At 65.4% G+C, this 56,334-nt stretch carries 55 protein-coding genes (2 of these 55 running past the window's edge); 23 read left to right on the top strand and 32 right to left on the bottom strand.

Translation table 11 applies throughout. From position 1 onward, the window contains the following. Positions 1-2,565, bottom strand: the 5' portion of a protein-coding gene (ligD, locus tag HAP40_RS31210) for a DNA ligase D (protein WP_166819271.1). Its footprint begins 111 nt before the window's first position; only the first 2,565 of its 2,676 coding nucleotides appear in the window; the start codon lies at positions 2,563-2,565; the stop codon falls past the left edge of the window. A gap of 117 nt (positions 2,566-2,682) precedes the next feature. Here ligD and HAP40_RS31215 point away from each other — a divergent pair, with 117 nt between their 5' ends. Beyond that, complete coding sequence (locus HAP40_RS31215) at positions 2,683-3,567, top strand: Ku protein (protein ID WP_166814029.1); 885 nt, start codon at positions 2,683-2,685, stop codon at positions 3,565-3,567. Between the two features lie 180 nt (positions 3,568-3,747). On the opposite strand, the gene HAP40_RS31220 is transcribed toward HAP40_RS31215, so the two are convergent. From HAP40_RS31220 to HAP40_RS31250, 7 genes are all read right to left on the bottom strand, one after another. Next, on the bottom strand, positions 3,748-4,437 hold the full coding sequence (locus HAP40_RS31220) for a response regulator (protein WP_166814027.1): 690 nt from the start codon (positions 4,435-4,437) through the stop codon (positions 3,748-3,750). Further along, positions 4,434-7,157: a sensor histidine kinase gene (locus tag HAP40_RS31225; RefSeq protein WP_166814025.1), complete on the bottom strand. Its 2,724-nt coding sequence runs from the start codon at positions 7,155-7,157 to the stop codon at positions 4,434-4,436. The genes HAP40_RS31220 and HAP40_RS31225 overlap by 4 nt, the downstream gene beginning before the upstream one ends. Positions 7,158-7,197: 40 nt before the next feature. Further along, positions 7,198-7,803, bottom strand: coding sequence for a K(+)-transporting ATPase subunit C (locus tag HAP40_RS31230; RefSeq protein WP_166814023.1), 606 nt, complete (start codon positions 7,801-7,803; stop codon positions 7,198-7,200). Positions 7,804-7,961: 158 nt separating this feature from the next. Further along, entirely contained in the window at positions 7,962-10,076 is a 2,115-nt protein-coding gene (gene kdpB / locus HAP40_RS31235) for a potassium-transporting ATPase subunit KdpB (RefSeq protein WP_166814021.1), read from the bottom strand. 57 nt (positions 10,077-10,133) lie between these two features. Then, positions 10,134-11,837 (bottom strand): potassium-transporting ATPase subunit KdpA, encoded by a 1,704-nt coding sequence (gene kdpA / locus HAP40_RS31240; protein WP_166814019.1) that lies wholly within the window; start codon positions 11,835-11,837, stop codon positions 10,134-10,136. 112 nt (positions 11,838-11,949) lie between these two features. Beyond that, positions 11,950-12,039, bottom strand: coding sequence for a K(+)-transporting ATPase subunit F (locus HAP40_RS31245; protein WP_166814017.1), 90 nt, complete (start codon positions 12,037-12,039; stop codon positions 11,950-11,952). 11 nt (positions 12,040-12,050) lie between these two features. Next, positions 12,051-12,242: a hypothetical protein gene (locus HAP40_RS31250; protein WP_166814015.1), complete on the bottom strand. Its 192-nt coding sequence runs from the start codon at positions 12,240-12,242 to the stop codon at positions 12,051-12,053. Positions 12,243-12,646: 404 nt separating this feature from the next. On the opposite strand from HAP40_RS31250, the gene HAP40_RS31255 reads away from it, so the two are divergent. From HAP40_RS31255 to HAP40_RS31300, 10 genes are all read left to right on the top strand, one after another. Then, on the top strand, positions 12,647-13,114 hold the full coding sequence (locus HAP40_RS31255) for a hypothetical protein (RefSeq protein WP_166814013.1): 468 nt from the start codon (positions 12,647-12,649) through the stop codon (positions 13,112-13,114). Between the two features lie 21 nt (positions 13,115-13,135). After that, positions 13,136-13,414, top strand: coding sequence for a hypothetical protein (locus tag HAP40_RS31260; RefSeq protein ID WP_246741239.1), 279 nt, complete (start codon positions 13,136-13,138; stop codon positions 13,412-13,414). Between the two features lie 134 nt (positions 13,415-13,548). After that, positions 13,549-13,797: a hypothetical protein gene (locus HAP40_RS31265; RefSeq protein WP_166814011.1), complete on the top strand. Its 249-nt coding sequence runs from the start codon at positions 13,549-13,551 to the stop codon at positions 13,795-13,797. A gap of 24 nt (positions 13,798-13,821) precedes the next feature. After that, on the top strand, positions 13,822-14,739 hold the full coding sequence (gene dapA / locus HAP40_RS31270) for a 4-hydroxy-tetrahydrodipicolinate synthase (RefSeq protein WP_166814009.1): 918 nt from the start codon (positions 13,822-13,824) through the stop codon (positions 14,737-14,739). A 27-nt stretch (positions 14,740-14,766) separates the two neighbouring features. Further along, on the top strand, positions 14,767-15,156 hold the full coding sequence (locus HAP40_RS31275; RefSeq protein WP_166814007.1) for a hypothetical protein: 390 nt from the start codon (positions 14,767-14,769) through the stop codon (positions 15,154-15,156). A 110-nt stretch (positions 15,157-15,266) separates the two neighbouring features. After that, positions 15,267-15,458, top strand: a complete 192-nt coding sequence (locus HAP40_RS31280) for a hypothetical protein (protein ID WP_166814005.1) — start codon at positions 15,267-15,269, stop codon at positions 15,456-15,458. A 45-nt stretch (positions 15,459-15,503) separates the two neighbouring features. Then, positions 15,504-15,695, top strand: coding sequence for a hypothetical protein (locus HAP40_RS31285; RefSeq protein ID WP_246741238.1), 192 nt, complete (start codon positions 15,504-15,506; stop codon positions 15,693-15,695). A 90-nt stretch (positions 15,696-15,785) separates the two neighbouring features. After that, entirely contained in the window at positions 15,786-15,914 is a 129-nt protein-coding gene (locus tag HAP40_RS31290; RefSeq protein WP_256380457.1) for a hypothetical protein, read from the top strand. Positions 15,915-16,063: 149 nt separating this feature from the next. Next, on the top strand, positions 16,064-16,699 hold the full coding sequence (gene upp, locus HAP40_RS31295; protein WP_008560080.1) for a uracil phosphoribosyltransferase: 636 nt from the start codon (positions 16,064-16,066) through the stop codon (positions 16,697-16,699). 33 nt (positions 16,700-16,732) lie between these two features. Then, entirely contained in the window at positions 16,733-18,307 is a 1,575-nt protein-coding gene (locus HAP40_RS31300) for an AMP-binding protein (RefSeq protein ID WP_166814001.1), read from the top strand. A 33-nt stretch (positions 18,308-18,340) separates the two neighbouring features. Here the strand turns inward: HAP40_RS31300 and HAP40_RS31305 are convergent, their stop codons facing one another. After that, entirely contained in the window at positions 18,341-19,507 is a 1,167-nt protein-coding gene (locus HAP40_RS31305; RefSeq protein WP_166813999.1) for an acyl-CoA dehydrogenase family protein, read from the bottom strand. A gap of 283 nt (positions 19,508-19,790) precedes the next feature. On the opposite strand from HAP40_RS31305, the gene HAP40_RS31310 reads away from it, so the two are divergent. Both HAP40_RS31310 and HAP40_RS31315 read left to right on the top strand, forming a co-directional pair. After that, the gene (locus tag HAP40_RS31310; RefSeq protein ID WP_166813997.1) at positions 19,791-20,243 is read left to right on the top strand and encodes a MaoC family dehydratase; all 453 of its coding nucleotides are present in this window, start codon (positions 19,791-19,793) and stop codon (positions 20,241-20,243) included. Next, a complete protein-coding gene (locus tag HAP40_RS31315) occupies positions 20,243-21,094 on the top strand; it encodes an HpcH/HpaI aldolase/citrate lyase family protein (RefSeq protein WP_166813995.1) in 852 nt (283 codons plus the stop codon). The genes HAP40_RS31310 and HAP40_RS31315 overlap by 1 nt, the downstream gene beginning before the upstream one ends. A 100-nt stretch (positions 21,095-21,194) precedes the next feature. On the opposite strand, the gene HAP40_RS31320 is transcribed toward HAP40_RS31315, so the two are convergent. The 6 genes from HAP40_RS31320 to HAP40_RS31345 form a co-directional block, all read right to left on the bottom strand. Beyond that, on the bottom strand, positions 21,195-21,620 hold the full coding sequence (locus HAP40_RS31320) for a hypothetical protein (protein WP_166813993.1): 426 nt from the start codon (positions 21,618-21,620) through the stop codon (positions 21,195-21,197). A gap of 255 nt (positions 21,621-21,875) precedes the next feature. Next, positions 21,876-22,667: a fumarylacetoacetate hydrolase family protein gene (locus tag HAP40_RS31325; RefSeq protein ID WP_166813991.1), complete on the bottom strand. Its 792-nt coding sequence runs from the start codon at positions 22,665-22,667 to the stop codon at positions 21,876-21,878. An 84-nt stretch (positions 22,668-22,751) separates the two neighbouring features. Next, on the bottom strand, positions 22,752-23,570 hold the full coding sequence (locus HAP40_RS31330; RefSeq protein WP_166813989.1) for an alpha/beta fold hydrolase: 819 nt from the start codon (positions 23,568-23,570) through the stop codon (positions 22,752-22,754). After that, entirely contained in the window at positions 23,570-24,358 is a 789-nt protein-coding gene (locus HAP40_RS31335; RefSeq protein ID WP_166813987.1) for an SDR family oxidoreductase, read from the bottom strand. The genes HAP40_RS31330 and HAP40_RS31335 overlap by 1 nt, the downstream gene beginning before the upstream one ends. A 17-nt stretch (positions 24,359-24,375) precedes the next feature. Continuing rightward, positions 24,376-25,347: a Bug family tripartite tricarboxylate transporter substrate binding protein gene (locus tag HAP40_RS31340; protein ID WP_166813985.1), complete on the bottom strand. Its 972-nt coding sequence runs from the start codon at positions 25,345-25,347 to the stop codon at positions 24,376-24,378. A gap of 160 nt (positions 25,348-25,507) precedes the next feature. Continuing rightward, complete coding sequence (locus HAP40_RS31345; protein ID WP_166813983.1) at positions 25,508-26,809, bottom strand: MFS transporter; 1,302 nt, start codon at positions 26,807-26,809, stop codon at positions 25,508-25,510. A gap of 483 nt (positions 26,810-27,292) precedes the next feature. Between HAP40_RS31345 and HAP40_RS31350 the strand changes: the two genes are divergently transcribed. Genes HAP40_RS31350 through HAP40_RS31360 form a run of 3 tightly spaced genes read left to right on the top strand, consistent with a single transcriptional unit; the run spans position 27,293 to position 31,063 of the window. Then, entirely contained in the window at positions 27,293-28,507 is a 1,215-nt protein-coding gene (locus HAP40_RS31350) for an ABC transporter substrate-binding protein (RefSeq protein WP_166813981.1), read from the top strand. An 8-nt stretch (positions 28,508-28,515) separates the two neighbouring features. Continuing rightward, a complete protein-coding gene (locus HAP40_RS31355) occupies positions 28,516-30,249 on the top strand; it encodes an FAD-dependent oxidoreductase (protein WP_166813979.1) in 1,734 nt (577 codons plus the stop codon). A gap of 19 nt (positions 30,250-30,268) precedes the next feature. After that, positions 30,269-31,063: an IclR family transcriptional regulator gene (locus HAP40_RS31360; protein ID WP_166813977.1), complete on the top strand. Its 795-nt coding sequence runs from the start codon at positions 30,269-30,271 to the stop codon at positions 31,061-31,063. Between the two features lie 181 nt (positions 31,064-31,244). On the opposite strand, the gene HAP40_RS31365 is transcribed toward HAP40_RS31360, so the two are convergent. From HAP40_RS31365 to HAP40_RS31375, 3 genes are all read right to left on the bottom strand, one after another. Beyond that, on the bottom strand, positions 31,245-32,027 hold the full coding sequence (locus tag HAP40_RS31365; protein ID WP_166813975.1) for an SDR family NAD(P)-dependent oxidoreductase: 783 nt from the start codon (positions 32,025-32,027) through the stop codon (positions 31,245-31,247). A gap of 163 nt (positions 32,028-32,190) precedes the next feature. Continuing rightward, positions 32,191-33,456: an NAD(P)/FAD-dependent oxidoreductase gene (locus tag HAP40_RS31370; RefSeq protein ID WP_166813972.1), complete on the bottom strand. Its 1,266-nt coding sequence runs from the start codon at positions 33,454-33,456 to the stop codon at positions 32,191-32,193. 3 nt (positions 33,457-33,459) lie between these two features. Further along, the gene (locus HAP40_RS31375; protein ID WP_166813970.1) at positions 33,460-35,121 is read right to left on the bottom strand and encodes a thiamine pyrophosphate-binding protein; all 1,662 of its coding nucleotides are present in this window, start codon (positions 35,119-35,121) and stop codon (positions 33,460-33,462) included. A gap of 226 nt (positions 35,122-35,347) precedes the next feature. Between HAP40_RS31375 and HAP40_RS31380 the strand changes: the two genes are divergently transcribed. Beyond that, positions 35,348-36,037, top strand: coding sequence for an aspartate/glutamate racemase family protein (locus tag HAP40_RS31380; RefSeq protein WP_166819269.1), 690 nt, complete (start codon positions 35,348-35,350; stop codon positions 36,035-36,037). An 11-nt stretch (positions 36,038-36,048) separates the two neighbouring features. Beyond that, positions 36,049-36,684 carry a TetR/AcrR family transcriptional regulator gene (locus HAP40_RS31385; protein WP_246741237.1) on the top strand — a complete coding sequence of 212 codons (636 nt, stop codon included), beginning with the start codon at positions 36,049-36,051 and terminating at the stop codon, positions 36,682-36,684. Positions 36,685-36,791: 107 nt separating this feature from the next. On the opposite strand, the gene HAP40_RS31390 is transcribed toward HAP40_RS31385, so the two are convergent. The 6 genes from HAP40_RS31390 to HAP40_RS31415 all read right to left on the bottom strand — a co-directional run bounded on the left by HAP40_RS31390 (position 36,792) and on the right by HAP40_RS31415 (position 42,679). Beyond that, the gene (locus HAP40_RS31390) at positions 36,792-37,577 is read right to left on the bottom strand and encodes an ABC transporter permease (protein WP_166813966.1); all 786 of its coding nucleotides are present in this window, start codon (positions 37,575-37,577) and stop codon (positions 36,792-36,794) included. Next, positions 37,574-38,386, bottom strand: coding sequence for an ABC transporter permease (locus HAP40_RS31395; protein WP_166819268.1), 813 nt, complete (start codon positions 38,384-38,386; stop codon positions 37,574-37,576). The genes HAP40_RS31390 and HAP40_RS31395 overlap by 4 nt, the downstream gene beginning before the upstream one ends. Before the next feature lie 68 nt (positions 38,387-38,454). Next, entirely contained in the window at positions 38,455-39,501 is a 1,047-nt protein-coding gene (locus HAP40_RS31400; protein WP_166813964.1) for an ABC transporter substrate-binding protein, read from the bottom strand. A 22-nt stretch (positions 39,502-39,523) separates the two neighbouring features. After that, positions 39,524-40,831, bottom strand: a complete 1,308-nt coding sequence (locus tag HAP40_RS31405) for an NAD(P)/FAD-dependent oxidoreductase (RefSeq protein ID WP_166813962.1) — start codon at positions 40,829-40,831, stop codon at positions 39,524-39,526. Positions 40,832-40,847: 16 nt separating this feature from the next. Further along, positions 40,848-41,564, bottom strand: a complete 717-nt coding sequence (locus tag HAP40_RS31410; RefSeq protein ID WP_166813960.1) for an HAD family hydrolase — start codon at positions 41,562-41,564, stop codon at positions 40,848-40,850. Between the two features lie 35 nt (positions 41,565-41,599). Further along, on the bottom strand, positions 41,600-42,679 hold the full coding sequence (locus HAP40_RS31415; protein WP_166813958.1) for an ABC transporter ATP-binding protein: 1,080 nt from the start codon (positions 42,677-42,679) through the stop codon (positions 41,600-41,602). A gap of 211 nt (positions 42,680-42,890) precedes the next feature. Between HAP40_RS31415 and HAP40_RS31420 the strand changes: the two genes are divergently transcribed. Next, positions 42,891-43,829, top strand: coding sequence for a LysR family transcriptional regulator (locus HAP40_RS31420; RefSeq protein WP_166813956.1), 939 nt, complete (start codon positions 42,891-42,893; stop codon positions 43,827-43,829). 49 nt (positions 43,830-43,878) lie between these two features. On the opposite strand, the gene uxuA is transcribed toward HAP40_RS31420, so the two are convergent. From uxuA to HAP40_RS31450, 6 genes are all read right to left on the bottom strand, one after another. Beyond that, entirely contained in the window at positions 43,879-45,069 is a 1,191-nt protein-coding gene (gene uxuA, locus HAP40_RS31425; RefSeq protein WP_166813954.1) for a mannonate dehydratase, read from the bottom strand. Positions 45,070-45,084: 15 nt separating this feature from the next. Next, positions 45,085-46,134, bottom strand: coding sequence for an L-idonate 5-dehydrogenase (locus HAP40_RS31430; protein ID WP_166813952.1), 1,050 nt, complete (start codon positions 46,132-46,134; stop codon positions 45,085-45,087). Continuing rightward, positions 46,131-47,537, bottom strand: a complete 1,407-nt coding sequence (locus HAP40_RS31435) for a TRAP transporter large permease (protein WP_166813950.1) — start codon at positions 47,535-47,537, stop codon at positions 46,131-46,133. Before HAP40_RS31435 ends, HAP40_RS31430 begins: the two co-directional genes overlap by 4 nt. Before the next feature lie 4 nt (positions 47,538-47,541). Continuing rightward, positions 47,542-48,120, bottom strand: coding sequence for a TRAP transporter small permease (locus tag HAP40_RS31440; protein WP_166813948.1), 579 nt, complete (start codon positions 48,118-48,120; stop codon positions 47,542-47,544). Between the two features lie 112 nt (positions 48,121-48,232). Further along, the gene (locus HAP40_RS31445; RefSeq protein WP_414645414.1) at positions 48,233-49,198 is read right to left on the bottom strand and encodes a sialic acid TRAP transporter substrate-binding protein SiaP; all 966 of its coding nucleotides are present in this window, start codon (positions 49,196-49,198) and stop codon (positions 48,233-48,235) included. An 81-nt stretch (positions 49,199-49,279) separates the two neighbouring features. Continuing rightward, entirely contained in the window at positions 49,280-50,092 is an 813-nt protein-coding gene (locus tag HAP40_RS31450; protein ID WP_166813944.1) for a FadR/GntR family transcriptional regulator, read from the bottom strand. 145 nt (positions 50,093-50,237) lie between these two features. Here HAP40_RS31450 and HAP40_RS31455 point away from each other — a divergent pair, with 145 nt between their 5' ends. Together HAP40_RS31455 and HAP40_RS31460 are read left to right on the top strand one after the other, a co-directional pair. After that, entirely contained in the window at positions 50,238-51,722 is a 1,485-nt protein-coding gene (locus HAP40_RS31455; RefSeq protein WP_208024866.1) for a mannitol dehydrogenase family protein, read from the top strand. 88 nt (positions 51,723-51,810) lie between these two features. Next, positions 51,811-52,218, top strand: coding sequence for a nuclear transport factor 2 family protein (locus tag HAP40_RS31460; protein ID WP_166819266.1), 408 nt, complete (start codon positions 51,811-51,813; stop codon positions 52,216-52,218). Positions 52,219-52,285: 67 nt separating this feature from the next. Here HAP40_RS31460 and HAP40_RS31465 read toward each other — a convergent pair whose 3' ends face one another. Next, entirely contained in the window at positions 52,286-53,002 is a 717-nt protein-coding gene (locus HAP40_RS31465) for an HAD family hydrolase (protein WP_166819265.1), read from the bottom strand. Positions 53,003-53,148: 146 nt separating this feature from the next. Here HAP40_RS31465 and HAP40_RS31470 point away from each other — a divergent pair, with 146 nt between their 5' ends. Beyond that, positions 53,149-53,997 (top strand): SDR family oxidoreductase, encoded by an 849-nt coding sequence (locus HAP40_RS31470; RefSeq protein ID WP_166813942.1) that lies wholly within the window; start codon positions 53,149-53,151, stop codon positions 53,995-53,997. 123 nt (positions 53,998-54,120) lie between these two features. Next, on the top strand, positions 54,121-55,386 hold the full coding sequence (locus tag HAP40_RS31475; protein ID WP_166813940.1) for a serine hydrolase domain-containing protein: 1,266 nt from the start codon (positions 54,121-54,123) through the stop codon (positions 55,384-55,386). A 66-nt stretch (positions 55,387-55,452) separates the two neighbouring features. Here HAP40_RS31475 and HAP40_RS31480 read toward each other — a convergent pair whose 3' ends face one another. Continuing rightward, a protein-coding gene (locus HAP40_RS31480) for a dienelactone hydrolase family protein (protein ID WP_166819264.1) crosses the window boundary here: on the bottom strand, positions 55,453-56,334 show its 3' portion. It continues 6 nt past the right edge of the window; only the last 882 of its 888 coding nucleotides appear in the window; its start codon lies off the right edge, out of view — the gene reads right to left on this strand; the stop codon is at positions 55,453-55,455.

Consider the following 56,334-nt stretch of genomic DNA (forward strand, 5'->3'; position numbering starts at 1 on the left):
CGTATATCGCTTCGGATCGAGATCGCTCTTCACTTGCGCCCAGGTCACCGGCATCGACACCGTGGCACCGACGCGCGCACGCGGCGAGAGCGGGGCAACCGCGGTCGACATGCGGTCGTTGCGCAAATAGTCCAGGAAGATCTTTCCCTTGCGCAGCTTCTTCGACATGTTGAGCAGATAGCGCTCGGGATCGTCGTTGGCCATCCACTGGCAGACGCCTTGCGCAAACGCCTTGGCCTCCTTCCAGCTCACCTTGTCACGCGCGCCGTGGAGCAGCGGCACCACCACGTGGATGCCCTTGCCGCCCGTGGTCTTGCAGAAACTGTCCATGCCGACATCGGCGAGCCGCTGCCGCATCTCCTTGGCCGCTTCGACGACGTCGGCGAACTCGACATCGGGCGCGGGATCGAGATCGAACACCAGCCGGCCCGGCGTGTCATAGGCATCGGGCGCGCAGTTCCAGGGATGCAGTTCGACACCGCCGATCTGCGCCACCGCGGCGAGCCCTTCGATCCGGTCGATCTGCAGATACGGCTTGCGGTCGCCGGAAACTCTTGCGAGTTCGAGCAGGTTCGACGTGCCCTGCATGGCATGGCGCTGGAAGAAGGTTTCACCACCGATGCCGTCAGGCGCGCGCACGATCGAACAGGGGCGGCCCTTCAGGTGCTCGATCATCCAGGCGCCGATCGCCTCGAAGTAGCGCGCAAGATCGAGCTTTGTCGTGCCTTCGCCATCACCGCCGTCCGGCCACAGCTCCTTCTCGGCCTTTGAGATGACAACGCCCATCACCTCGGCCGTGCCAGCATCTTTCGACCGCTTGCCTGTCTTCGGCACGGGTCGCTTCCGAGCCGAGGGTTTGGCAAGTTCGGCATCGACGGGCGTCTCGGCCTTTACCTCCTCGGCAGACTTGTCCTGCCGCAGGCCCTTGAAAGCCGCCTGGCGGATATTGCCGTCCGCGGTGAAGCCGGCGAACTCGATCTCCGCGACGAGCTCGGGCTTCAGCCAGTGCACCTCACGGGTCATCTTCGGTGCGTTCTTGCCGCCGAACGGGCTTTCCTTGGCCGCCATGGCCTTCAGCGACGGCATGATGCGCTTGACCTTGTCCGCGCCAAATCCGGTGCCGACCATACCGACGAAGGCGAGATGATCGCCGCGCTGAACGCCCGCCATCAGCGAACGGAATTTGCCGTTGGTCGTCTTGTAGCCGCCGATCACGACCTCATGGCCGGCGCGGCATTTGGCCTTGGTCCAGCTTTCGGTGCGCCCCGAACGATAGGGCGCGTCCAGCTTCTTCGACACCACGCCTTCCAGCTCGAGCTTGCAGGCGGACTGCAGCACGGCATCGCCGCCGCTCTCGAAATGCTCGACATAGCGGATCTGGGTCGACTTCCGCTTGCGCGATTCCAGCAGCTTCTCGAGCTGCGCCTTGCGCTCGCCGAGCGGCAGCCGGCGGTAGTCCTCGCCTTCCGCGAACAGAAGGTCAAAGGCAAAGAAGAGCAGCTCGTCGGTCTTGCCATCGGACAGCGCCGCCTGAAGCGAGGAAAAATTCGGCGCGCCATTGTGGTCGAGCGCGACAATCTCGCCGTCGATCATCACGTCCGGCAGCGTAGCCGCTTCCTTGGCGATAGAGGCAAACTTCCCGGTCCACTCGAGGCCCTTGCGCGTCTTCAGCGTCGCCTCGCCGTCCTCGACCCGAAGCTGCACGCGATAGCCGTCGAACTTGATCTCGTGGCACCAGCCGTCGCCGCCCGGGGGTCGCTCGACCAGCGTACAGAGCTGCGGCGCGACGAAGTCCGGCATCTCCGAGACCTTCTTCGCGTTCGTCGCCGTCGTCGCCTTCCGCCTTGCCGAGCTGCCGGGCTTCAACGCCGTGCGCGGCGCCGGCTTGACCGTACGTCCTTTCGTCTCCTCGGCGCGATTGGATTGCCAGACCGCGTCGGCCTTGGCCTTGGCGCCTTTCGCCAGCATGAACGGTTTTGGTGCGCGGCCCTTGCCCTCGGCGATCTGCTCCATCGCGCGGCCGGAGGCGACGGACTTGTCCTCGTCGAGGATATCGTTGTCCGCGCCTTCGCGGACATGTTCGTCGCGGTGCTTGATCAGGAGCCAATTGGTGCGCTTGCCGCCGGTGCGGTCGTTGCGCATGCGCACCAGCACCCAGCTTCCATGCAGCTTCTCACCATGCAGGATGAACTTCAGATCACCCTTCTTGAAGCCGGCTTCGGGGTCATCCGATTCCCAGGTGCCGCGGTCCCACAGCATCACTGTGCCGCCGCCATATTGCCCTTCCGGGATGATGCCTTCGAAATCACCATAGTCGAGCGGGTGATCCTCGACCTCGACCGCCAGCCGCTTGTCGTGCGGATCGAGCGAGGGCCCCTTCGTCACCGCCCAGGATTTGAAGACGCCGTCGAACTCGAGCCGCAGATCATAATGCAGCCGCGTCGCATCATGCTTCTGGATCACGAAGCGCCGCTGCTTCGATGGCGCCACCGCCGTCTTGCCTGAAGGCTCGGGCGTCTTCTCGAAGTCACGCTTCTGTCGGTAAGTGGAGAGTTTCTGCAGCACGACCGGTCCCGCTTCTCTTTCGGCACTCAAGCCTATCACGGCGAAAGTCCCACCCGGAACCAAAACCCGACGGGAGGGTTGGGGTTCCAAAACGCCTTGAAAACGCTGGAGAATGGAATGGCCCCGCGCGCCTATTGGAAGGGAACGTTGAAGCTGTCGCTGGTCAGTTGCCCGGTCGTGCTTTATCCGGCGACCACTGCGGCCGAGAAGACGCGGTTTCACATGATCAACCGCGAGACCGGCAATCGGCTCAAACAGCAGATGATCGATTCCGAGACCGGCGACGTCGTCGAGAGCGATCAGAAGGGGCGCGGCTATGAGCTGCGCAAGGGCAAATATGTCGAGATCGAACCGGAGGAGCTCGAAGCGGTCCGGATCGAGAGCAACCACACCATCGACATCGAGAGCTTCGTGCCGAGCGAGGAGATCGACCAGCGCTATCTCAACCACCCCTATTACATCGCCCCTGACGGAAAAGCCGCGGTCGACGCCTTCGCGGTTATTCGCGATGCCATGAAGGATCAGGACCGCGTCGCGCTGGCCAAGATCGTGCTGACCAATCGCGAGCACATCATCGCAATCGAGCCACTCGGCAAGGGCCTGCTCGGCACCACGCTGCGCTTTCCCTACGAGCTGCGCGACGAGGACCAGTTCTTCGAGGACATCAAGAGCCCGAAGATCACCAAGGACATGGTCGAACTCGCCGGGCACATCCTGCACACCAAGGCGGCGCATTTCGATCCGAGCGCGTTCAAGGACGAGTACGAGAACGCGTTGAAGGCGCTGGTCAAGCGCAAGGCCAGCGGCAAGAAGATCGAGCTGCCCGAGCCCGAGGAACGGCCGAGCAACGTCGTCAACCTCATGGACGCGCTGAAGCAGAGCCTGAAGGGACGCGGCGGAAAGAAGAAGACGGCGAAGTCTCATGCGCGCCGCGCGACGGGACGGCGACAAGCGTCGAAGAGGTCGCATCGATCCACGGCGCGGCAGAGGAAGGCGGGATGATTTGCCCCGTCATTGCGAGGAGCTCTTGCGACGAAGCAATCCAGTCTGCCTCTGCGGAGAGACTCTGGATTGCTTCGCGGAGCCTGTCATCGGGCCGCGCTTCGCGCGGACCCGTTGGCTCGCAATGACGATGTGGAGACAGAAGCGCACGACAACCACGATGCTGACGACGCGAGCGCCCTAATCCCCCGCCTTCAGCCGGTACCCGATCCCCGTTTCGGTGAGCACATATTGCGGCCGTTCCGGATCGGCCTCGATTTTCTGGCGAAGCTGGCGGACATAGACGCGTAAGTATTGCGCGTCGGTCAGCTCGTCCCAGAGCTCCTTGAGCAGGAAACGATGGGTAAGCACCTTGCCGGCGTGCTGAACCAGCACGCGAAGAAGATCGTATTCCTTCGGTGACAGCTTCACCTCGCGGTCGCCAACCTTGACGAGGCGGCGCACGAGATCGACGGCGAGATCGCCGGTACGGAACACGGGGCGCTCGCCCTTGACCTGAAGCTGGTGGCGCAGCGCTGCCCGCAAGCGGGCCAGAAGCTCATCCATGCCGAACGGCTTGGTCAGATAGTCATCGGCACCGAGATCGAGCGCCTGCACCTTGCCGGCCTCGTCGCCACGGCTCGACAGCACCACGATCGGTACGCCCTCGTTGCGGGCGCGGATGGTGCGCAGCAGCTCATGGCCCTGGATGTCGGGCAGGCCGAGATCGAGAATGATCAGCGCCGGCCCCTCGGCAAGCTTTTCCAGCGCGGTCTTGCCGTTCGATGCCTCCAGGATTTCATAGCCCTGCGTCGAGAGCCCCATCCGCAGCAGCTTTCGGATCGGCGGCTCGTCGTCGATGACCAGGACCTTGATCGGGGCGGCACTCATGCGGCGGTATCCAATGCGTGGGTCTGCGCCGGAACAGGCAGACGGATGGTGATGACCGCTCCGCTCCGGTCGCTGCGGTTGGCGGCCGAGATCGTTCCCCGCATCGCCTCGACGAAGCCGCGGGAGATCGCGAGCCCGAGCCCGGTGCCGGGCCGGACATGGTCGCCCTTCTGCACCCGGTAGAACTTGTCGAACACGCTCTCGAGCTCGTCGGGCGGAATGCCGCCGCCCTCATCGGCGATCTGGAGAACGACCTGATCCCGTTCCCGCTGACTGCGAATCGAGACCGTGGTGTCGCCCGGCGAATATTTCGCGGCGTTGTCGAGAAGGTTGAACAGCACCTGCTCGAACAGCACGGCATCGAGATCGAGCATCGGCAGATCGGCCGCCAGCACCAGCTCGACCTTGTGGGCGGCGAGGATCTTGGCCGCCCGCCGCAGCGCGCTGCCGACGATCTCACCGAGATCATGCAGCGCCGTGTTGGGCACGATGGCGCCGGATTCGAGCTTGGTCATATCGAGCAGATTGGCGATGAAGCGGTTGAGCCGCTCGGATTCGTCGATCACGGTGGCAAGCAGGTCGCGCTTCTCGGTGTCCGAGAGCGCGCCGGCGAGGTCGCGCATGGTGGACGCCGCGCCGAGCACGGAGGCCAGCGGCGTCTTCAGGTCGTGCGAGATCGAGGTCAGGAGCGCCGAACGCAGCCGTTCGGATTCGACCGTGCGCTTGACGCGGTCCATGTCCTCGACCAGCAGCACGCGCTCGATCGCGAGCGCGCCTTGGTCGACCAGCGCGTCGAGCAGCCGACGCTGGTCCGGCGTCAGCAGCGGGCCGCTGCGGTCGTCGTCGATGCCGATCACCCCGATCGGGCCGCGCCCGGTACGCATCGGCAGGAACAGCCGCTTGGCGCCGGGCAGCGTGTCCGAGCCACGTCCCGCAGGGCGGTCGTTGCTCCAGGCCCAATTGGCGGCGGCAAGGTCGGCCTGGTCGAGCTCGTCCTCGGGCGGGTAGCCCGACTTCACCATGAGCAGGCCTTCTTCCGGCAACAGCAGCACGACGCGGACCTTGAGCATCAATGCGATCTGGTAGGCGGTGGCCCATAGCACGTCGTCGAGCGTGGCGGTGCCTGCGAGCTTGCGGCTGAAGGCATGGAGCTGCTCGGTCATTCTGATCCGGCCGATGGCTGCATCGGCCTGGACGCGCACGCGCGCTGCGACATTGGAGACGATCATCGCCACGACCAGGAACAGCAAAAATGCGGCGACATTGGTCGGGTCGGTGATCGTGAACGTGTAGAGCGGCGGCAGAAAGAAGAAATTGTAGCACAGCGAGGCGGCGACCGTCGCGAGCAGCGAGGGCCATAGGCCGTAGCGGACCGCGACCGCGACCACCGCCGTCAGCAGCACGAGGTCCACGTTCTCGATGCCGAAGCGCGGCTGAATCAGCTCCGCGGCGCCGAGGCCGACCAGCACAATTCCCAGCGCTTTCAGATAGGGCAGCGGATCGAACGGCTCCGACCGCGCAGCGGTCTGCACTGCCGTCTTGGGCGCCGCTTCGCCCGGCAATTCGTCACCGGCGATGACGTGGACCGTGATGTTGCCGGCGCGGCGCACGAGATCATGCACGACGGAGCCGCGCGTCATCTCGAACCAGCGCGAGCGACTCGACTTGCCGATCACGATCTGGGTGACGTTGTTGCCCTGCGCGAAGTTGACGACGTCGTCGGCGATGCGGCGGCCGACGGCGGGAATCGTCAATGCCTCCCCGCCGAGCGCCTCCGCGAGCCGCAGCGTATCGGCCAGCCGGTCGCGCTCCTCGTCGGAGAGCTGGAGCGAGCGGCGCGTCTCGATCGAGATCGCGGTGAACGGCGCATGCAGCCGATCGGCCAGCCGTTTGGTGTAGCGCACGAGGCCGGCCGCGCGCGGGTCCTCGCTGACGCAGACGAGGATGCGCTCGCCCGCGGCCCAGGGACCGGGAATCGCGTTCGCCTGCATGTGATTGAGCAGCTGCTCGTCGACCCGTTCGGCCGTACGCCGCAGCGCCAGCTCGCGCAAGGCCGTCAGATTGCCCGGCGAGAAATAATGCTCCAGCGCCCGTTCGGCCTGCCTGGGCACATAGACCTTGCCCTCCTTGAGCCGTTGGATCAGATCGTCGGGGGTGAGATCGATCAGCTCGATCGCATCGGCGCGGTCGAACACCGAATCCGGAACGGTCTCGCGCACCCGCACGTGGGTGATCTGGGCGACGATGTCGTTCAGGCTCTCGATGTGCTGGATGTTGACGGCGGTATAGACATCGATGCCGTGGGAGAGCAGTTCCTCGACGTCGAGATAACGCTTGGGGTGGCGGCTGCCGGCCGCGTTGGTGTGGGCAAGCTCGTCGACCAACGCGATTCCCGGCCGACGCGCGATCACCGCATCGAGGTCCATCTCCTCGACGATCTGGCCGCGGTAGTCGAACCTCTTGCGCGGGACCATCTCGAGACCGCGTACCAGCGCCTCGGTCTCGGCGCGTCCATGGGTCTCGACGAAGCCGATCACCACGTCGATGCCGGCCTTGCGCCTGGCGTGGGCGCTTTGCAGCATCTCATAGGTCTTGCCGACGCCGGGGGCGGCGCCGACGAAGATCTTCAACTTGCCGCTCGCGCTTTCCTCCCGGCGCGCCGCTTCCAGCAGCGCCTCGGGCGACGGACGTTGTTCGGGATCGCGGCGCTCTCGGACCATCTTCCCAATATAGTCATCTGTGCACTGCGAGCCTAGACCGCTACTTCGCCGCGACCTGATCGAGCGCGAGATTCAGCGCCAGGACGTTAACGCGGGGTTCACCGAGCAGGCCGAGCAGGCGCCCCTTGGTGTTGGCGGCGACGAGCTGCTTGAGCTGGTCCTCCGACATATGGCGCGCCTTCGCCACGCGCGGCACCTGGAATTCCGCCGCTTCCGGCGAGATGTCCGGGTCGAGGCCGCTGGCCGAGGTCGTGACGAGGTCGACCGGCACGGCCGCATTCGGATTCTCGGCCTTCAGCTTGTCCACATCCTCCTTCAGCCGGTCGGCCAGAGCCTTGCTGGTCGGGCCGAGATTGGAGCCGCCGGAGTTGGCGGCGTTATAGGGTGCCGACACCGTCTTGCTGGAATCATTCGGGTCCGGCGCCAGCGTCGCCGAGGGGCGGCCGTGGAAATATTTGTCGTCCTTGAACTCCTGGCCGATCAGGGCCGAGCCGATCACCTTGCCGTCCTTTTCGATCAGGCTGCCCTGCGCCTGCACGGGAAACAACGTGCCGGCAATGGCAGTCATCGCCAGCGGATAGGCAAGGCCCGTGATGGCGGTGAGCACCAGCAGCAGGACAATGGCGGGGCGGATTTCTCTGAGCATGTGTTTTCTCCAATTTCTGCCGTCATTGCGAGCGAAGCGATCATCTCACCCGTCGTTCCGGGGCGATGCGAAGCATCGAACCCGGAACCTCGATATTCCGGGTTCGCCTCTACGAGGCGCCCCGGAATGACGGAAAACTTCTCCTCGCAATGACGAACTCAAGCCAAATGCAGGGCGGTCACCGCGAGGTCGATCGCCTTGATGCCGATGAAGGGAATGACGATGCCGCCGAGGCCGTAGATCAAGAGATTGCGCCGGAGCAGCGCGCCGGCACCGACCGCGCGATAGGCGACGCCCTTGAGCGCCAGCGGAATCAGCGCGACGATGACAAGCGCGTTGAAGATGATCGCCGACAGGATGGCGCTCTGCGGGCTCGACAGGCTCATGACGTTGAGCACGTTGAGCTGGGGATAGAACGCCAGGAACATCGCCGGGATGATCGCAAAATACTTGGCGACGTCGTTGGCGATCGAGAACGTCGTCAGCGCGCCACGCGTCATCAGCAGCTGCTTGCCGATCTCGACCACCTCGATCAGCTTGGTGGGGTTGGAATCGAGGTCCACCATGTTGCCGGCCTCGCGAGCGGCCTGGGTGCCCGTGTTCATGGCGACGCCGACATCGGCCTGCGCGAGCGCCGGGGCGTCATTGGTGCCGTCGCCGCACATGGCGACCAGCTTGCCCTTGGCCTGCTCGTCGCGGATCAGCTTGAGCTTGTCCTCGGGCGTTGCCTGCGCCAGGAAGTCGTCGACGCCCGCCTCGGCCGCGATCGCGGCGGCCGTCATCGGGTTGTCGCCGGTGATCATGATGGTGCGGATGCCCATGCGGCGAAGCTCGGCGAAGCGCTCGCGGATGCCGCCCTTGACGATGTCCTTGAGCTGGATGACGCCGAGCAGCTTGCCGTCCCTGGCGACCGCCAGCGGCGTGCCGCCGGCTTTCGAGATCTCGTCGGCAATGGCCTGGACTTCGCGGCCGACCTCCGAGAGCCCGGCGGGCTGGATCGCGCGTGCCGCGTTGCCCGAAACAACCGTCAGCGGCGCGCCGCCGCCGACATAGTTCAGCATGGCATCGACCGCGCCCTTGCGCACCGAGGAGCCGCCGGCATCGACGCCGCTCATACGGGTCTGCGCCGTGAAGGGGATGAAGGTCGCACCCAGTTCGGTCATGTCGCGGCCACGGATGCCGTATTTCTCCTTCGCCAGCACGACGATGGAACGGCCTTCCGGCGTCTCGTCGGCGAGCGAGGCGAGCTGGGCCGCATCCGCGAGCTCCTGCTCGGTAACGCCGCGGACGGGGCGGAAGGCGGTCGCCTGCCGGTTGCCGAGGGTGATCGTTCCGGTCTTGTCCAGCAGCAGGGTGTCGACGTCGCCGGCCGCCTCGACGGCGCGGCCGGACATCGCCAGCACGTTGAAGCGCACGAGGCGGTCCATGCCGGCGATGCCGATGGCCGACAAGAGCGCGCCGATGGTGGTCGGGATCAGCGTCACGAACAGCGCGACCAGCACGACCACCGAGATCGAGCCGCCGGCATAGGCCGCGTAGCTCGGGATGGTGACGGTGGCGAACACGAAGATGATGGTCAGGCCCGCCAGCAGGATGTTGAGCGCGATCTCGTTCGGCGTCTTCTGCCGCTCGGCGCCCTCGACCAGCTTGATCATGCGATCGATGAAGGTCGAACCCTGCGCTGCGGTGATGCGGACACGGATCACGTCGGACAGCACCTGGGTGCCGCCTGTGACCGCCGAGCGGTCTCCGCCGGACTCGCGGATGACAGGCGCGGATTCGCCGGTGATGGCGGCCTCGTTGACGGAGGCGACGCCCTCGATCACCTCGCCGTCGGAGGGAATGGTGTCGCCCGCCTCGACCAGCACGATATCACCGACCTTCAGGCTGGTGCCCGGCACCAGCTTGAAGTCCTGGCCGGAGCCGGTCAGCAGCTTGGCCTGGCTCTCGGTGCGCGTCTTGCGCAGCGATTCGGCCTGCGCCTTGCCGCGGCCTTCGGCGACCGCCTCGGCAAAATTGGCAAACAGCACCGTGAACCAGAGCCACAGGATGATCTGGAAGGTGAAGCCGAGATTCGCACCGCCGGTGACGACGTCGCGAAGGAAGATGACCGTGGTGAGGGCGGCGACGACCTCGACCACGAACATCACGGGATTCTTCACCATCAGCCGCGGATCGAGCTTGGTGAAGGACGCCTTGATCGCTGGCATCACGATCTTCGGATCGAGCATTGCCGACATCGGCGCACGCTTTTGCAGTTTCGTCGTATCCATGGAGTTCACTCCAAACATTCAGAAGACTTGTCGCTCAGAACACTTGCTGCCTGTCGCTCAGAACACCTGGCCGGCGTTCATTGCGAGGTGCTCGACGATCGGCCCGAGCGCGAGCGCCGGGAAGAAGGTCAGGCCGCCGATGATCAGGATCACGCCCACAACCAGGCCGACAAACAGGCCGCCGGTGGTCGGGAAAGTGCCGGCCGAGGGCGGCACGGACTTCTTGGCCGCCAGAGAGCCCGCAATCGCCATCGCCGGAACGATCATGAAGAAGCGGCCGACGAACATCGCGCTGGCGAGCGTCAGGTTGTAGAACAAGGTGTTGCCGGTGAGGCCCGCAAAGGCGGAGCCGTTGTTGCCGGTCGCCGATGTGAAGGCGTAGAGAACCTCGGTGAAGCCGTGCGGGCCGGCATTCGCCATCGAGGCGACCGCCGCCGGATAGACCACGCCGACCGCGGTCCAGCCGAGATACATCAGCGGCGGCACCAGGATCGCGAGCATCGCCATCTTGACCTCGCGCGCCTCGATCTTCTTGCCGACATATTCCGGCGTGCGGCCGACCATGAGCCCTGCGACGAAGATCGCGAGCACGACGAACAGCAGCATGCCGTAGAGACCGGCGCCGACGCCGCCGATGATGATCTCACCGAGCTGCATGTTGATCAGCGGGATCATGCCGCCGAGCGCTGTGAAGCTGTCATGCATGGCGTTGACGGCACCGCAGGAAGCGGCGGTCGTCACCACGGCGAACAGCGAGGATGCAACGATGCCGAAGCGCACCTCCTTGCCCTCCATGTTGCCGCCGGTGAGGCCCAGCGCATGCATGGTCGAGGTGCCATTGGCTTCCGCCCAGTAGGTGACGGCAACGCCGGCGACGAACAGCACGCCCATCACGGCGAGGATCGCCCAGCCCTGACGCTGGTTGCCGACCATGCGGCCGAACACGTTGGTCATGGCTGCGCCGATCAGGAAGATCGACAGCATCTGCACGAGGTTCGACAGCGCCGTCGGGTTCTCGAAGGGATGCGCCGCATTGGCATTGAAGAAGCCGCCGCCGTTGGTGCCCAGCATCTTGATCGCGACCTGCGATGCAACCGGGCCAACCGCGATGGTCTGCTTGGCGCCTTCGAGCGTGGTCGCCTCGACATAGGCACCCAGCGTCTGCGGCATACCCTGCCAAACCAGAAACAGGCAGTATACGACGCAGATCGGCAGCATCACGTAGAGCGTGGTGCGGGTGACGTCGACCCAGAAATTACCGATCGTGCGCATCGACGCACGCGAGAAGCCGCGGATCAGAGCGACCGCGAGCGCGATACCAGTCGCGCCCGACAGGAAGTTCTGATGCGTCAAACCGACCATCTGGACGAGATACGAAAGCGTGCTCTCGCCGCCGTAATTCTGCCAGTTGGTGTTGGTGATGAAGGAGATCGCCGTATTGAAGGAGAGATCCGGGGCGACTGCGGATTGCCCGGCGGGATTGAAGGGCAGCATCGCCTGCAATCGCATCACGCCGTAGATGATGAGGAAGCCGCCGACATGAAACAGCAGCATGGCGACCGTGTAAGTCAGCCAATGCTGCTCGCGCCTCTCGTCGACGCCGGAAATCCAGTAGATGCCGGCCTCGATCGGACGCAGCACCGGCGACAGGAAGGTCCGCTCGCCATTGAACACGCGCGTCATGTACCCGCCGAGCGGCTTGGTCAGCGCGACGATGATAAGGCAGAAAAGAATGATCTGGAGCCAACCGATCACAGTCATGGCATTAACCCTTCAGGCTTTGTGTCCGGCGCAGGAGTGACAGGAGCAGCGCAAGCAGGCCGGCGACGAGCGCGGCGTCGGCCAGCAGCAATTTTGCGAGCAGCAGCACGGATCAGAACCGCTCGGGCCGCAGCAAGGCGTAGGTGAGATAAACAAGAAGGCCGAGCGAGACCGCCCCGGCGAGTGCATAATCGAAGATCATGTTCCGCTCCGTCACAGCCGTTCGCAGGCATAGGTGTAGCCGATCGCGAGGGCGAAGAAGGCGAAGCCCAGCGCCAGCATCAGAATGTCCATCATGACAATATTCCTCGGTACGAGACGATATCCGGCGTAGCCCGTTTCTGGATCCCGGCCGGCCGTTGCTGCGTGCGATTGAGTACGTGCATCGCCCGACCGGAACTTCACCGCGCTGACGTGCCATCGCGCACATAGGTTTTCGAGATGAGGCCTATGGCAACGATATAGGAATCTCATAAAAACCGGCCCGTCGCGGCGGGCTATTCTACGAACCGGCGACGCAATCCGGGCGGCCGTTCCGGGGGAAGCGCCGCGACGCATTCCACCCATCGCTTTCGCGACCGATCGTTACGGCAGGCCGGAGCCAAGGTCTTTTCAAAAAGCCCTGCTTCCATGAGGCCTTCGCCTTCGGCGAGACGCCGGCGGTGGGTCCGTCGCTCCTTCGGGCAAGAATCCGTGCACTTATGAAATGCCTATATCTCTGGCCCGATCCCCATCTCGTTTTCAAATGCCCTCCCAGCCATCTAGGTAATGCCGGCCGACTGACCGACGCCCATTCCAGGAGGCCTGACATGACCGCCGTTCTCCGACGCCTCGCCCCCCCTTCCCTCAGCGAACAGCTTCGCGCGGCCCCGAAGATGACGAGGCCGTTGATGTTCAACATCATCGACGGCGCCTGCCGGCGTTTCCCTTCGCTCGGCCAAAGCGAACGCACCGCGCGGATCATGCGCCTGATCGACATCGAGGCCTGGGCCGATGCGACGCTGGCGCTGTTGGAGCTCGAGCTGCCGCTGTGGCAGGTCCGCCGCATCGCCTATGACGAGGGCGAGTGGCATTGCGCGCTATCGCGTGAGCGTGAGCTGCCGGACTGGCTGGACGCCGCGGTCGAGGCGCGCCACCCGGACCTCGCGCTCGCCCTGCTGTCGGCATTCGCCGAGGTCCAGGCCCAGCGCGCCGTGCCGCCGCGACCGAGCGTTCCGCCCGTTCGTTCCGCGCCTGACCAGCTCTACGAGCCTCTCGTCTGCGACAATTTCGGCTAAGGCGCCGGACGGATTTCAACCGTGTCGCAAGCACCGGACATGCCGCGAACGCTGAGCCCGACGCGCGTGCTGGCGCGCTTTGCCGTCCGCCTCGCGCTGCTCGTCGCCTTTGCCGCGTTCGGCAGCATCGGCTTCGGACCAAGCCTGGCTGCACTGCTGTGGATGTCGATCATCCTGTGCGCCGTCGCCGGCCTGGTCAGGCGCGAGCCGCTGTTCGGCACCGCTCTCAATCATTGGGACGAAGGCGTGGCCTTCGGCGCGTTGTTCGCGCTGGTTCACCTCGTCGAGGCCGTGACCTGACAGGTTCGCAGCTTTATGGCGCTCCTATGAGATCGCCGCAGGGTCGCCCTCGAAATCATATTCGCTTGAAGAGATATTGATCGGAGGCGATGGCCATACGTCCGTCGCCGTCGTCAATCGGAAGGAATACTGAAGTGAAACTCGTCGAACCTCCCTCGTGCCCATCACCCTCGACCATCGTTTTCGTCGGCAGAAATCGCCGGGGACAGTGGATCGCACAAGAACAGAATGGCCTTTATGGCGGCCTGTTCGTCAGCCGCGCGCAGGCGATCAAATATGCGCTGTGCGAAAACGGCCAGCATCCCGAGACCATCGTCGAGCTCGCGCGTGAGATCGAGCTCGATATGGGGAAGAGCGCCCGCCTCTCGCAACGCGCGGCCTGAGCCGACGCCATTCGGCAGAGCACCATGTTCATCCCTCCCTCCGCCTGGTTCACCGGATTCGTTCCGGACCTGCCGACACCGTTCGATGCGGCGGACGCGATCGACCTCAGGGCCTTCGCTGCACTCTGCGAACGTCAGATCCGCGCCGGCGTACCGGCCCTCGTGGTCTGCGAGACCGCCGGCGAGGCGCCGACGCTCTCGCTGGCCGAGCAAGAGCTGCTCATCCGCGCTGCGGTCGACGTCGCCCGCGGCCGGGTGCGGATCATCGCCGGCGCGATGTCGAATGCGACCAGCCAGGCCATCGAGCTCGCGAGACGCGCGGAGGCTGCCGGTGCCGATGCCGTCATGGCCGTGGTGCCGGCTTACAACAGGCCGATGCAGGACGGGATGCTCGCGCACTTCCGGGCGATTGCCGGCGCGATCGGCCTGCCCGTGATTCTGCACGACATTCCCTCCCGCACGCTGCGGCCGCTTGCCGACGAGACTCTTCTGCGTCTCGTCGAATCCCGCCGGGTCGTCGGCCTGCGCGATGGGAGCGGCGACATCACCCGTCCCATGCGTCTCGCCCGGCACCTGCCGGCCAATTTTCGCTTGCTATCCGGCGACGACAGCACGACGTTCGGCTTCCTCGCCGATGGCGGCGACGGCGCGATCTCGGAGGTTGCCAACGTCGCGCCGGATCTCTGCCGCGCCATCCTCTCGCAGGTCAGGCAGGGCCGCCTGCAATCCGCCCGATATCTCGACAAGCGGCTGATGCCGCTCATCGGGTGTCTCGCCGAGGAGAGTCCGGCCGCCCTCAAATACGCCTTGAGCACGCTCGGCCTGATGTCGCCAGCCACCCGGCTGCCGATCGTGCCGCTGGGCGACGCGGCCCGCGCCGAGGTCATCCGGGCGTTCGCTGCGATCTCCGACGAAGAGCTGATCGACGGCATCGGAGCCTGATGTTTTCGCAGACCGTCCGGATATCGCATGTTTCAGTCAACCGAAGGATCTCACAGGCTGCTTCGGGCCTGGAAGCTGGCGCTGCTGCGCTTTGCAGTCACGCTGGACGATTCCGACAGGCTCAATGTTGCGGCTATCGCAACCGAGCTCGATCGCCTCAGCGGCAAGGCCGGCGATTCGCTGCACTTTTTCCGGCGAACCAGCTCCCAATTGTGTGCGGCAATCAGTGGAGAGCAACAGAACGCGGAAACGACGCTGGACGGATTCTGCAAGCAGATCGAGGAGCCGCGGCTGCGGCTCGCCTTTGCTGCGGCGATCGGGACCATACCTCCGGACCCGGCACCGGCCCAGGTCAAACCGAGGCGAAACCCCGACCTCTTCAGGGGGCTTCCGGCGCGACGGTCCGCGTCTTTATGACATTCCTATAGGACGGCTTCGCCGTCCATCTCGCAATCCTACGCCATGACGATGATCATAGGGGGTGGCTGTAGCGGCGGTCCGCTGCGCCACGGACAAGGACTTCGAAAATGTCGATGCTGACGCAAAGCTTTGGCAGGGCCTTGGACGGGACCGATCGCCATGCGCGGATATCGGAAGCTCGCAAGGCCCAACTCAAGCGCGTCGCGCTCGGCGCGCTGACCGTACTCACGATGGGCAGCGTGCTCACCGCGCTGATCGCGCTCCGAACCGCAATCTACGTCTGGCATCTGCACACCTGAGCGGGGGCCACTGTCATGACCTTGCAGATGTGTGAGGAAGCCGCCATGGCCGCCATCGCCCTTCGGGCCGCCCGTCACCGACCCGAGCTCGAGCCGCTCGCCCCTGCTGTCGTGAGCGCGGCCATTCCAGCCTCCTTCATCGACGTCGACATCGAGAACCGCGGCAATCCGCTCATCGCACTGGCCGTGGGAGCGAGGCAGTGGATCGCACGCGTGCTGGCAAGGCTGCGGTCATGATCGAGCTCAAGATCGTCATCCTGGTTGCGTTGGTGGCTGCGTTGCTGCTCGGCATGCACATCGGCGCGGCGCCTGCCCCGGACAAGTAGCATGCAGCTCCTCAAGGGAAATCTCGAGCACGCGATCACCACGACTATCCTGACCATGACGCTGAGCCTGATCTGGGGTGCCGTCCTGACACTCGTGATCACCCTCCTCGCACGGGGGCTCGGCGTCTAGGACGTCCGTATGGCGATCGGCCCATGACTGCCTATGAGGCAAGCAAACGGGCTCGCAGCGCGGTCGCCCGGCCGGGTTGAGACGGCGTATTCCGCGGAAAGAACCCGGCTGATCTGGCGCAATTTCACGGAACCGTGTAGAGCGGTTTCATGAGCACCAGCAACGTCAACGTCGTCGCCCATCCCCTGGTCCAGCACAAGCTCTCATTGATGCGGGAGAAGGACCGCTCGACCAAGAGCTTTCGCGAGATCCTGAACGAGATCGGGATGCTGCTCGGCTACGAGGTGACGCGCGACCTGCCGCTGGAGCTGGTCGACATCGAGACGCCGATTGCGCCGATGCAGGCACCCAAGATCGCCGGCAAGAAGCTCACGCTGGCGCCGATCCTGCGCGCCGGCGTCGGCTTCCTCGACGGCATGCTGGCACTGATGCCGTCGGCGCGCATCGCCCATATCGGGCTCTACCGCGACCCCGAGACGTTGCAGGCCGTGGAATATTACTTCAAGGCGCCGCAGGACTTGTCCGACCGCACCGTGATCCTGATGGACCCGATGCTGGCGACCGGCAACTCGGCCTGCGCCGGCGCTTCCCTGCTCAAGGCGCGCGGCGCCCGCGACATCCGCTTCGTCTGCCTCCTGGCCGCGCCGGAGGGCATCGCGCAGTTCCAGAGCGAGCATCCCGACGTCCCGGTCTGGACCGCCGCAATCGATGAGCGGCTCAACGACCACGGCTACATCGTGCCGGGCCTGGGCGATGCCGGCGACCGGATGTTCGGCACCAAGTAGACAGGTTTGCGGGATGGGGTTACTCCGGTTGCCATGCGTACCGACGAACTTTCGCTGCAGTCGCTGATCGGCACGGAGCCCGCCGCCGCTCCCGCGTTCCTGTTCGACGGCACCGCGGTCTCGCGCGCGGAATTTTCGACCAGGGTCGAGCAGACCGCGGCCTGGCTTGCTGCACAGGGCGTCGGCAAGGGCGACGTCGTCGCGGTCTGGCTGGTCAACCGGGTCGAGTGGATCGCGCTGCTGTTCGCCGCTGCCCGCCTTGGTGCCGTCGTCGCCGCCGTCAACACGCGCTACCGCAGCGCGGAGGTCGCGCATCTGCTTCGCGTGTCCGGCGCCAGGCTGATGGTGATCGAGGCAACGTTCCGCTCGATCGACTTTGCCGCCATCCTTGCCGAGATTGCCAAGGACGAGGTACCCGCACTGCAACAGATTGCGGTGGTCGGCGCGGATGCGATCCCGGCGCATTGGCCGTGTGTGCGGTTCGATGCCTTCGACCAGTCCTATCCGCCCGCACCGCCGGCTCAGGACGATATCGACCTGCCGGTCCTGCTCTACACGACGTCGGGCACGACCAAGGGGCCGAAGCTCGTTGCCCATTCGCAGCGGACGCTGGCCACGCATGCCGCGTCCGTCGCCGCGGCGCTCGCGCTTGACCCGCAGCGTCATTCGCTGCTGGCGATGCTGCCGTTCTGCGGCACGTTTGGCATGACGAGCCTGCTCGGCTTCATCGCAGCGGGCGCGACCATCCACGTGCTCGACGCCTTCGAGGCAGCGCCGGCCCTGAAGATCCTCGGCGAGCATGGGATCACGCATTCCTTCGGCTCGGACGAGATGTTCCGCCGCATCCTCGCGCTTACGGATGCCCCACGTCCGTTTCCGAAGCTCGAAGTCTGCGGCTTCGCCGCATTCCAGCCCGGCTGGCGCGAGCTGGCAGCGGAGGCGGAGACCCGCGGCATGAAGCTGTTCGGCCTCTACGGTTCGAGCGAGGTGCAGGCGCTGTTCTCGGTGAGCCGCGGCAGCGATGCCTTTGCCGACCGCATCGAAGGCGGCGGCTGGCCGATGTCGGCGGATGCGAACGTCCGCATCCGCGATGTCGAGACCGGCGAGCTTGCCGCCAGCGGCGTTTCCGGCGAGATCGAGATCAGCGCACCGTCGCGCTTCCTCGGCTACTTCAACAATCCCGAGGCGACGCGCGAAGCGATCACCGCCGATGGGTTCTTCCGCACCGGCGACATCGGCCGGCTGCGCGGCGATGGCTCGTTCGTCTACGAGACCCGCGCGGGCGATGCGATGCGGCTCGGCGGCTTCCTGGTTGCACCCGGCGAAATCGAGGACGAGCTCAAATCCTGCGCCGGAGTGGCCGATGCCCAGGTCGTCGCGGTCGATCTCAAGGGCCAGGCACGTTGCGCCGCCTTCGTGATCCCGGCTGGAGACCCGCCGCGACAGGAAGCGCTGACCGCCCATTTGCGCGAGCGGCTCGCCGGCTACAAGCTGCCGGCGCGGATCTATGTCGTGGACGCCTTTCCGGTCGCCGACAGTGCCAACGGCGTCAAGATCCAGCGCGCCAGGCTTCGCGCCATGGCGATGGAACGGATCGCCGCCGAATAGGCCGGCCTTGTTGGTTCGCGCCGGAACGGCCGTTCAGTACGACTTCGCGAGTCCCAGCACCTTTTCCGCGATGAAGCTGAGCGCGAGCTGCGGGCTGACGGGCGCGATGCGCGGGATCAGCACCTCGCGCAGATAGCGCTCGACGTGGAATTCCTTGGCGTAACCGAAGCCGCCATGGGTCATCACCGCCTGCTCGCAGGCCGAGAAGCCTGCCTCGCCCGCGAGATATTTCGCGGCGTTGGCCGCCGCGCCGCACGGCATGCCCTTGTCGTATTGCCAGGCCGCCGACATCACCATCAGCCAGGCCGCCTCGAGCTCGACCCAGTTCACCGCGAGCGGATGCTGGATGCCCTGGTTCTTGCCGATCGGGCGGTTGAACACGGTGCGCGTCTTGGCATATTCGGTCGCGCGCGACAGCGCGAGCTTGCCGAGCCCTACGGCCTCCGCGGCGATCAGGATGCGCTCGGGGTTCATCCCTTCGAGAATGTACTGGAAGCCCTTGCCTTCCTCCCCGATCCGATCCTCCATCGGAATTTCGAAGTCCTCGAAAAACAGCTCGTTGGAATCGACGATCTTGCGGCCCATCTTCTCGATCTCGTGGACCTTGATCTTGTTGCGGTCGAAGTCGGTGTAGAACAGGCTGAGGCCGTGGGTCGGCGAGCGCACGTCCTCCAGCGGCGTGGTGCGCGCCAGCAGCAGGATCTTGTGCGCGACCTGGGCGGTCGAGATCCACACCTTCTGCCCGTTGACGATGTAGCGGTCGTTCTTGGCGACGGCGCGGGTCTTGAGCTGCGTGGTATTGAGGCCGGTGTTCGGCTCGGTGACGGCGAAGCACGCCTTCTCGCGGCCTTCGACCATGGGTGGCAGCATGCGCTTGCGCTGTTCCTCGGTGCCGAACACGACGACTGGATTGAGCCCGAACACGTTGATGTGCACCGCCGAGGCGCCTGACATGCCGGCACCGGACTCGGCGATCGTGCGCATCATGATCGTGGCTTCCGTGATGCCGAGCCCGGAGCCGCCATATTCCTCCGGCACGCAAATGCCGAGCCAGCCCGCGTCAGCCAGCGCCTTGTGAAAATCGTGCGGGAAGCCGCCGTCGTGATCCTTCTTCAGCCAGTAGGCATCGGGAAAGCCTTCGCAGATCTTGGCGATGGCGTCGCGAATGGCTTCCTGCTGATCGGTGAGCGCGAAATCCATGGTCTTGATCCCCTCGCTGGAGCCTCTCGCGGCTCACATGCCCGATCCTTGAGACAAGCCGGAAACGACAGCGGAGCCGCGACCGCGCAGTCCCCTTCCGTTGGCGTTCCCCACTCCAAGGTCGTGGCCGGTTGCTGCGCCCGGACGTACCCTCGTTTGCGTTGTTTAGCTCGAAAATCTGAGGACAGATACGTGAATTTGTCCGTCAACTGTGTGTACCATGCATGGCGTCATGCGGCGCGACGCCAAGAGCGCGCCGTTATTTCGCAGGGAGGAAACCGCGATGGCCGGACTTTATTTCGAGGACTTTTCCGTGGGCCAGGAGTTCAGGCACCCGCTGACCCGGACCGTCACGGAGATGGACAACACCCTGTTCAGCCTGCTCACGCTCAATCCGCAGCCGCTGCACATCGATGCGCATTTCTCCGAAAAGACCGAGTTCGGCCAGCGCATTTTCAACAGCCTTTACACTCTCGGCATCATGATCGGCATGACGGTCTATGATACGACCATGGGAACAACCGTTGCCAATCTCGGCATGACCGACGTCACCTTTCCGAAGCCGGTCTTCCATGGCGACACCTTGCGGGCGACGACGAAGGTGCTGTCGTTGCGGGACTCGAAATCCCGCCCCAAAGCGGGCATCGTCGAGTTCGAGCACCACGCGCTCAACCAGAACGACGAGATCGTCGGCAAATGCCGGCGCATGGCGATGATGCACAAGAGGCCGGTCTGATGCGTTCGATGCTGTTCGTGCCGGGCGACTCCCCGCGCAAATTCGAGAAGGCGCGCGAAGGTAGAGCCGACGCGCTGATCATCGATCTCGAGGATTCCGTCGTCGCGGAGAAGAAGCAGGAAGCGCGCGGGTCGACGCTGACGATGCTGAAGGGCTCTCGCGGACCGCACCAGCTCTATGTCCGCGTCAACGCGCTCGACGCCGGCATGACGCTCGCCGATCTCGCCGCGGTGATGCCGGGCAAACCCGACGGCATCGTGCTGCCGAAATCGCAAGGCGGCGACGATGTGCGGCGAGTCGCGACCTGGCTGGAAGCGTTCGAGGCGGCGTCCGGCATCACCGCCGGCGCGACGCGCATCGTCTGCGTCGCGACCGAGACCGCGGGCTCGATCTTCGGCCTCGGCAGCTACAAGGGATGCTCCCCTCGCCTCGCCGGCCTGATGTGGGGCGCGGAGGATCTGTCGGCTTCGCTCGGCGCCACCGAAAAGGCCTCGGGCGGTGTATTCCACAGCCCGTATCGCCTTGCGCGCGATCTCTGCCTGATGGCGGCGGCCGCGGCCGAGGTTGCGCCGATCGATACCGTCTATACCGACATCGACAATCTCTCAGGGCTCGAAGCCGAAACACGCGCGGCACGGCGCGACGGCTTTTCGGCCAAGGCGCTGATCCATCCCAAGCATGTCGATATCGTCAACGCGGCGTTCGCGCCGACCGACGCCGAACGCATATGGGCCGAGAAGGTGATCGCCGCATTCGCAAGCAATCCCAATTCCGGCACGCTGCGGCTCGACGGCCAGATGATCGACAAGCCGCATCTAAGCGCCGCCAGGAAAATCCTGGGTCAACCCTGAGATCGGGACGCAAGCCTCGCCATAATCGATCGTCGTCGCAGCGCCAATTGCACGGACATCGATCGGCTGCGGCCGAAGGCGGCGGACTGAAGCTGAGGCGTCAGTCGAATCCCTGAACCGGCGGCGTCGCGGCTTGCGCGGGGGCGGCAGGCGTGGCCTGAACGGGTGTGGCCTGGACGGGTGCGGCTTGCACGGGCGCGGCCTGAACCGCCGGCGGATTGCCGGCCGCTCGCATTTGGCCGTTGGCATTCATTGCCTCGCGCGTGCGCGGTGGGACGCGGGTCGCGGCCGCGCGACGCGGTGGCTGGCGGTGTCTTGCCGATTGCGAGCCTCTCAAGCCCCAGGACCGGGCGATCGAGGGTCCGGCGGTGTAGCCGACCAAGGCCCCGGCAACGGCTCCGACCGGGCCAAGCACGACCGCTCCGGACAAGGCACCGAGCGCTGCCGAGCCCGCGCGCTCCTGCGCAAGCGCGCTTGCCGGCACACAAGCCAGTATTGCAATAGCGGTGATCAGAGCCTTGTGCATCGGAGTGCCTCCCTCACGGAAGATCACTCTCGCTCAAATATGGCGGCACCACGTTGCTATATGGCCCATCGCAGGGCAATCGACCGATGGAACTTCGGCAGTTGACGATATCCGCCCGCCGATCGGGCTCCCGCAGAGGCCGGCCGACCAACTCCTAATGCGCGATGCGATCAGAATGAATCGTCATCGCGCTTTAGCTTGTTGTTTGAGCATGATCTTTCCGGAAAACCGCTGCACGCTTTTCCGGATCATGCGCTAGACGATCTTGATCGACATGTCCGGCAGGCCCTCGAGCTTACACAACAGCACGTCGCCCTTCACCACCGGGCCGACATTCTCCGGCGTGCCGGAATAGATGATGTCGCCAGCTTTGAGCTCGAACGCGTCCGACAGCTTTGCGATCTGCTCGGCGACGCTCCAGATCATCTTGCTGAGGTCGGAGTTCTGCTTGACCGTTCCGTTGATCGCCAGCGAGATCGCGCCCTTCTCGAAATGTCCGGTCTTGCTTGCCGGGTGAATCGGGCCGAGCACGGCGGCGTGATCGAAGCTCTTGCCGATCTCCCAGGGCTTCTTCTCCGCGGCCATGCCGTTCTGGAGATCGCGCCGGGTCATGTCGAGGCCGAGCGCGTAGCCGTAGACATGATCGAGCGCCTTCTCGACCGGGATATTGGTGCCGCCGGATTTGAGCGCGGCGACCAGCTCGACCTCGTGATGATAGTTCTTGGTCAGCGACGGATAGGGATGCTCGGCGACCTGTCCGATCGCGACGTTCTGGATCGCGTCGGTCGGTTTCTGGAAGAAGAACGGCGGCTCGCGGTTCGGATCCGAGCCGCGCTCGATCGCATGCGCGGCATAATTGCGCCCGATGCAGTAGATGCGGCGCACCTGAAACACCTCGGCCTCGCCGACGATCGGAATCGTCACCATCGGCACCGGAAAGAGCGGCTTGGGTCCGGCCTGCGCGGCAGCGGGAACAGCGTCGGCGAGGCCCGCCGCCGTCACCGCCGCTGCGGCCGTGAGCATGCTTCGTCGCGTGGTTTTTGTCATTGGCTTCACTCCCTGGTTTTCGTTTCTTGCCGGACGCATGTCTTAGAACCAAACGAAGGGCCGGCAAATGTCGGCCCTTACGCCTCAGGTCGCGATGCGATCGAAGAACGCACGAACCTTCTGCGCGCAGACGTCCGGGTCGGTGGCGGCGACGTGATAGGAATCGCCGGGCAGCACTTCCAGCTTCGAGCCCGGGATCGTCTCCTGCCACGCCTTCACGGAGGCAACGTCACCGAGCCCCGAGCCGGTCGTGGTGATCACCAGCGCCGGACGCTTGATCGAAGGAAGCTCGCCGGTGACATCGACCGTCGGCACCATCTGGAGGAACGCCTCCAGCGTCGAGGCCTTGGTCTTTGACATCAGCTTGATCCACCAGTCGAGCGCTTCCGGCGGCAGCGACGAGCCGAGCCGGCCGGCCGTGGTCTCGCGCACCCAGGCCTCGACGCCCTGCTCGCGGATCTGCTTGCGCCAGGTCGGCGCCCGCTCGTTGAACGAGGTCAGCGACGCCGGCGCACCGACCGCGGCGACCGCGATCACACGATCCGGATGCTTTGCCGTCAGATGCATCGCCAGCGTCCCGCCGATCTTGCCGCCGATCAGGAACACGCGGTCGAGCTTCAGCGCGTCGAGCACGCGGATGATGTCGTCGCCAAGTCCGGCGAAACGATAGGCATAGGTGCCCTGCATCGGCGTCGAATCGCCGTAGCCGCGAAGATCGGGGCGCACCACCAGATGATGCGTGGCGAAGTAAGGCACCCAGCGCCGGAACGCCTCGCCGCTCTCGGCGAGCCCGTGCAGCAGCACGACCGGCGGCTTGGTATCCCATGGCAGCAGATAATCGTCGATGCGAACGGCAAGCTCGCAATCCTCGCTGACACCGATCTTCCGCAGTTCGCTAGCCATCAGATGCACCTCGTCCCACCACCGTCGACATTGATGCAGGTACCAGTAATGAAGGATGCGCGGTCTGAACAGAGGAACGCGACGAGGCCGGACACCTCGTGCGGCTGCCCGACCCGGCCGAGCGGAACCGAGGCGATCGCGGTGGCATTGGTCGCGCCCTGATCCTGACCCGAGATTGCCGCGCCCTGCGAGATCAGGCTGTCCCAGCGATCGGTCTGCACCGGTCCGGGATTGACGCCCGTGACCAGCACATTGTCCGGCGCGCATTCCTCGGCCAGCGCCAGCGTGAAGTTCAGCAGCGCCGCATTGACCGCACCGCCTGCCATGTAGGCCGCACGCGGCTGGTGCCCGCTGCGGCCGATGATGTTGATGACGCGGCCCCAGCGCCGGTCACGCATGCCCGGCAGGACATTGCGGGCGCAGCGCATGTAGCCGAGCAGCTTCAGCTCGATCGACTTGGCCCAGGTCGCATCCGGCGTGTCCGCGATCCGGCCCATTGGCGAGGCGCCGGCATTGTTGACCAGGATGTCGACGCGGCCGAAAGCCTCGCGCGCCGTATCCATCGCGCGCGCGATGTCGTCGGGCCTGGTCATGTCGCCGGCACAGGCGATCACGCGCCGTCCCGTATCCCGCGACATGTCCCGCGCCGACGCCGCAAGCCGTTCGGCGTCGCGCGCGACGATCACGACATGCGCCTGCTCGCGTGCCAGCTCGGCGGCGATGGCACGGCCGATGCCGATGCTGCCGCCGGTGATGACGGCAACCTTGTCGCTCAGATTCAGATCCATGACGCTGCCCTAACCCATTAATCGACGGTGGCGCCGGAAGCCTTGATGATCTTGCCCCACTTCGCGGTTTCGTCCGTCATGAACTGACCGAATGCTTCCCCGAACACGGTGCCGGGCTCGGCCCCAAGCTCGGCAAGCCGCTTCTTGACGTCAGCCATCTTCAAGATGGCTTCGAGCTCACCGCTCAGCTTGGCAAGCGCGGGCCGAGGCGTTTTGGCCGGCGCCACCAGTCCGAACCAGGAGGAGGCCTCGAAGCCCGGGATGGTCTCCGCGACAACAGGCACGTCGGGCAGGGCCTCCGCGCGTCTTGCGCCCGCGACGGCGATCGCGTTGATGGCCTTGCCCTGCACCTGCGGCAGCACCGCCGGCATGTTGTCGAACATGAAGGGAATCTGACCCGCGAGCAGATCGTTCATCGCCGGCGCAGCGCCACGATAAGGCACGTGAACGATATCGATGCCGGCCATGCTCTTGAGCAGCTCGCCGGCGAGATGATTGGTCGAGCCGATGCCGGACGAGCCGAAATTCAACGTCCCCGGCTTGGCCTTGGCAAGCGCAATCAGTTCACCGACGTTCTTGGCCGGCACCGAGGGATTGACGACCAGGACGATCGGCACGGAGGCGATCAGCGCCACCGGCGCAAAGGCTTTTGCGGGATCGAACGGCAGCTTCTTGTAGAGGGAGCCGTTGATGGTCAGCGGCGGCGGCGCGGTCAGCAGCAGGGTGTAGCCATCGGGTTCGGCGGTCGCGACCGTCTCGGCACCGATATTGCCGCCGGCGCCGCCGCGGTTCTCCACCAGGAAGGTCTGGCCGTTCCGCTCGGTCAGCTTCTGCGCGACGATGCGGGCAATGATGTCGTTGGACCCGCCGGCCGGGAACGGCACGATGATCTTGACGGGACGGGAGGGGTAGTCCTGCGCACCCGCAGAGCCGGAGAACAGAACGGCCGCGCAGGCGGCCAGAAAGGTGCGTCGCCAAACCCCGCGCATGGGCACTTCCTCAATGCTGGTCTTATTGTTGATTGATGAGTCACGCCGTCAGCAATGGCCTCAATTGTCCGGCTTCGTCAAGCCGCTCGCGTCTCCACCCGATCTGTCGGGCGGGCGACTCTCGTCCTGCCAGCGATCGATGTCACTTCGACGACAGCATTCAGGACTTCAGCGCGTCCCGCGCCGTCTCCGGCGCCAGCAGCGTGGCGATGATCGTGACGATCGACAGCGCGATGATGTAGACCGACACCGCCCAGTACGAGCCCGCCCAGGCGAGCAGCGCAGCCGCAATCAGCGGCGAGAACCCGCCGCTGAGCGCCGCCGCGACGTTGGCGCCGAGCGAAGCCCCGCTGTAGCGCACCTTTGTGCGGAACAGCTCCGGCATGAACGCGGCCTTCGGCCCGAACAGCAGCGCATGGGTCAGCGTCATCGTGACGACGAGCGCGAGCGTAATCAGCGCCGGCTCTTTGGTGTCGAGGAACCAGAACAGCGGGAATGCCAGCGCCACCGAGAACACGCCGCCGGCGAGATACAGCGCCCTGCGGCCGAAGACGTCGGACATCCAGCCGGCGAGCGGCAGCGTCGCGAACTCGACGATGGCGGCATAGACCACCGCATCCAGGATCACCTGTCGCGGCAGTCCGAGCTTCGTCGTCGCATAGACCACCGTGAAGACGGTGAGGAGATAAGCGAGCCCGACCTCCGACACCGTGATGCCGATCGCGAGCAGAAAGCTGCGCCAGTCGCGGCGCAGCACCTCGAGCACCGGCTGCGCCAGCACCTCCTTGCGCTCGACCACATCCTTGAAGTGGGGCGTCTCGGCGAGCTTGAGCCGCACGATGAAGCCAACGCCGACGAGCAGGATGCTGATCAGGAACGGGACGCGCCAGCCCCAGCTGAGGAAATCCGCCTCGGGCAGCTTCGTCATCAGCGCGAAGATGCCGGTGGAAGCGGCAACGCCGACGGGAAAGCCGATCTGCACGAGACTGCCGTAGAAGCCGCGGCGGTTGCCGGCGTGCTCGATCACCATCACCACGGCGCCGCTCCATTCGCCCCCGAGCCCGATGCCCTGGACGAAGCGCAGGCAGACGAGCAGGATCGGCGCCCAGATGCCGATCTGGTCATAGGTTGGCAAGCAGCCGATCAGGAACGTGCCGAGCCCCATCGCGATCATGGTCGCGACCAGCATGGTCTTGCGGCCGAGCCGGTCGCCGTAATGCCCGATGATCGCGCCTCCGATCGGCCGGGCCACGAAGCCGACGGCATAGGTCGAGAACGCCACGAGCGTGCCGACAAAGGGATCGAAGCTCGGGAAGAACAGCTTGTTGAAGACGAGCGCCGCGGCGGTGCCGTAGATCAGGAAGTCGTACCATTCGATCGCGGTGCCGAGCGCACTCGCCCACACCACATGCGCCGTCGTCGATTTCTCCGCTGAAACGGAGACCCCAATTGCTGCCGTCATGCCCTGCCCCAAAACTACGGATGGCATCATGGCCAATCGTGATGACGGTTGCAACCTGCGAGGGCAATTGTTCGCTCTCGTGCCCCGGACGCTGCGCAGCACGACGTGATGCGCTGCAGAGCCGGAGCCCATTTCGCCGAGCGGTCCGTGCGGCATGGGTCCCGGCTCTGCGCAGCAGCGCAAGAGCGCTGCAGCGCGTCCGGGACACGAGAGTGTTGAGTGCCGGTGCTTCCGCACCCGTCATTGCGAGGAGCCCTTGCGACGAAGCAATCCGGACTGTCTCTGCGGAAACATTCTGGATTGCTTCGCTGCGCGCGCAATGACGGGCGTTGAGGCAGTTGCGCATATTTCGCGAAATCGTCTCGGCGGCGACGGAACCCCCTCGTCTCGCGCTATTCGCCATTGACAAACTAGTTTGCCAATATCTAATTTGCCCTCAGAATAACCCGCCGTGCCAAGCGGCCAGTATGAGAGGGAACGACAATGAAAGGGCTTCTGGCCTGCGCCATGCTCGCGGCCATGACTTCGACAGCCATGATTTCATCAGCGACTGCGCAAGTCTCCGACGACGCGGTGCGGATCGGCGTACTGACCGATCTGTCGAGCTGGGGTCGCGACAATAGCGGGCCGGGCTCGGTCGAAGCCGCAAAGATGGCGGTGGAGGAGTTCGGGCCGACCGTGCTCGGCAAGCCGATCGAGATCATCAGCGCCGACCACCAGATGAAGACCGACGTCGGCGTGCAGATCGTGCGCGGCTGGTTCGACAACGGCAAGGTCGACGCCGTCGTCGACATCCCCAATTCCGGCATCGCGATCGCCGTCCACAACATGGTGCGCGAGCGCGGCAAGGTTGCCCTGCTCTCCGGCCCCGGCGCGAGCTCGCTCACCGACGAGCTGTGCAGCCCGAACACCGTGCATTTCACCTACGACACCTATGCGCTGTCGAAAGTGACGGCCTCCGCCGTGATCAAGGAAGGCGGCAAGTCCTGGTACTTCATCACCGCCGACTACGCCTTCGGCCAGCAGCTCGAGAAGGATGCAACGCGCTTCATCAACGAGATGGGCGGCAAGGTGCTCGGCGGCGTCAAGCACCCGACCAACACCGCGGACTTCTCCTCCTTCGCGCTCCAGGCGCAGAGCTCGAAGTCCGACGTGGTCGCCTTCGCCAATGCCGGCCAGGACACCGACAACGCCATCAAGCAGTCCGGCGAGTTCGGCCTCGTCCAGGGCGGCCAGAAGCTGGTCGGCCTGTTGATGTTCGACACCGACGTGCACGCGATCGGCCTCAAGGCCGCACAGGGCACCTACATGACCACGGCCTCCTACTGGGCCATGGACGAGGCGACGCGTGCCTGGTCGAAGAAGTTCTACGAGCGCACCAAGGTGATGCCCACCATGATCCAGACCGGCGTGTACGGTTCGGTGCTGCATTATCTCAAGGCCATCAAGGCCGCCGGCACCGACGAGTCCGCCAAGGTGATGGCCAAGATGCGCGAGCTGCCGATCGAGGATACATTCGTCCATGGCGGCAAGTTGCGCGAGGACGGCCGCGTCATCCGCGACATGTATCTTGCCAAGGTGAAGAAGCCGGAGCAGTCGAAGGAGCCGTGGGATTATCTGGAGATCGTCAAGACCGTGAAGGGCGAGGACGCCTTCCGCCCGGTCTCCGAATCCAAATGCCCGCTCTTGAAGAAGTGAGGTGAGCGATGACCGGCAGCGAGCATAGCGCAATTGAGACTTACGAGTGCGACGTGCTCGTGGCCGGATCGGGTTGCTCCGGCATGTCGGCCGCGATCACCGCGCGCCATCGCGGCCTCGACGTCCTGATCGTGGAGAAGGAGCCGCGCTTCGGCGGCACCACCGCCCGCTCCGGCGGCTGGCTGTGGATTCCCGGCACGTCGCTGGCAAAGGCCTACGGCATCGAGGAAACGCCTGAACGGGCCCGCACCTATCTGCGGCACGAGGCCGGCAACAATTTTGATGCGGCACGCGTCGATGCATTTCTTTCGGCCGGGCCAGAGGCGGTCGATTTCTTCACCAGCAAGACCGCGCTGCGCTTCGACATGCCGCTGGTGTTTCCCGACTATCACGCCGAGGCGCCCGGCGGCGCACAGGGCGGCCGCTCCATGGTGACGCGGCCGTTCGACGGCCGCGAGCTCGGCGATCGGATCAAGACGCTGGGCATGCCGCTGCCGGAGCTCACCGTGTTCGGCATGATGCTGGGCAGCGGCAAGGAGATCATTCACTTTATGCGGGTGACGAAGTCGCTGGCCTCCGCGGCCTATGTCGCCAAGCGTCTGTCGAGGCACCTGATGGACGTGCTGAGCTATGGCCGCGGCATGACGCTGACCAACGGCAATGCGCTGGCCGGACGACTGGCGAAATCCGCGCTCGATCTGAATATCCCGATGTGGCTGTCCGCGCCGGTGCGCGAGCTGACGGTCGAGAACGGCACTGTCACCGGAGCCATCGTTGCGCGGGAGGGACGCGAGGTGCGCGTCCGCGCACGCCAGGGCGTCGTGCTCGCCTGCGGCGGCTTCCCGCATGACGTCGCGCGGCGCAAGAAGATGTTCCCGCACGCGCCGACCGGCAACGAGCACTATTCGCCCGGGCCCACCGGCAATACCGGCGACGGCCTGCGGCTCGCGGAAAGCGCCGGCGGCCGCATCGAGGACCGCCTGCCCAACGCGGCAGCCTGGGTCCCGGTGTCGCTGACCACGCGCAAGGACGGCTCCAAGGGCGTGATGCCGCACTTCATCGATCGCGCCAAGCCCGGCGTGATCGCGGTGATGCGCGACGGCAGGCGCTTTGCCAATGAGGGCAATTCCTATCACGACTTCGTCCAGGCCATGATCAAGGCCGCCAAGCCCGGCGAGGAGATCGCCGCCTATCTCGTCTGCGATCACAAGACGCTGCGCAAATATGGCCTTGGCTGCGTGCCGCCCTTCCCGATGCCGCTCGGTCACCACTTGAATACCGGATACCTCCTGCGCGGCGAGACCCTGGAAGCGCTCGCGGCCAAGGCCGGCATCGATGCGAAGGCCTTCACCGAGACGGTCAAGCAGTTCAATGCGACCGCGCCACTGGGACACGATGCCGCCTTCGGCAAGGGCTCGAAGGCCTATAACCGCTATCAGGGCGACGCGATGCACGGTCCGAACCCCTGCATCGCACCGATCGAGAACGGTCCGTTCTACGCGATCAAGATGGTGATCGGCGATCTCGGCACCTATGCCGGCATCGTCACCGACGAGAACGCGCGGGCGCTCGATGCCGAAGGCCGGGTCATTCCCGGGCTCTATGCTGCCGGCAACGACATGGCGAGCATCATGGGCGGCAACTATCCCGGCGCCGGTATCACGCTTGGGCCGGCGCTGACCTTCGGCTACATTGCCGGCAGACATCTCGCCGACAGCGCCGCCAAGCGCAACGCGGCGTAGGCCACACGCCAGGAGGCGCATGAAGAGGGAAAGCCGCGGCATCCAGTCGATCGAGGTCGGCGGCGAATTGCTTCGCGCGCTCGCAAGGAGCGGCGAGCCGATGATGCTGCGCGACCTCGCCCGCGAGGCTGGCATGACACCGGCCAAGGCGCATCCTTATCTCGCCAGCTTCTCGCGCATCGGCCTGATCGAGCAGGATGAGAGTACCGGCCGCTACGAGATCGGCGCGCTGGCGCTCGAGCTCGGCCTGATCAGCCTGCGCCGCCTTTCCGGCGTGCGTATCGCGCGGCCGAAGATCGCGGCCCTCGCAAGCCAGATCGGCCACGCCGTCTCGCTCGCGGTCTGGGGCACGCACGGTCCGACCGTGGTGCAGCTCGAAGAGCCGGCCCAGCCGGTCCACATCGTGATGCGCGCCGGCTCGGTGATGGCGCTGCTGGAGACCGCCACGGGCCGCGCCTTTGCCGCATTCCTGCCGGAGAAGACGATCAGCGCTGCGCTCGAAAGCGGCCTCGACCGTCACGGCGTCGGCTACAATCCGAAGCGCGCCGTGAAGGGTGCAAAGGTCGCCGAGATGCTCGCGGAGGTGCGCAAGCACGGCCTCGCCCGCGCGCTCGGCGATCCCCTGCCCGGCGTCAACGCGTTCTCCGCGCCCGTGTTCGACCATTCCGGCCATGTCGCGCTGGTCATCACCGCAATGGGGCCGGAAGGCACGTTCGACGCGCGCTGGGACAGCCCGATCGCCCATGCCCTACGCGATTGCGCGGGTGGGATTTCGAAGCGGCTGGGCTACGGGATGACGGTTGCGGCGGAGTGAGGGGTAGTTTTGCGTCGTCCTGGCGAAAGCCAGGACCCATTACCCCAGGGAGCAGTCGTCGCCCGAGCTGGTAACCACGAGTCTTCGCCAAACCACGTCTTGTGGTAATGGGTCCTGGCTTTCGCCAGGACGACATCGAAGGCGTAGCAGCAGCTCGTTCCCACCGCGCTTTCGTGCCCCTCTACTTGTCCTTCACCGGCACCGTGTAGTTCAGGATCAGCCGGCCGCCGTCCGGATAGATCGTTTGTCCCGTGATGTAGGAGGCATCGTCGCTGGCAAGGAACGCCACGACCGAGGCGACCTCGCTCGGCTCGCCGCCGCGGCCGGCCGGCGTACGCGACATCACGGTCTTGCGGGCATCCTCCGAGGTGTAGATGGACGACGCCACCATGTCGGTCAGGATCGTGCCCGGCCCGACCGCGACGACGCGGATATTGTGCGGGGCGAGCGCGACGGCAGCGACCGAGGTGAGCTGCTTCATGCCGCCCTTCGACATCGCATAGGTCGCAAGCGCCGGGATCGCCAGCAGCGCGTTCACTGAGGACATGTTGATGATGACCCCGCCGCCGCTACCTTGCGCGATCATCTGCCTCGCGGCCGCCTGCACGCCGAAGAACGCGCCTTTCAGGTTGATGCCGATGATTTCGTCGAATTCCTCTTCCGAAATCTCGAGGATGTCCCTGTTGCGGGCGACGCCGGCATTGTTGACCATGATGTCGAGCCGGCCGAAGTCCTTCACGGCGGTCGCGACCAGCTGATCCACATCGGCGCGCCTGGCGACATTGCCGGTGATGGTGCGCAAGGCATCCGGCCGCCCGAGCTCGGCCGCCGTCGCCGCCAGGCCCTCCGCATCGACATCCGAGATCACGACCTTGACGCCGTCGTCCAGGAATCTCTTCGCGCAGGCCTTGCCGATGCCGCGCGCCGCGCCGGTGATGGCGGCGACCTTGCCGGATAGTTTCATGGGTTCGCTCCCGAATAGCTGCTCGCAGCAGGCCCGCGCCGGGTGAGGATTCGCGCTGGGGCCGCCGCGACGCCGAGATGAGCACGGAACCGGCTCTTGATAAAGGCGGCATCGGCGATCACGGAATCAACGCCGTATTGCCTGGCCGGGTCGCGCTGCGGTCTCAGAGGAAACGATCGGGTGCGAAGGGGCCGAGCGGAATCTCCGGCGGCTTGCCGCTCAGCAGCTGGGCGACGAGACGGCCGGTCCGGGCCGAGCCGACCAGGCCGACATGGCCGTGGCCGAAGGCATAGACGATATCGCGCGAGGCCCGCGCATAGCCGATGCAGGGCCGTCCGTCAGGCATGCTCGGCCGATGACCGAACCAGGTTTTTATGCGCGAAGTCGGGATGTCCTTCGGCAGCTTGGGAAACATGCTGATGAGGTGGTTGCGCAAAATCTCGGCCCGCTTCCAGTTCGGCGCGGCCTCCAGGCCTGCGATCTCGACCGTGCCGGCGGCGCGCAAGCCCCTGTCGGTCCAGTTCACCACCATCTTGGCATCCGACGCCATCATCGAGCTGCGCGGACCCGATTCCGGATTCTCGATCATCACATGGTAGCCACGCTCGGTCTCGAGCGGAAGCGGGTCGCCGACCGATGCGGTGAGCTGCTCCGACCTCGCGCCTGCCGCGACCACCGCGGCATCGCAAGCGATCTCTCCGGTCTCGGTCAGGACGGCGACGAGCTTGCCGCCGTCGAGCTTGAGGCCGGTTGCCTTGGCCCGCACGTGCTTCACACCGCTGGCGAGCGCGTGATTGGCGAGCGCCGCGACATAGGCCCCGGGATTGCGACAGCGACCGGCCTCCTCCACCACCACGCCAAAGGTGTAGCGCGGATGCAGGTCCGGCTCGCGCTGACGCATCTCATCGGCGTTGAGCTCCAGCCATTCGACGCCGACCTTCTTGCGCAGCCGCCAGCCGAGATCGTTGTCGAAATTGCCGCGCGAGGGGAAGACATGCATCACGCCGTTGCGCTCGATCAGTTCGGGCACGCCCGCCTCTTCGGCGAGCTTCCGATGCAGCAACGGCGCATCCTTCAGCAGATCACGCAGCGCGAACGCCGTCGTCTCGACGCGCGCCTCGGTCCAGCCCGAGAGCAGATACTTGATCAGCCAGGGCAGCGCTTTCGGCAGGTACGACCAGCGGATCGCGAGCGGGCCGAGCGGATCCATCAAATAGCCCGGCACCTTCTTCCAGACGCCGGGCTCGGCCGGCGGAATCACCGAATGGGACGACAGCCAGCCGGCATTGCCATAGCTCGCCGCCTGCTCGCCGCCAGGATCGCCCGGATCGATCAGCGTGACGCGATGGCCCTCGCGCAGCGCCTCGATGGCGCTGATCACGCCGACCGCGCCGGCGCCGATGATCGCGACGTGGCGGCCGGCCGGCATCGCCTAGGCCTTCACCGCGGGCGCAAAGTCCTTGCCGACCGAGATCGCGCGCGGATCGATGATGCAGTGGAGGATCGACGGCTTGCCCGAGGCGACCGCACGCTCGAACGCCGGCGCGAATTCTTCGGTGCGCTCGACGCGCTCGCCATGGCCGCCGAACGCCTTCGCGTACATCGCAAAGTCGGGGTTCTTGAGCTGGGTGCCGACGACGCGCCCGGGATAGTCGCGCTCCTGGTGCATGCGGATGGTGCCGTATTGCGAATTGTCGATGACGATGACGACCAGGGGTGCATCATACTGCACGGCGGTCGCGAATTCCTGGCCGTTCATCAGGAAGCAGCCGTCCCCTGCGAACGCGACGACGGTTCGATCCGGATATTGCCGTTTCGCCAGCACGCCTGCCGGCACCCCATAGCCCATCGAGCCCGAGGTCGGCGCGAGCTGCGCGGCGAAGCTGTGGAAGCGGTGGTGGCGATGGATCCAGCCGGCGTAATTGCCGGCGCCGTTGCAGACGATGGCGTCCTTCGGCAGGCGGTCGCGCAGCCAGGTCATGACCTGGCCGTACTGGAACGTGCCCGGCAGCTCGCGCGCCTTGTCGGTCCAGGCGATGTAATCGGCATGCGCCTTCGCCGCCTCGCCCTTCCATGCAACCGCGCCGGCCGGCTTCAGCGTCTCGACGGCGGCGGCGAAGGCGGCCGGCGTCGCCTGGATCGCGAGGGCCGGCTGATAGACGCGACCGAGCTCTTCGGAACCCGGATGAACGTGGATCAGCTTCTGCTGCGGCGTCGGAATATCCAGCAGCGTGTAGGACGAGGACGGCATCTCCGACATGCGGCCGCCGATGAGCAGGATGACATCGGCGCCCTCGATCCGCGCCTTCAGGCCCGGGCTCGGCCCGATGCCGAGATCGCCGGCATAATGCGAATGATCGGCGTCGATCAGCGAGGCCCGGCGGAACGAGGTTGCGACCGGCAGGTCGAACCGCTCGGCAAAGCGCGCGATGCTCTTGGTCGCCTCATCGGTCCAGCGCGAGCCGCCGAGAATGACGAGCGGCGCCTTGGCGGTGGCGAGCATGGCGCCGAGCTTCTCGATGTCGGCCGGCGCGGGCCAGCTCACGGCGGGCTCGATGCGCATGGCATCGGCAACGGCGGCGGTCTCGGTCAGCATGTTCTCCGGCAGCGCGATCACCACGGGACCGGGGCGGCCCTGCATGGCGACACGAAAGGCGCGCGCGACCAGCTCCGGAATGCGGTCGGGGCGATCGATCTCAACCGCCCATTTCGCCATGGGGCCGAACACCGCCTTGTAGTCGAGCTCCTGGAAGGCCTCGCGCTCGCGCATGCCGGTGTCGACCTGGCCGACGAACAGGATCATCGGCGTCGAATCCTGCATCGCGATGTGGACGCCGTGGCTGGCATTGGTCGCACCCGGGCCGCGGGTGACGAAGCAGACGCCCGGCCGGCCCGTGAGCTTGCCATAGGCTTCGGCCATCATCGCAGCGCCACCTTCGGCGCGGCAGATCACGACGTCGATCGGGCTGTCATGCAGCGCGTCGAGGGCGGCCAGATAGCTCTCGCCCGGCACGCAGGTGACGCGCTCGACCCCTTGCGCGACCAGCTGGTCGATCAGGATCTGGCCCCCGGTGCGGGTGTTGCGAATGGTCATGACGGCTCCCTCAAGGCTCTGGCGATGCACTCTTATTCGGGAACTGGCGTAGGACAGGCCGAGAGAGCACGCAAGATCGAAAGGCTTCTCGCAGCCTGCGCAGGGCTCATGCCCGTCCCTGCCGTTTGCACTACAGCCCGTGCAGCGGCCGCTCCCTGGACTGGAGATGGCGAGCTTCGACGTCTTCGTCTACGATCCGGCCGAACCACTCGTCTGGAGCACCGGAATGCAAACCATCGGCCTGATCGGAGGCATGAGCTGGGAGAGCACCGCACTCTATTACAAGCTCATCAATGAGCGCGTCCGCGACCGCATAGGCAAGCTGCATTCGGCTCCACTGTTGATGTACTCCTACGATGTTCAGGGGATCAAGGAGATGCAATATGCCGGCCGCTGGAGCGAGGCGGCGGCCAGCCTCGCGGAGGTGGCACGGCGCCTCGAAAGCGCCGGCGCGCGTGCGATCGTGCTGTGCACCAACACGATGCACAAGCTGGCTCCCGAGATCGTCTCCGGCGTGACCGTTCCGTTCATCCACATCGGGGATGCAACGGCGCAGCGGATTCGGTCGAAGGGGCATCGGCGGGTCGGGCTGCTCGGCACCAAATTCACCATGGAGGAACATTTCTACGTCGATCGGCTGCGCGCGCATGATCTCGACGTCCTGGTCCCTCCCGCCGACGCGCGCGCCGACGTGAACCGCATCATCTACGATGAGCTGTGCCTTGGAAACGTCGCCGCCGACTCGCGCCGTCGCTATCGGGAGGTGATGGCAGCGCTCGTCGCCGCGGGTGCGGAGTGCATCATCCTCGGCTGCACCGAGATCACGATGCTGGTCGGCCCGGACGACACCTCCGTCGAGACCTTCGACACCACCGCGATTCACGCCGAGACGGCGGCCGATTTCGCCATCGGATGACGCGCGAACGCATGCCGCTGCCATCGAAGCGCACCAACGATCCCGAGCGCACCAAGCGCGACATCCTCGAAGTGGCGATGGCCGAATTCGCCTCGGAGGGCTACTCCGGCGCACGCGTCGATGCGATCGCCGCCCGGACCCGCACGTCGAAACGGATGATCTATTACTATTTCGGCGGCAAGGAACAGCTGTACTTGGCGGTGCTGGAGGAGGCCTATCGCAGCATCCGCGCGCTGGAGGACCAGCTCGACATCGAAAGCTGCGACGCCCGCGAGGGACTGCGCCGGCTGATCCAGGCTACCTTCGACCATGACGAGCGCAACCCGAACTTCATCCGCCTCGTCAGCATCGAGAACATCCACCACGGCAAGCATCTGAAGCAGAACCTGCAACTGCGCCAGCTCAACGCCAGCGTGATCGCGACCCTCGACGGCATCCTCAAGCGCGGCCGCAGCGAGGGCGTCTTCCGCGACGACGTCGACGCCATCGACCTGCACCTCGCCATCAGCTCCTACTGCTTCTTCCGCGTCGCCAACCGCTACACGTTCGGAACCCTGTTCGACCGCGATCTCAGCGAGCCCACGGTGCTGGCGAAGAGCCGCGCGCAGATCGTGGAGATGATCTTGGCGTGGCTGGCGAAGGGGTGATAACCAACGACGCAGCCCGGGACGACGACCTGTAGCCCGCATGAGCGAAGCGACATGCGGGATCAGCCGTCCCGGATATCGCTTCGCTCATCCGGGCTACGGCCCCCTCACCCGCCCTTCTTCTGCCGCGTGCTCGCCAGCAGCACCAGCATGAAGGAGGCCGCCGTCATCAGCGTCGAGATCGCGGCGATGGTTGGATCGATCTCGTCGCGCAGCGCGGTGAACATGCGCTTGGTCAGCGGCTGATACTGCCCGCCGGAAATGAACAGCGCGACGATGGTCTCGTCCATCGCCGAGATGAAGGCAAAGATGCCGCCGGCGACCACGCTCGACTTGATCTGCGGCAAGGTCACGGCAAAGAAGCTGCGCAGGCGGTTCATGCCGAGGCTGCGCGCCACCATCTCCTGCGCCGGATCGAAGCTCTGCAGGCCCGCCAGGACCGAGATGACGACATAAGGCAGGCCCAGCATCACGTTCGCCAGCACGAGACCGGGCATGGTCGCGACCAGACCGACCTTGGCGTAGACGAAGAAGATACCGACCGCGGTGATGATGATCGGCACCACCAGCGGCAACAGCAGTGTCATGTGGATGACGCGCATGATGCGCAACTTCGACTGGCTGATGGCATAGGCGGCGGCAACGCCACAGGGCGTTGCGATCACGACGGTGAGGAGCGCCACCGCAAGTGTCACGCGCGTCGCCTGCATCCAGGCCGGATTGCCGAAGTACTGCTGGTACCAGCGCAGCGAGAAGGACGGCGGCGGGAAGGTCAAAAAACGCGCGCTGGAGAACGAGATCGGAGCGATGATCAACACGGGCAGGATCAGATAGACCAGCACCAGCGCGCTGATCACGTAGAGGGCAATTCGTGCAGGCGAGGCACGCATCATTTCTGCCCCAACACGCGATCGAGCGAGATGAAGCGGCTGACGACGAAGAAGATCGCGAGCACGCTGACGAGCAGCACGACCGCGACCGCGCTGGCCGCACCGAACTGGTTGTAGAGCTCGACATTGCGGCTCACCAGCATCGACACCATCACCGTGCGGCCGCCGCCGAGCAGTTCCGGCGTGATGTAGAAGCCGAGGCAGAGCACGAACACCATGGTGCAGCCCGCGAGCACGCCCGGCAGCGACAGCGGCAGGAACACGCGGAAGAATGTGAGCGACGGGCTCGCACCGAGGCTGGCGCCGGCCTGCATCAGGTCGGCCGGGATCTTCTGCATGGTCGCATAGAGCGGCAGCACCATGAACGGCAGCAGGATGTGCACGGTCGCGACCACCGTGCCGAACGTGTTGTGGACCAGCGCGAGCGGTTCCGAGATCAGGTCGAGATAGCGCAGGAACTGGTTGATCACGCCGCTGCGCTGCAGCAGCGCCAGCCAGGCATAGGCCCGCACCAGCACGCTGGTCCAGAACGGCAGCACCACCAGCGACAGGATGAGGATGCTCCATCCCTTCGGCACCGAGTTGGCGAGATAGGCCACGGGATAGCCGAGCAGCAGCGCGATCAATGTGACCGCGAGGCTGATCTCGAAGGTCAGCGCGAAGCTGCGCCAATAGACGTCTTCGGTGAAGACGCGGCGATAATTTTCCAGCGTGAAGCCGTCATGATAGACCGATTGCCAGGCCAGCCAACCGACCGGCAGCACGATCAGCAGCAGAATGACGAGCAGCGCCGGCGACACCAGCGCCAGCATCAGGCCGTGCTCGCGGCGCTGATGCCTTTGCGATGGATCGGACACGGATGTCGTCAACGCCGCCTCGCTCACTTCTGCATGAAGGACGCCCAGCGCTTCTCGGCGGCCTCGCCGGCCGGCGAGGACCACCAGGCATAGGACATCAGCGCTTGCTTGGCCGCATTGGACGGCTCGCTCGGCAACTGCGCCGCGCGCTCGGGCTTGATCACGCTGGTCTCGAACGCCTTAGGGTTGCCGGGGCCGTAGTCGATGTGGAGCGGCAGATTGGCCTGGTGGACGGGATCGACGGCCTCGTTGACGAATTTAATCGCGGTCGCGAGATTCGGCGCGCCCTTGAGGATGCAAAGCGAGGTGCTTTGCAGGATGCCCTGATTGTAGGTGAAGGCCACCTTGGCGCCTTCCTTGGCCACGGCGCTGACGCGGCCGTTCCAGGCCATCTCCATGTCGACCTCGCCGTCATTGAGCAGTTGTGCCGACTGCGCGCCCGAGGTCCACCACACCGTGATGTGCGGCTTGATCTCTTCCAGCTTCTTGAAGGCACGGTCGACGTCGAGCGGATAGAGCTTGTCATGCGCAACACCGTCGGCCATCAGCGCGGCCTCGAGCGTTGCGATCGGGTGGTTGCGCAGCGCGCGACGCCCGGGGAATTTCTTGACGTCCCAGAAATCGGCCCAGCTGTTCGGCGCGTCCTTCGGGAACGTCTTCTGGCTGTAGGCGAGCACGCTGGAATAGAACTCGTAGGACACCGAATAGGGGCTGCGATAAGCCTCGGGCATCGCCGCGGCGTTCGGGATTTTCGAGAAGTCGAGCTTCTCGATCAGCCCCTGCTCGCCACCGCGCAGACAATAGCCGGTCGGGGTGTCCACGACGTCCCAGATCGGCTTGCCGCTGCCGACCTGCGTCTTGATCGCGGGCCAGGCATCAGGGATGGAATCCTGATTGATGGTGATGCCGAGCTTCTTGGCGGAGGGATCGAGGATCGCGACCGTCTGCGCCTGCTGATAGGCGCCGCCTTGCGAGACGAAGGTGATCTGCTCGGCGGCGTTCGCCGCGGTGCTCAATCCGATTGCGCCCAGCAGCGCGCAGCCCAATCCAAAATTCTGCTTCATCGTCATCCTCACCTCCTCCAAATAGATCTCACTGACCGATCGCATCGAGAAACTGGTACCAGCCGGCGACCATGCGCACCGCGGGCTCGCGCAGCGGATAGAACGGAATCGTCTTCATGCGCCTGACATCGAGCAGGCCGACCTCAGGCGTCTCGCCGCGCACGAAGGCGGCGAGATAGCGGCCCATCAGGCTCGACATTGCAACGCCGGCGCCGTTGTAGCCGAGCGAGACCAGCGTGCGGTCGTCGAGCCGGCCGATATGCGGCACCGAGTCCATCGTCATCGCGACGAGGCCCGACCATTTGTATTCGAGCGGGATTTCAGCGAGATCGGGGAAGATGCCGACCATCGCCTTGCGCAAGGCGTCGAAGGCGGCTTCCGAGTCCTGCTTGCCGAAAGCGCCGCGGCCGCCAAAAATCACGCGGTTGTCGACCATGCGGAACCAGCGCATCATGCGCTTGGTCTCGGTATAGGTGCGCCCGGTCGGCATCAACTTTCCGGCGAGATTGCGCGGCAGTTTTTCCGTCGCGACGATGGCGCTGCGGAACGGGATCAACGTGCGCTGCATCTGCGCGGTCGCGCCGGTGAGATCCGAATAGCTGTTGGTGGCGATGATCGCCTGCTTGGCCCGCACCGCGCCCCGCGGCGTCTCGGCGATGATGCCGCCGGTCTCGCGCCTGAGCTTGACAACCGGCGACTCCTGAAAGATCGGAACGCCGCGGCCCGCCACGCCATTGGCCAGGCCGCGCAGATAGTTCAACGGATGGATGCCACCCGAACCCGGATTGAGCACACCGCCGACGAAGATGTCGGAACCGGTCTCGTCGCGCACGCCGTTCTTGTCGAGAATGCGGACTTCTGCGGAGCCCATCTCGCGCGTCATCCAGTTGGCTTCGTCAATCGCCGCCTTCAGCGTCGTCTCATTGTGCGCGGCCTTGACCTGGCCGGTGCGCGTGAGGTTCGCGCTGGTGATGCCGAATTCGGAGACGAGCTCCTCAACCATGTCGGTCGATTCATGTGCGATCTCGTACATGCGCCGGGCCATGGCGCGGCCGTGCGCGGCATCGATCTCGCGGAACGAAAGGCGGAACTTTGCGGTGATCACGCCGCCATTGCGGCCGCTCGCGCCCCAGCCGGGGCGGTTGGCCTCGAGCACGACCGGCGACAGGCCGTCCTTGGCGATGTGATGCGCGGCCGAGAGCCCGGTGTAGCCCGCACCTATGATCACCACATCCGCCTGATGCTCGCCCGACAGCACGGGACAATCGCGCGCCGGCTCCGCCGTGGCAGCCCACAGCGAGTTGGCCGATGGCAGCGCGCTCCAGTCCCGTGTCATGCCCGCGCTCACGAATTTACGCCGCCGGCCCGATCGCCGCGTCGGCAAGCGCCTTCAGCGTCGGGAAATGGAAGTCCGGCTTGGTCAGCGTCTCCACGGCCGGCGTGCCGCCGAAACCGGCGATGCCCTGGCGGCGCTCGATCCAGCACACCTTGTAGCCGAGCTTCCGCGCGATCCCGATGTCGTGATACTGGCTCTGCGCGACGTGCAGGATGTCGGACTGCTTGTAGCCGAAAGCGGACTGACGGCCCTTGTTATAGGCGAAGAATTCCGGATTGGGCTTGGCCACGCCGGTGTCGTCGGCGCAGACCGTGTCGTCGAAGGGATTGCCGAGCGCATGCGCGTAGCAGGACAGCGCGACGCGATCGGCATTGGTCATCGCCACCAGCCGGAATCTCGTGCGCAGGCGCTTGAGCGCTTCGACCGAATCCGCGAACGGCCCCCAGCGCAGCACCGAGAGCTGGAACATCTCGCAGGCCGCATCGTCGGCGGGCAGCCCGAGCTCGTTGGCGAGATGGCGATAGACGTGGAACATCGCCTCGCTGGAGCGCTCATAGTGCTTGTCGCGGCCGCGCTTGTAGGGCTCGAAGATCTGGTCGTCGCTGAGCTCGGCTGGCGTCTTGCCCGAGATCTTGCGCACCGCGGAGATCACGCCGGTCTCGAAATCGATCAAGGTGCCGACGACGTCGAAGGTGAGAACCTTGAAGTTGCTGTACGCGGCTTGGGTCGACATGTCAGTTTCTTCTCTCGGTTGGACAAGGCTTGAGTTCAGTCCACCCTGGGCACGACGATGGTGTCCTCGGGGTGAAGGGTGACGGTGAGGCTGCCGCCGAGCGGCGGGATGCGGCCATAGGCCTGGTGGTAGCTCGGCTGGCGCAGGCTGAGCGCGATGCCGTCGGACAGCGCCAGGAAGATGCGCAGGCTCTCGCCCTGATAGACGATGTCGGTGACCGTCCCGGTCAGCCGGTTGCAGGCGGCATCCTGCGCGCCATCGTCGATCAGAACCTTCTCGCTGTGCACGGCGAGCATGAGGGCGTCGCCGTCGGGAATGGCGCGGGCACTGCGCAGCAGCGCATTGCCGAGCGAGACGCTGGAGGCATCGACGCGGCGAACGGGCAGCATCGTCGCCTCGCCGATGAAGCTCGCCACGAAGGAATCCGCGGGATGATCGTGCAGCCGCTCGGGCGCGTCGATCTGGATCAGCCGGCCGTCCTTCATCACCGCGACGCGATCGCTCATGGTCAGCGCCTCGCGCTGGTCATGGGTGACGTAGATGATGGTGGCGCCGATGCGCCGGTGCAGCGCGCGGAGCTCGATCTGCATGGATTCGCGCAGCTGCTTGTCGAGCGCGGAGAGCGGCTCGTCCATGAGGATCAGGCGCGGCTCGAAGATCATGGCCCGCGCCAGCGCCACGCGCTGGCGCTGGCCGCCCGAGAGCTGGGCAATGCCGCGCTCCTCATAGCCGCCAAGGCCGACCATCGAGAGCGACGCGCGTACCTTGTCAGGCCAGCCCGCCTTTGGCAGGCGGCGGGCACGCAACGGGAAGGCGACGTTCTCGCCGACGCTCATATGCGGGAACAGCGCATAGTTCTGGAAGACGACGCCGATGTCGCGCTTGTGCGGCGGCATGTAGGTAACGTCGCGGCCGCCGAAGAGAATTGTCCCTGTCGTCGGCAGAATAAAGCCGCCGAGAATGCCGAGCAGTGTGGTCTTGCCGGAGCCTGACGGGCCGAGCAGCGAAACGAACTCGCCGGCGCCGACATTGAGGGAGACGTCGTCGAGAGCGCGAACGGCGCCATACGCCTTGCTCGCGGACCTGATCTCGACGCTTTCCGCTCGTTTGTCCAACGATCGACCTCGCCTCTCCCTGGAATGGCGTGCCTCACTGCGCGCCATAAGCCTGCTTTATAGACAGGGAAACTGACGCACTTACGGTCGAAGCGTGCATCGCACCATCTCTTCTCTCGCAAGCCCTGTCTTTAGGCTGTCATGCCAATGACAACAGACTTGGCAAAACCCGGCAATTGCCAAATTCTCACCGGCCTCATAACATGACGTTATGCCCGAGCTGCGCCGCATGCTGCCGTCCAGCAACGCCCTCTTCGTCTTCGACGCGGCGGCGCGCAATGGCAGCTTCACGGCGGCCGCCGCCGAACTGAACGTCACCCAGCCGGCGGTGAGCCGCATGCTCGGCCAGTTCGAGGAGCATCTCGGCGTCCGCCTGTTCGACCGCAAGGCCGGCCGCGCGGTGCTCACCGAGGATGGCGAGTTGCTCTATCGCCGCGTGCTCGAGGGCTTTCGCAGCATCGAGAATGGCCTCATCGAGATCGAGCGGCGCCGCAAGGGCACCGAGACGGTGACGCTGTCGGTCTCCTCCGCCTTCACGACGCATTGGCTGATGCCACGCATCGACAAGCTCCAGAAGCAATTTCCGCAAATCGATCTGCGCTTCCAGCTCATCTCCGGCGCCCTGCGCGGGCCGGTGGAGAATGTCGATCTCGGCATGCGCTTCCGCGACCGCGACGAGCCGTCGTCCGGCGGCACGCTGATCATGAAGGAAGTCATGCTGCCGATGTGCAGCCCCGGCTATCTCGGCGAGACCGATCCTACCGAAGGCAACACCATCATCCGCCTCGCCGAGACGCCGGGCGACTGGGCCGCCGATTACGCATCGCTCCTCACCGGACGCCGCGGCGCCGCCAAGGGCTTGAGCTTCACCGACTACGCCGTCGTAGTGCAGGCCGCGCTGCTCGGCCAGGGCATCGCCCTCGGCTGGCTGACCGTTGCCTCGCACTGGCTCCTCACCGGCGCACTGGTGCCGGCCTCCGACAGGCTCACCACCACACGGCGCCTCTGTGAATTCCTGCCGCCGCGCAACCGCCCGATGCGCCCCATCGCGGCCGAGATCCGCGACTGGATCATCGCGCAGATGCGGAGCGAGATCGGCGCGATCGACCGGCTCTACCCGAAGCTCGGCGCGATGGCGGCGTGCTATTGAGCACGGAGCAAACTTCACGAGAAGTCGTCATGCTCGACTTGTCCCGCATCTATCGATGCCCGATCGCGCGGATCGCGCCGCGCAGTTCGGCAAGGCCGCGCAGGCGGCCGATCGCGGTATAGCCGGGATTGGTGCGCTTGGTCGCGGCGAGATCGTCGAGCATGCGGTGGCCGTGATCGGGGCGGAACACGATCCTCCTGTCCGGCGAACGCCTGGCGTTCTCCTTCAAGAGCGCCTTGAGCACCGCGACCATGTCGACATCGCCGTCGAGATGATCGGATTCGTAGAACGACAGGCCATCGGCCTCGCGCTTGGTGGCGCGCAGATGGGCAAAGGCGATACGCGGGCCGAAGCGCTCGGCCATGTCAGGAAGATCATTCTCCGCGCGCACGCCGAGCGAGCCCGTGCACAGGCAGATGCCGTTCGCCTTCGACGGCACGGCGTCGAACAGCGCCTGATAATCGTCCGCGCTGGAGGCAATCCGCGGCAGGCCGAACAGCGGCCGCGGCGGATCGTCCGGATGCAGCGTCAGTGAGACACCGAGCTGCTCGGCCACAGGCGCGACACGGCCCAAAAACTCGGCGAGATGCTGCCGCAGGATTTTTGGCGTGATGTCGCGATAGGTCTCCAGCCGGTCGCGGAATTGCGGGATCGTCATCGGCTCGGTGGTCGAGCCCGGGAGCGCGCTGGCGATCACCATGATGAGGTAATCGATGTCGGCCTGGCTCATCTTCTCGAACAGCGCTTTCGCGCGCGCCTGCGCTTCCGGCGAATACTCCTGAAGCGCAGCGAGGCGCTTCAGGATATGCAGTTCGAACGCGGCGAAGCGGTCCTGGTCGAAGCGCATGGCGCGGGCGCCGTTCGGCAGCTCCCATTCGAGGTCGGTGCGGCACCAGTCGACGACAGGCATGAAATTGTAGCAGATGATCCTGATGCCGGACGCGGCGACCGCTTCCAGGCTCGCGATCCACGCCTCGATCGACTTCGTCGCCTTGGCCCCCAGACGCTTGACGTCGTCGGGGATCGGAATCGATTCCACCACCGACCAGGTCAGCTTCGAGCGGCCGGGCTGGCCGTTCTCGATGAAGTTCTTGCGTTCCTCGACCGCCTTGCGCGTCCAGGCTTCTCCGATCGGCACCTGATGCAGCGCCGAGACGATGTCCGTCGCCCCGGCCTGCCTGACATCGTCGAGCGAGACCGGATCATCCGGTCCGTACCAGCGCCATCCCTCGAGCATCATCGAAAATCTCCCGGGTCAGTTCGCGGTCAGCACGACCTTGACGCTCTGCGAGCGGTCGAGCGCCAGCCGCAGCGCATCGGGCGCGGCCGACAGCGGCCGCTCGGCGGTCACCAGCGACAGCACGTCGACGCTGCCGTCGGCGATCAGTTCCACCGCATTCATGAACTCGAACCCGAACCGGAACGAGCCGCGCAGGTCGATCTCCTTGGCCATCACCGCGTTCGACGGCGTCGGGATCTGCCCACCCGGCAGATTGCCGATCTGCACCACGACGCCGCCGCGCCTGACGATGCCGATGGCGCTGGCAAGGCCCGCGGCCGTCCCGGAGACCTCGAACGCGACGTCGTAGGGGCGCGAAGCGGCCTGCGCCTTCAGGCCCTCCTCCCCGCCCGCGACGTTCTCGACGTGAGAGGCGCCGAGCCGGGTTGCGAAGGCCAGAGGCGCCGGCGCGATGTCGGCCACCGTGACGTCGGCCATGCCGGCACGGTGCGCGGCGAGCATAGTCAAAAGCCCGATCGGGCCGGCGCCGAAGATGATGCCGCGCTTGCCCTCGATGTTGCCCGCGCGCGCAACCGCGTGCAGGCAGACTGCGAGCGGCTCGGCCAGCGCTGCGGCCTGATAGGAGACGTGATCGGGAATCTTCACGCATTGCGCAGGGATCGCGTCGAAGTAGTTGGCGAAGCCGCCCTGCATGTGCGGTGTCTTCGAAGCCGAGCCCATGAAATAGATGTTCTCGCAGAGGTTCGGCCGGCCTTCGCGGCATGCGACGCAATGGCCGCACCAGCGCGACGGGTTGACCGCGACGCGGTCGCCGACCTTCAGGTTCGCAGCAGCCCCTCCGATCTCCACGACCTCGCCGGAAATCTCATGGCCAAGCACCAGCGGCGACTTCACCACGAAATCGCCGGTGCGCGCATGGCGGAAATAGTGCATGTCCGAGCCGCAGATCCCGCCCGCGCCGAAGCGGACGCGCACCATGCCGTCTGCGAGCTTGCCGAGCGGATGCTCGACCATGCGCAAATCTTCGGGACCAAACAGGGTTGCGGCGAGAGCAGTAGAGGTCATTTGGAGAGTCCCATGTATTTCGGCAGCCAGAGGGTCAGGTCGGGAATGTAGGTGATCGCGATCAGCGCGAGCATCAGCGGCACCAGCCAGGGCAGGATCGCCACCGTCGTGCGCTCGACCGAGAGCTTTGCCACGCGGGCAAGCACGAACAGCACCATACCGAGCGGCGGATGCAAGAGGCCGATCATCAGGTTCAGCGTCATGATCAGGCCGAAATGAATCGGATCGATGCCGAGCTTGAGCACGATCGGCAGCAGGATCGGCACCAGGATGGTGATCGCCGCCGTGGTATCGATGAAGCAGCCGACGAACAGGATCAGGATGTTGGCGAGCGCCAGAAACACCCATTTGTTCTGGGTGATGCTCAGCATCCAATCCGACAGCATCTGGGCGGCCTGCGACACCGTCAGCAGCCAGGCGAAGATCGAGGCGGCGGTAACGATGAACAGCACCGAGGCCGTGGTCTCGATGGTGTCGAACGTCGCCTTGGCGACGGTCCGGAACGTCATGGTGCGGTAGCGCACGAGGCCGAGGAACAGCGACCAGATCACTGCGGCGACGGCGGCCTCCGTCGGCGTGAACCAGCCGAGCGTCATGCCGCCGATCAGGATCACCGGCGCCATCAGCGCCATGACCGCGGAGAAATCGAAGTACCAGTCGATCACGAGCAGCGTGCCGAGGCCGATCACGACCGCCACGTTGACCGAGAGGCCGGCGAGCGTCATCAGCCAGATCGCCATCGGGAAAGACAGCACGATGACAATCTCGAGGCCCGCCGAGCCGAGCTGCGGCCAGGAGAACGGCGTATCGCTGCCCCATTTGTTCTTGTGCGCGAAGTAGGTGACCGTCGCCATCATGAACAGGGTCAGGACGACGCCCGGAATGACGCCGCCCAGGAACAGCGCGCCGATCGAGACGTTCGCCATCATGCCGTAGATCACGAAGGGCAGCGACGGCGGGATGATGGGCCCGAGCGTCGCCGAAGCCGCGGTGACGCCGACCGAGAACTCGGTGGAGTAGCCGTGGTCCTTCATCGCCTTGATCTCGATGGTGCCGAGGCCGGCGGCATCTGCGATCGCGGTGCCGGACATGCCGGAGAAGATCACCGAGCCGATGATGTTGACGTGGCCGAGGCCGCCACGCATCCAGCCGACCAGCGCGACGGCGAATTTGTAGATGCGGCCGGTGACGCCGGCAATGTTCATGAGATTGCCGGCCAGGATGAAGAACGGCACGGCGAGCAGCGGAAAGCTCTCGACGCCGGCGATCATGCGCTGCGCCAGCGTGACGTCGGGCGTCACGCCGCTGACCAGGATGTAGAGCAACGACGACACGGCCATGGCGATCGCCACGGGAACGCCGAGCAGCATCAGGACGAGAAAGCCTCCGAGGAGCAGCAGCATGGTCTTATCCTTCCGATCCGTCGTAGGCACCGGGACGTTCGAGGACCGAGTAGCCCTGCCGCCAGTTCTGTATCGCCACCTGCACGGAGCGTGCGAACATCAGCACGAAGCCGAGCAGCACGGCGTAATAGACGTAGTCCTTGGGAAGATTGATTGTGGTCATGGATTCGTCGCCGATGATCTGGATGTAGACCCAGACCAGCTTGATGGCGTAGCCGAAGAAGGCGATCCGGATCAGGTCGATCACCGTCGCCAGCGCGCGCGCCACGAAATGGGGCAGATAGCGATAGACCAGGTCGACCTGGATGTGACGCGACAGCCGCACGCACATCGAGGAGCCGATGAAGACCACGCCGATCAGGCAATAGGTCGCGATCTCCTCGGTCCAGGCGTAGCTGTCGTTGAGCACGTAGCGGGTAAAGAACTGGAGGAAGACGGCGAGCGCCATCACCCAGAAGATCGCGAGCGCCAGCCAGTCCTCGAAAGCGTAGACGCCGAGATCGACCTTCGGCGTCGCCTCTTCCTCGAACGTATGGGCGATCTCGTCCGCGGTGATCTGCCGGTGGATTTCGGCGGTCGACATGGGGTTGCTCCTGGGAACCTGACCGTCGTTCCGGGGCTCGCAAAGCGAGAACCCGGAACCTCGAGATCCCGGGTTCGGTCCTGCGGACCGCCCCGGGATGACGACTACGTCGTCATTTCACCGCCTGGATCCGCTCCCAGTCAGCCTTGCGGTAACCGAACGTCTCGAACGCGACGTTCTTCAGCACGGTGTCGCGGAACTCGTTCTTGTCGACCTCGGTCACCGACAGGCCCTTCTCCTTGAAGAAGGCGACCAGCTTGGCTTCGTTCTGCTTGATCTCGCCGGTGGCCTTGGCGGCGGCTTCCTGTGCGACGTCGGTGAAGATCTTCTTGTCCTCGTCGCTGAGCTTCTTCCACAGCGCACCGGCGATCACGGTGTTGAGGTGATCGACGATATGGCCGGTCAGCACGATGTGCTTCTGCACCTCGTAGAACTTCTTGGCCTCGATCGTGGTCAGCGGATTCTCCTGGGCCTCGACGGTGCCGTTCTGGAGCGCGAGATAGACTTCGGCGAAGGCGATCGGCGCGGTGTTGGCGCCGCAGGCGCGCGGCATCGCGAGGTAGGCCGGCACGTCGGGCACGCGCATTTTCAGGCCCTTCATGTCGGCGCAGGTCTTGATCGGCTTGTTCGACGAGGTCTGGCGCACGCCGTAATAGGTCACCGCGACGATGTGGTGGCCGCTCTTGTCCTCATAGCCCTTGGCGAGCTCCTTGAAGATGTCGCTCTTGGTGTAGGCGAGCAGATGATCGGCGTCGCGGAATGTGTAGGGATAATAGGTCACGCCGATCGGCGGGAAGCTCTTGGCGGCGAAGCTCGATCCGGAGATGATGATGTCGACCGAACCGAGCGAGAGGCCCTGGTTGATGTCGGCTTCCTTGCCGAGCTGAGAGGCCGGATAGACCTCGATCTGGTAGCGCCCGTTGGTGCGCTTGCCGATCTCCTGCGCGGCCCAGACCGAGGCGGTGTGGAACGGCTCCGAGGTCTCGTAGACATGGGCCCATTTGAGCTTGGTCTGCGCCATGCCTGCGCTGGTCGCAGCCAGCAGCGTGGCGGCGGAGATCGCCGCGGCAATCGTCATTTTCTTCAACATCGACTTTTCCTCCATCGTTCAAGTCTGCTTCTTGTTCGCCCGCCCCGACAGGATGCGGGCCGCCCAATCTCACCGCCGCCGCGTCTCGCTGCTCGCAGCCGGCTTCTTCGGCGCGTGTTTCGATCTTGACGGCTTTGCCGCAGCTCGCGCCGTGCGACTGGGTCCTGACGACGATCCCGCCGCGTTCTCGGCGCCGAAATTCTGCGCAAAACGCTCCTGGGAGCGCGCCAGGTGCTCGCGCATCGCCTCGCGCGCGGCGTCCGGATCATGCGCCGCGATCGCACCGCGCACCGCGCGATGCTCGTCGAGCGCCGTGCGCCAGGTGCCCGGGCTCTCGAAATAGTGCGCCAGCTGCGCGAAATAGGGATTGAGACGCTGGTCGAACAGCTCGCCGACCACGCGCACCAGAACGGCATTGCCGAGGCTTCCGGCGATCGCGACGTGGAACGCGCGATCGTGGACCATCGAGGCATCGCCGGGATGCTCGACAGTCTCCATCGCGACCAGGGATGCATCGATGCGGGCGATGTCGTTCTTCGTCGCCACGCGCGCGGCCTCTTCGGCGATGGCGCTTTCCAGAAATTCGCGGGCGCGCAGCAGCTCGAACGGGCCCTCGATGACGGAAGCTGGCGCGGGCGTAGCAACGGCAGCGGGCTCGATCACGTAGATGCCGGAGCCGACACGGATGCGGAGGCGGCCTTCGACCTCGAGCGCGATCAGGGCTTCGCGCACGGTCGGCCGCGACACCTTGAGCTGCTCGGCGAGCTCGCGCTCGGTCGGCAAGCGGCTGCCGACCGCGTACTCGCCGCTGTCGATCAGGCTTCGCAATTGATCGGCGACCTGGCGATAGAGCCGTCTCGCCTCCACAGCTTCCAGCGGCACGCTGGTCCTCCCGAAAGGGTCGCGCGGAACACCTCCCGGGTGCCCGCGCCCTGCCAATTTTGGAAAATTGGTCTTACCAATTGACCAAAGCATTGACCGAGGACGGGTGCCATGTCAAGCAGCGGCAAAGCAAAGGGAAACGTCCATGCGCCAGAGCTCAATGCGTCTTGGCCGCACCAATCTCGACCGGTTGCTGGCTGGCATTCGCCGGCCGGCCTATGACCGGTCGCACGTCACGCCCGGCATCGTGCATCTCGGCCTCGGGGCCTTCCATCGCGCACATCAAGCCGTCGTCATCGACGATTGCCTTTCGGCCGGCGCCGCGTCCTGGGGCATCGTCGGCGCGAGCCTGCGCAGCCCGGATACGCGCGACGCCCTCGCCCCGCAGGACCATCTCTACACGGTTGCGGTGCGTTCGGCCGAAGGCACCGGGCACCGCGTCATCGGCGCCCTGCTCGACAGTGTCGTCGCGCGCGAAAATCCGGCGCGGCTGGTCGAGCGGATGGCCGATCCCGCCACCCGCATCGTCTCGCTCACCGTCACCGAGAAGGGCTATTGCCACACGCCGCAGACCGGCGACCTCGACGAGCGGCATCCGGATGTCGTGCACGATCTCAATCATTTCGACGCGCCGCGCTCGGCGCCCGGCTTCATCGTGGCTGCGCTGGCGCGCCGGCGCGCACAGGGGCTCGCACCCTTCACCGTCCTGTGCTGCGACAATCTCGCCGCCAACGGCCACACCGTGCAGCGGATCGTGACGCAGTTCGCCGCACTACGATCCAAGGATCTCGGCAAGTGGATCGCGGATACGGTCGCCTTTCCCTCGACCATGGTCGACCGCATCGTGCCCGAGACGACGGACAGCGACCGGGATACGGTCACATCCGCGCTGGGCATGCGCGACGCCTGGCCGGTGATGACCGAGCCCTTCACGCAATGGGTGGTCGAGGACCGTTTCACGGCGGGCCGGCCGGATCTTGCCGCCGCAGGCGTCGAGCTCGTCGACGACGTCAAGCCGTTCGAGCTGATGAAGCTGCGGCTGCTCAACGCCAGCCATTCGGCGCTCGCCTATCTCGGCTATCTCTCGGGCTACGAGACCATTGCCGACACCATGCAGGATCCGCACTTCGCGCGCCTTGCCGCGCGGGTGATGGAGGAGGCTGCGGTGACGCTGACCATGCCAGCGGGCACCGACCTTGCCGCCTATCGGGCCTCGCTGCTCGAGCGCTTCGCCAATCCGGCGTTGCACCACCGCACCTGGCAGATCGCGATGGACGGCTCGCAGAAACTCCCGCAGCGCCTGCTCGGCACGATGCAGGATCGCCTGCGCAAGGATTTGCCGATCGCAACCCATGCGCTCGCGGTGGCGGGCTGGATGCGCTACGTCAGCGGCCTCGACGAGCAGGGTCGGGCGATCGACGTCCGCGATCCGCTCGCCGTCGAATTCGCCACGCTGGCCCGCGAGGCGGGTCCCGTCGCCGAGCGGCTCGCGCCCGCACTGCTCACCGTCGCGAAGGTGTTCGGGCCACTTGGTGCCGAGCCGCGCCTGCGCGAGGCCGTCACCGCGGCGCTCGGCCGTCTCTACAAGGATGGCGCGCGGCGGGCCGTGGCGACGCACGTCTCGGCATGACCTCAAAGCATCTTGGAATGCTGCACTGCGGTCAAAGTCGACGGAAGTCGCGCTTGATTTTTGCCTGTCATTGCCGCACCCGGGAGGCATGGCAAAGGACAGTAAGGTCATCGCCGCAAACGCGGCCTTCTACGCCGCCTTTTCGACCGGCAATTTCGACGAAATGGAGCGGATGTGGGCGGATGACGACGCCATTTCCTGCATCCATCCCGGGTGGCCGGCCATTATCGGGCGGGCCACGGTGATCGGAAGCTGGCGCGACATCCTGCAAAATCCGGAACGGCCGCAGATCGTTTGCGCCGAGCCGCAGGCGATCGTCGACGGCGACAGCGCGCGCGTGCTCTGCATCGAGATCGTCGACGGCACGGCCTTGGCCGCGGCGAACCATTTTCGCCGCGTCGGCGACGGCTGGCGCCTGGTGCATCACCAGTCAAGCCCGATCGCGCAGATTGTCGAGCAGTCTGAAGACGATAGCCCAAGCCATCGCGTTCACTGAACACGACGATCACGCCGGCGTGATCTACTGTGCATGGGGTTGTTTTTCGACTTTTTGTTTAGGCCCCTCACCCAAGCCCCGCCAGATCGTCCAGCACGGCCTGCGCATCGCTGAAATCATCGTCCCGGAAGAACATGCTGCGGGTGATGAGAACGGGAATGTTGGCCCGCGAGGCCGCGATCAGCCCGTTGGCGGAATCCTCGATGGCGACGCAGTCGGACGCATCGAGCTTCAGCCGTGCCAGCACTTCGAGATAGACATCCGGCGCGGGCTTCTTGTGCTGCACGTCGTCTCCGGCGACGACCACGTCGAAATCCGCGGCCCAGCGCGTTCCCAGCGCCTGCGAGAGCAGTGCATCGATGTTGCCGTGCGAGGTGGTGGTTGCGATCGCAAGCCGCTGGCCGCGCACCTGCGCCGCGGCCAGCAGCTCCGCCACGCCCGGCCGCAAGCGACAGCAGCCGGTCTCGATCAGCCCGGCATAATGCGCGGTCTTGATGCGGTGAAGCTCCGCGATGTCCGCGTCGGATAATGGCGCAGCGATCCGCAGCCTTGCGTGGTAGGCGCGCATGCGTTCCTTGCCGCCCGTCACCCGCAGCAGGTCCTTGTAGACCGCGCGGTCCCATTCCCAGCCGAGACCGTGGCGCGAGAAGGCATGGTTGAAGGCTTGCCGGTGCAGCTCCTCGGTTTCAGCTAGGGTGCCGTCGACGTCGAAGATCAGCGCCGCGGCCTGCCGGATCAGGTCGGCAGCGCCCGATGGTGCTAGGATGGCCGCTTCTGCCTGCATGATCATGACGCCCCTCGCTGACGAGCAACCATCGCCCGAGGCTGCGGGCGAGACAAATCGCAATATCTTTTGCCCGACCCAAAAATCTCTTATGAGCGGAGGCGCGCGCAGCGGCGCGATGGAACCCCGACCGGCACGGCAGAGGCATGCGGCTCTTCATTCTCGGCTTCGGCTACAGCGCCGGGCATTTCGTCCGCAGATTCGGCGGCGCCTTCTCGCACATCGCCGGCACCGTGCGCGATCCCGCGCGGCGGGACGATCTCACCGGCATCGAGATGCATCCTTTTTCCGGGAGCGATCCGGATCGCACGACGGCCGAACGCGTCAGTGAGGCCGATGTCCTTCTCATCTCGATCCCGCCCGGCAGCACCGGCGATCCTGCGCTTGGAGCATTCGGCAACAGGCTGGCCGGGCGCCGCCGCAAGGTCGTCTATCTCTCCACCATCGGCGTCTATGGCGACCACGGCGGCGGATGGGTGGACGAGAGCACGCCGCCGCAGGCTGCGCTCGAGCGCACGCAGATGCGGATCGCGGCGGAGCAGGCCTGGACCGATACGACCGGCGGCGAGGCCGCGATCCTCCGGCTTGCGGGCATCTACGGCCCCGGCCGCAACGCGCTGGTGACACTGCGGGCGGGAACGGCCCGGCGCATCATCAAGCCGGGACAGGTCTTCAACCGCATCCATGTCCACGACATCGCAAGCGCGATCATGGCCGCTATTCATCACCCGAGCGGCGGCATCTGGAACGTATGCGACGACGAGCCCGCGCCGCCGCAGGACGTGATCGCCTATGCCGCACAGCTGATGGGCGTTGCACCGCCACCCGAAGAAGCGTTCGCGACCGCCGGGATGTCGGCGATGGCCCGCAGCTTCTATGCCAGCAGCGCCCGCGTCTCCAACGCGAAACTGAAGCGCGAGCTTGGCGTCGCGCTGGCTTGCCCAACCTATCGGCACGGTCTCGATGCACTGTGGCGCGCGGGCGAAGGACGTTAGGGTTCCGGCATCTCCCGCGCGTCCCTGACATGCTTTGCCTGCGCTTGACTTCGATCCGGTGCCGACATGATCTAGGCGTCGAGCGAGCCATTGCATAACGAGCTCGCCTCTTGGGAGAATGCAATGAACAAGACGCTCGCCATGATCGCGGTGACTGCCATCATCACGCTCGGTGCAGCCGGCGCCGCACCGCTGCCCGAAGCCAATCCCGACGATGCCGGATTCTCCAAGCAGGGGCTCGCGCGACTCGACAATTTCTTCGCGCGCGAGATCGCCGCCAAGCGCGTGCCCGGCGCGGTCGTCGCGGTGGCGCGCGACGGCAAGCTCGTGCACTACAAGGCATACGGCATGCTCGATCCCGACAAGGGCACGCCGATGCCGATCGATGCAATCTTTGCGCTGGCTTCGATGACCAAGCCGATGGCGGCGGTCGCGGGCCTGACCCTGATGGAGCAGGGCCGGCTGCCGCTCCAGGCTAAGCTGTCCGACTACTATCCCGGCTTTGCCGACATGAAGGTCGGCGTGCCCCAGGCCGACGGATCGCTCAAGCTCGAGCCGCAGGCTTCGCCGATCTTCATCCACGATCTCTATCGCCACACCTCCGGCCTGATGTATGGCGGCCGTCCCGACAGCTCGAGTCCGGTGGCCCGGCAATATCCCGACGGCATAGCGCCGGCGATCGAAGGCGACACCGAGGCCTTCATCGATCGCATCACCAAGCTGCCGCTGGCGCATCAGCCCTCGACCGAGTTCGAATACGGTTTTTCGATCGACGTGCTCGGCGCGGTGGTCGAGAAGGTGAGCGAGCAGAATCTCGGCGACTATCTCGCCGCCAATGTGTGGCAGCCGCTCGGCATGAAGGATGCAACCTTCCACCCGACTGACGCGCAGCGCCCTCGCCTCGCCCGCCCCTTTGCCAATGATCCGCTGACCGGCAAGCCGCAGGCGATCAAGCTGCTGGACACGCCGACCAAATTCGATTGCGGTGGCGCCTGCTCGTTCGCGACGATCGGCGACTATCTGCGCTTCGGGCAGATGCTGCTCAACGGCGGCGAGCTCGACGGCCAGCGCATTCTCGGACCGAAGACCGTGCACCACATGACCACCAACCATCTCGGCCCCGAGATCAAGAACAACGTTGCCAATGTCGAGCCGCATCGCGGCGGCTTCGGCTTCGGCCTCTCGGTCGCAGTCCGCACCAGCGAGGGCCTGTCGTCGGTCCCCGGAAATCCCGGCGAGTTCACCTGGAATGGCGCCTACGGAACGCAGTTCTTCTGCGATCCCGAGGAGCGTCTCGTCGTGGTGGTGGGGACGGCCGCGCCGGGCGAGCTCAGGAAATACTATCGCGAGCAGGTCCAGGACATCGTCTATGGCGCGATGGTGAAGTGAGATCGTCGCGCTGAAATGAAAAGGGCGGCCGACCGGGCCGCCCTTTTGTCTCCGTAATATCTAGCGTCAGCTCAGGACGCCATATTTCCTGAACCAGGCCTGCGCCTGCTTCCAGGCATCTTCGGCGGCTTCCTTGCGGTAGCTGCTGCGGTAGTCGGCATGGAAGCCGTGCGGCGCTTCGGGGTAGATCTTGAATTCGGCCGTCTTCTTGTTCTGCTCGAGCGCAGCCTTCATCTGCTCGACCTGCGCGACGGGAATGCCGGTATCGGCACCGCCATAGAGGCCAAGCACCGGCGCCTTCATCTCGGGTGCAAGCTGCATCGGGCTCTTCGGCCACAGCGGATTTTCCGGGTCGACCACGGTACCGTAGAAGGCAACGCCTGCCTTGAGCGTGCCGCTGTGGGCGGCATATTCCCAGACGGTGCGGCCGCCCCGGCAGAAGCCGATGATGCCGAGCTTCGCGGTGTCGCCGCCTTGCGATCCCGCCCAGGCCACCACCGCATCGAGATCGGACAACAGCTCGGCGTCCGGCTTCGCATTGACGATCGGCAGCAGGGCCTTGATGTCCGAGACCTTGGTCAGATCGGTGCCCTTGCGGAAATAGTAATCGGGCGCGATCGCGAAGGCGCCCAGCTTGGCGAGGCGCCGCGTCACGTCCTTGATGTATTCGTGCAGGCCAAAGATCTCCATCGCCACGATGATCACCGGCGCCTTGGTGTTGCCGGCCGGGCGGGCAAAATAGGCAGGCATCTCTTCGGAGCCGACCTTGATCCTGGCGTCGCCGGCCTGGAGGCCGCTGGTGTCGGTCGTGATCACCTCCGCGCGCACGGGCCCGGCTGCAAGCGTGTAGCCTGCGGCCACGGCTGCGGTCGCGCTCATGAATCCGCGGCGCGAAACCGGGGCGACCTTTGTCAGCCCGACGACGTCGGATGTCATGGTGGTTTCGAA

Origin of the sequence: Bradyrhizobium sp. 1(2017) (assembly GCF_011602485.2) — a bacterium.
Lineage (GTDB): Bacteria > Pseudomonadota > Alphaproteobacteria > Rhizobiales > Xanthobacteraceae > Bradyrhizobium.

Bases quoted from the DNA above. Each gene is read 5' to 3' on its own strand.
- HAP40_RS31215 (WP_166814029.1), top strand. From the start codon at position 2,683: ATGGCCCCGCGCGCCTATTGGAAGGGAACGTTGAAGCTGTCGCTGGTC.
- HAP40_RS31220 (WP_166814027.1), bottom strand. From the start codon at position 4,437: ATGAGTGCCGCCCCGATCAAGGTCCTGGTCATCGACGACGAGCCGCCG.
- HAP40_RS31225 (WP_166814025.1), bottom strand. From the start codon at position 7,157: ATGGTCCGAGAGCGCCGCGATCCCGAACAACGTCCGTCGCCCGAGGCG.
- HAP40_RS31230 (WP_166814023.1), bottom strand. From the start codon at position 7,803: ATGCTCAGAGAAATCCGCCCCGCCATTGTCCTGCTGCTGGTGCTCACC.
- kdpB (WP_166814021.1), bottom strand. From the start codon at position 10,076: ATGGATACGACGAAACTGCAAAAGCGTGCGCCGATGTCGGCAATGCTC.
- kdpA (WP_166814019.1), bottom strand. From the start codon at position 11,837: ATGACTGTGATCGGTTGGCTCCAGATCATTCTTTTCTGCCTTATCATC.
- HAP40_RS31245 (WP_166814017.1), bottom strand. From the start codon at position 12,039: ATGATCTTCGATTATGCACTCGCCGGGGCGGTCTCGCTCGGCCTTCTT.
- HAP40_RS31255 (WP_166814013.1), top strand. From the start codon at position 12,647: ATGACCGCCGTTCTCCGACGCCTCGCCCCCCCTTCCCTCAGCGAACAG.
- dapA (WP_166814009.1), top strand. From the start codon at position 13,822: ATGTTCATCCCTCCCTCCGCCTGGTTCACCGGATTCGTTCCGGACCTG.
- HAP40_RS31275 (WP_166814007.1), top strand. From the start codon at position 14,767: ATGTTTCAGTCAACCGAAGGATCTCACAGGCTGCTTCGGGCCTGGAAG.
- HAP40_RS31280 (WP_166814005.1), top strand. From the start codon at position 15,267: ATGTCGATGCTGACGCAAAGCTTTGGCAGGGCCTTGGACGGGACCGAT.
- HAP40_RS31285 (WP_246741238.1), top strand. From the start codon at position 15,504: ATGGCCGCCATCGCCCTTCGGGCCGCCCGTCACCGACCCGAGCTCGAG.
- HAP40_RS31290 (WP_256380457.1), top strand. From the start codon at position 15,786: ATGCAGCTCCTCAAGGGAAATCTCGAGCACGCGATCACCACGACTATC.
- upp (WP_008560080.1), top strand. From the start codon at position 16,064: ATGAGCACCAGCAACGTCAACGTCGTCGCCCATCCCCTGGTCCAGCAC.
- HAP40_RS31300 (WP_166814001.1), top strand. From the start codon at position 16,733: ATGCGTACCGACGAACTTTCGCTGCAGTCGCTGATCGGCACGGAGCCC.
- HAP40_RS31305 (WP_166813999.1), bottom strand. From the start codon at position 19,507: ATGGATTTCGCGCTCACCGATCAGCAGGAAGCCATTCGCGACGCCATC.
- HAP40_RS31310 (WP_166813997.1), top strand. From the start codon at position 19,791: ATGGCCGGACTTTATTTCGAGGACTTTTCCGTGGGCCAGGAGTTCAGG.
- HAP40_RS31315 (WP_166813995.1), top strand. From the start codon at position 20,243: ATGCGTTCGATGCTGTTCGTGCCGGGCGACTCCCCGCGCAAATTCGAG.
- HAP40_RS31320 (WP_166813993.1), bottom strand. From the start codon at position 21,620: ATGCACAAGGCTCTGATCACCGCTATTGCAATACTGGCTTGTGTGCCG.
- HAP40_RS31325 (WP_166813991.1), bottom strand. From the start codon at position 22,667: ATGACAAAAACCACGCGACGAAGCATGCTCACGGCCGCAGCGGCGGTG.
- HAP40_RS31330 (WP_166813989.1), bottom strand. From the start codon at position 23,570: ATGGCTAGCGAACTGCGGAAGATCGGTGTCAGCGAGGATTGCGAGCTT.
- HAP40_RS31335 (WP_166813987.1), bottom strand. From the start codon at position 24,358: ATGGATCTGAATCTGAGCGACAAGGTTGCCGTCATCACCGGCGGCAGC.
- HAP40_RS31340 (WP_166813985.1), bottom strand. From the start codon at position 25,347: ATGCGCGGGGTTTGGCGACGCACCTTTCTGGCCGCCTGCGCGGCCGTT.
- HAP40_RS31345 (WP_166813983.1), bottom strand. From the start codon at position 26,809: ATGACGGCAGCAATTGGGGTCTCCGTTTCAGCGGAGAAATCGACGACG.
- HAP40_RS31350 (WP_166813981.1), top strand. From the start codon at position 27,293: ATGAAAGGGCTTCTGGCCTGCGCCATGCTCGCGGCCATGACTTCGACA.
- HAP40_RS31355 (WP_166813979.1), top strand. From the start codon at position 28,516: ATGACCGGCAGCGAGCATAGCGCAATTGAGACTTACGAGTGCGACGTG.
- HAP40_RS31360 (WP_166813977.1), top strand. From the start codon at position 30,269: ATGAAGAGGGAAAGCCGCGGCATCCAGTCGATCGAGGTCGGCGGCGAA.
- HAP40_RS31365 (WP_166813975.1), bottom strand. From the start codon at position 32,027: ATGAAACTATCCGGCAAGGTCGCCGCCATCACCGGCGCGGCGCGCGGC.
- HAP40_RS31370 (WP_166813972.1), bottom strand. From the start codon at position 33,456: ATGCCGGCCGGCCGCCACGTCGCGATCATCGGCGCCGGCGCGGTCGGC.
- HAP40_RS31375 (WP_166813970.1), bottom strand. From the start codon at position 35,121: ATGACCATTCGCAACACCCGCACCGGGGGCCAGATCCTGATCGACCAG.
- HAP40_RS31380 (WP_166819269.1), top strand. From the start codon at position 35,348: ATGCAAACCATCGGCCTGATCGGAGGCATGAGCTGGGAGAGCACCGCA.
- HAP40_RS31385 (WP_246741237.1), top strand. From the start codon at position 36,049: ATGCCGCTGCCATCGAAGCGCACCAACGATCCCGAGCGCACCAAGCGC.
- HAP40_RS31390 (WP_166813966.1), bottom strand. From the start codon at position 37,577: ATGATGCGTGCCTCGCCTGCACGAATTGCCCTCTACGTGATCAGCGCG.
- HAP40_RS31395 (WP_166819268.1), bottom strand. From the start codon at position 38,386: ATGCTGGCGCTGGTGTCGCCGGCGCTGCTCGTCATTCTGCTGCTGATC.
- HAP40_RS31400 (WP_166813964.1), bottom strand. From the start codon at position 39,501: ATGACGATGAAGCAGAATTTTGGATTGGGCTGCGCGCTGCTGGGCGCA.
- HAP40_RS31405 (WP_166813962.1), bottom strand. From the start codon at position 40,831: ATGACACGGGACTGGAGCGCGCTGCCATCGGCCAACTCGCTGTGGGCT.
- HAP40_RS31410 (WP_166813960.1), bottom strand. From the start codon at position 41,564: ATGTCGACCCAAGCCGCGTACAGCAACTTCAAGGTTCTCACCTTCGAC.
- HAP40_RS31420 (WP_166813956.1), top strand. From the start codon at position 42,891: ATGCCCGAGCTGCGCCGCATGCTGCCGTCCAGCAACGCCCTCTTCGTC.
- uxuA (WP_166813954.1), bottom strand. From the start codon at position 45,069: ATGATGCTCGAGGGATGGCGCTGGTACGGACCGGATGATCCGGTCTCG.
- HAP40_RS31430 (WP_166813952.1), bottom strand. From the start codon at position 46,134: ATGACCTCTACTGCTCTCGCCGCAACCCTGTTTGGTCCCGAAGATTTG.
- HAP40_RS31435 (WP_166813950.1), bottom strand. From the start codon at position 47,537: ATGCTGCTGCTCCTCGGAGGCTTTCTCGTCCTGATGCTGCTCGGCGTT.
- HAP40_RS31440 (WP_166813948.1), bottom strand. From the start codon at position 48,120: ATGTCGACCGCCGAAATCCACCGGCAGATCACCGCGGACGAGATCGCC.
- HAP40_RS31445 (WP_414645414.1), bottom strand. From the start codon at position 49,198: ATGACGATTGCCGCGGCGATCTCCGCCGCCACGCTGCTGGCTGCGACC.
- HAP40_RS31455 (WP_208024866.1), top strand. From the start codon at position 50,238: ATGCGCCAGAGCTCAATGCGTCTTGGCCGCACCAATCTCGACCGGTTG.
- HAP40_RS31460 (WP_166819266.1), top strand. From the start codon at position 51,811: ATGGCAAAGGACAGTAAGGTCATCGCCGCAAACGCGGCCTTCTACGCC.
- HAP40_RS31465 (WP_166819265.1), bottom strand. From the start codon at position 53,002: ATGCAGGCAGAAGCGGCCATCCTAGCACCATCGGGCGCTGCCGACCTG.
- HAP40_RS31470 (WP_166813942.1), top strand. From the start codon at position 53,149: ATGCGGCTCTTCATTCTCGGCTTCGGCTACAGCGCCGGGCATTTCGTC.
- HAP40_RS31475 (WP_166813940.1), top strand. From the start codon at position 54,121: ATGAACAAGACGCTCGCCATGATCGCGGTGACTGCCATCATCACGCTC.